Origin of the sequence: Paraburkholderia phenoliruptrix, assembly GCF_019511605.1 — a bacterium.
In the GTDB taxonomy this organism is placed as follows: Bacteria; Pseudomonadota; Gammaproteobacteria; order Burkholderiales; family Burkholderiaceae; genus Paraburkholderia; species Paraburkholderia phenoliruptrix_A.
Window position 1 is genome coordinate 1 of the sequence record NZ_JAEUAV010000010.1, and the last position, 57,671, is coordinate 57,671.

Genomic DNA, 57,671 nt, shown 5'->3' on the forward strand with positions numbered 1-57,671 from the left:
GTCTTGCCAATACCTTGATTTCCACTGCTTGCTCCTGAGTCAGCATCGGCGGCAAAAAGCCGCCATCGTCTCCCAGGTGGGTCAGGTTTACTTCGGCGGGTGGGTCAGTTTCACATCGGCGCTAACACTTCATCGCCTCGACGCTGAAGAACGGGCTGGAAAGCAAGGCCGAGACGGCCGCCGCCCAGGCCGAGTTGCCGCTCATGCACGCGAATGTGCGCGGGCCGTCCTACTACCACTGACTGGAGATCGTCACCATGTTGCATCATCCAACCGTCGAGAAGCTCCACGCGCTGCGCCTGTTCGGCATGGCCACGGCTCTGGCCGAGCAGCAATCGCAGGCCAGTATCGATCAACTGGGCTTCGAAGAGCGTCTCGGGCTGCTCGTCGAGCGCGAGGCCAGCGAGCGCGATTCGCGCCTGCTCACGGCGCGGCTGCGCCGCGCTAAGCTGCGCTTCCCCGACGCCGTGCCGGAAGACATCGACTACCGTTCGGCGCGCGGCCTGGATCGGACGCTACTTGCCCGGCTGCTAACCGGCGAGTGGGTTCGCGATCGGCAGAACGTGATCCTGGTCGCGCCGACCGGGCTCGGCAAGAGCTGGTTGGCTTGCGCCTTGGTGAACCAAGCCTGCCGGCAGGGATACTCGGCCGGCTATCTGCGCATGCCCAAGTTCAGCGAGGAGATGGCGATCGCGCACGGCTCCGGCCGTTACGCCCGGCTGCTCGCGCAGTGGGCTCGAACCGACATCCTGGTGCTCGACGATCTTGCGATGGCGCCGATGTCCGATCAGGCGCGGCGTGATCTACTCGAGATACTCGATGACCGACACGGCTCGCATTCGACGATCGTCACCAGCCAGATCCCGATCGAGAACTGGCACACCGCCATCGGCGACCCGACGCTCGCCGATGCAATCCTCGACCGGCTCGTTCACAACGCCCATCGCCTCACGCTCGCTGGCGAGTCGATGCGCAAACGCCGAAATGGTTTGACCAGCAAGGAGGTGTCGGAGTAAAAACGCTCAGCCCCGCATCGCCACGTCCACACCGTTCGGATACCCGTGGAATGCGCGTTCGGATACCCGTGGAATGGGCGTTCGCTTAAGCGTGGAATGAGCGTTCGGTTTGCCTGGAATACGCAGGTTGCGGCAGTCCACGGGGTCGGGTGCAGTAATAATTAGACGGCTAGCAAAGGTGGCGCTAACCTCTCTTTGAAGGAGCGGCGTCCGAAGGGCGGCTGAACTGTCGCGCACGAACGGACATAAATGTTTCCATCAAAATTAGATATCTAATATAATAGAAGCCATCTAACCAGCGGGGCGGCGGGTGCCGCCGAGGAGATGGAACATGCTGACTGTTGAACAGAACGAGTTGTTGTGCCGGGTTGAAGGCAATGCCCCGATGGGGCGGCTTATGCGGCGACATTGGACGCCGGTTTGCCTCGTTGAAGAGGTGAGCGAGCCGGACGGCGCTCCCGTCAGGGCACGTGTGTACGGAGAAGACCTTGTCGTCTTCCGTGACACCGAGGGGCGGGTAGGTGTCATGGACGAATATTGTCCGCATCGGCGTGTGTCGCTGGTATACGGCCGCAATGAAGATTGCGGACTTCGGTGTCTGTATCACGGCTGGAAGATGGACGTGGCGGGCAATGTCATTGAGATGGTGTCGGAACCGGCAGCCAGTACGATGGCACAAAAGGTCAAGCACAAGGCGTATCAGACGAAGGAGTGGGGCGGCATGATTTGGGCCTATATGGGGCCTCAGGATGTGATTCCCGAGTTTGTTCCGCCGCCGTGGGCGCCGACCGCGGAAACGCGGGTTACGATTGCGAAAGCGCTGCTGCCGTGCAACTGGGCGCAGGTTCTCGAGGGCGCCATCGACTCAGCGCATAGCTCCAGTCTTCACTCGTCTGACTTCGTCCCGGCTCGTGTCGGCGGCGCGGAAGCGACGGCCAAGAACTGGTTAAGGCCATCTACCGACAAGGCACCGCGCCTGCAGGTCGAGCGTACGAGCTACGGTTTTCGGTACGCTGCGATCCGCCGTCCGATCTTCAACGCAAACACGCACGAGTACGTTCGTTCGACGGTATTCGTCGCGCCCGCAACCGTTCTGATCCCGCCCAACAATCTCTACAACGTGGCGAACGTTAACGTTCCGATGGATGACGAGAACACGGCGTTCTATTTCATCGCCTGGGGCGATCCGAAGACGACGCCTGAGACGGAAACCTGGCGCAAATTCCTCTGCCAGCAAGTGGGCGTAGATCTCGACGAGCGTTACCGCCCGCTACGCAATCACGAGAACAGGTTCTGGCAGGACCGCGAGGCAATGAAAGCTGGAAACTACACCGGCATCAAGGGCTTCCCCAATCAGGACATCGCGATGTGGCTGACCATGGGGCCGATCGCCAATCGCTCACACGAGCGCCTCGGTGCGAGCGATCTCGCAATCGTCGAGTTCCGCAAGCGGATGCTCGAGGCACTGCGCGAGTTCGAAAGTGGCGCGGCGGCAATCGGGACGGCTGAGCTGGCCACGCCGCGGATGGTTTGTTCGTTCCAGGCGGTGATCCCGAAGGAAGTCGACTGGCGAACGTACGAGGCGAGCTATGTCTGGGGGGATACGGACCAGCCGGCGCTCGAAACGAACTACCAGGTGACGCGTTAAATGTCCGCGGACGCAGCGCAACCGCGTCGGTTACGCATCGGTGTAGCCGGACTGGGGCGAGCATTTTCGTTAATGCTGCCAACGTTTCTGGTTGATCGACGGGTAGAGCTGGTTGCCGCTTGCGACCCACGTGCGGAAGCCCGGCAGCAGTTCTCGAAGGACTTCGCGGCGCCGACGTACGCCGACGTCCGGGAGCTCGCCGCCGACCCGAAGGTCGAGGCCATTTACATCGCGAGTCCGCACCAGTATCACGCGGCGCATACTGAGATTGCGGCAGCCGGAGGGAAGCACGTTCTCGTCGAAAAGCCGATGGCTCTGAGTCTCGCGGAATGCGACCGGATGATCGACGCCTGCCGACAGGCAGGCGTCACGCTTATCGTCGGTCATTGCCACAGCTTTGACACTCCGTATCTTGAGACGCGAAGACTTATCGAGAGCGGGGAGTTTGGGTCTGTTAGGATGATTCATGCCGCGAACTTTACCGACTACCTCTATCGTCCTCGCCGTCCGGAAGAACTGTCGACAGCGGAAGGGGGCGGCGCGGTATTCAGTCAGGCCGCGCATCAGGTGGACATCGTGCGGTTGTTGGTGGGTTCTCGGGCGAGGCGTCTTAGAGCGACCGTCGGGCGATGGGACGCGGAAAGGCCGACGGAGGGGGCGTATAGCGCCATCATCTGGTTCGAGTGCGGTGCGTTCGCCTCCGTCTCCTATAGCGGATACGGACATTTCGACTCCGACGAATGGATGGGCTGGATCGGCGAGATGGGCGCGGCGAAGAGTCCGCACGCGTATGGAAACGCGAGACGGCGACTAGCGACGCTACCCTCTCCTGAGCAAGAAGCGCGGCTCAAGGCTGAGGGCACATACGGTGGTGTTTCCTACACGCCACCGTCCTCAGAGCGTGTCTCCCTCTACCATCAGCATTTCGGTCCCGTGATCGTGTCGTGCGAACGAGGGGACCTCCGGCCAATGGCAGACAGCGTTCTCGTTTATGGCGACATGTGTTCGGTAAAACGACCTCTCGACTTGCCATCGGTGCCGCGAAGAGAAGTGATCGACGAGCTGTACGATGCGGTTCTGGGAAAAGCGCCACCGATTCACGACGGCGAATGGGCCAGAGAGACGCTGGAGATTTGCCTCGCGATACTGAAGTCGAACGAAGAAGGGAGGGACGTCGAACTGTAGCACCGCCCGCCACTCGCCGCCAAAAAACAGAAGGCCGCATCTGCGGCCTTCTTGCATTCCAGACTGCTTCCACTCACTGAGGCGCCAGCACTTCACACGAATCTCAGGGAGAAGTCGATAGCGCGGACGTTCTTCGTGAGACTGCCAATGGATATCCGATCGACACCGATTTCCGCGATTGAGCGCAAGGTTGCATCTGACACGCCACCCGAAACTTCAAGTTCCGCCCGCCCCGCATTGAGCCGTACAGCTTCACGCATGTCCAGCTCGCTGAAATTGTCGAGCAGGATCGATCGGGCACCGGCAGATAGAGCGGTAACCAGTTCGTCCAGCGTTTCCACTTCGATCTGGATTGGCACACCAGCATCGAGCTCGCGAGCCGCATTGAGCGCAGCGACGATGCCACCTTTTGCCTGAATGTGGTTTTCCTTGATCAGGATCCCGTCAAACAGCCCAAGCCGATGGTTGAATCCACCACCGATCCGTACGGCGTATTTCTGTGCAAACCTCAGGCCGGGGAGTGTCTTGCGCGTGTCGAGCACGCGCGTCCGGGTGCCTGCGACGATCTGCACGGACCTGCGGGTGGCCGTCGCTACCCCCGAAAGCATCTGCAGGAAATTGAGCGCGGTGCGCTCGGCTGTCAGGAGGCTTCTGGCTGGTCCCTGAATTTCACATACGGTCTGGCCAGGCGCCATGGATGCACCTTCCTCAACTTTCCAGCTGACACGCAGGCGGGAATCTACCTGCGAGAGCGTTTCGTCAAACCACGGCCGACCGCAAAGCACAGCTGCCTCGCGCACGATTAACATTGCGGTTGCCACCGCCGAATCGTCCACAAGCCGTGACGTCCAGTCGGCACTGCCTGTGTCCTCCTCGAGAGCGTCCCGTACGTTACGGGTCAGCGCGTGGCGGGTCAGTTCATCCATTTGAGAATAGCGCGTCGGTTGGTAGGGAAAGTCCTGCATGCCGGAACGCAACCGCTGAGGGGCTGGCAAATGTCCGCGCGCATAATTTTATTAGCTATTTAGCGAATTTGCCAGCTGTAGACGAATGAGTGGTACCGCCGAGATTAGCCGTTTTCGTATTCTTCACCGCGCGAAGCGATGAGATTGCCGACCTCACGTGTGGACGGAATCCGACGAGCAGGATCGTCGGATTCTGCCTCATCTCTCGCCATGTTCTCTATGATGGTAAGCAGCACCTTCCGGGCGATCTTGATGTCGCTTTCTTTCAATCCTCTGACGCTTATCTCGTTCACCTCCTCCGCAAGCGGCACGAGCTTTTTTTTGAGGCTTTTGCCTTTGGGAGTGAGGTAGACATATGTGTTCTTCCGGTTGTCGGGCGCCTGCCTGCGTTCGACATAGCCCAGCTTCTCCATTGCAGACACAGCCGTGAACGTAGTTGGCGTCATCACGCCGGCCTCGACGCTCAGCTCTTTTTGCGTGAGGCCGTCCTGCTCCCAGAGGATGCGGAGAAAAGCCCAGTGTCCAAACGACACCTCATACTGCGCTAGGCGCATCTGCAAGCCACGGACCATCGCTCGCGCTGCATCCTTGACCAGGTGTGCAAGACGGTCATTCGGAACCGCTTCCCGCCAGTGGCGGAGCATCGCGTCGGACGTGGAATGTTCCTTCAAATTGCGTTGAGAAGCCATGGGCTTTGCCGTGTCGAGAATTGCATCGCTCACAATATTAACGCGTTCTCGTGCCGCCCACGAAGTCCAAACGTCTCCGGCAGGCGGGCTGGGCGAACTGGTCGCCCGAAGCGATACGTTGGATACTTGGCGAGCCGCCGACAGCAAAGAGGTGCTTGGGTGCTTGCTCCGGCGGTTTGACAATGACGGTATTGCCTGCGGCAAGCGGTGTGGCGATCTTGCCTCGGCAAACATCAAGGGTTGGTCATAGCCGACGATGCGTGCGACAACGGCCAAGCGGTTCACGAAGGGAGCAAGCGAAGACTATTGCCATCCACCGGAATAGTCTCTCGTTTCAACTGGAAATCAGACCAGCAAAAAAATCAAGCGAGGCGGCGGCCGCCGTTGCATCGCGGACCATCTCAGCAACTGGACTCCAGCGTTGATTGTATCGATCGTGGCGAACTCTTCCGCATGCTCTCACAGCAGATTCGCAGTTGGCAGGATTGAACGTTTCCTCGTATATCGCGCTCAGCGGATCATGCCAGTCTCCCGCGTAAGACAAGCCGCGGCAGAGCGGAAGACGGGAACGTTCCTAAGTGGCGTTTCGGCCATTAGATTCGTAGACATTGCTGCCTTCTTTCGAGATACGGGATGACGACCGGTCAGAGCTTGAAACTCTCAAGACTGGCTGGATGAAACAACTCTTTCGCTTCCAGCAGGCGCACCGAGAGACCCTCGTCGAAGTGTTGCTTGAGAAATCGATTGATGGTGCCTTCGTTTGCCGCAAATCCGTAGGACCAGAAATCCGAGCCCATTAGCCCGCGCGCGGCACGCAGATGATCTTCCACGAAGGGAAGGGTAACCTTTGTCGCAGAAGTGTCGTTCAGGCGGGAAAGTGCGACAGCCTTCGATTTTTCGAATGCCTTGACCATGGCTCCGGGCAGCCAAGGATGGCGTTCGGCGAGTTCCTTCCGGATGCCCAAGGTGTGCATGATTGGAAAAATCGATGTCCGGCGGTACCATTCTGCCGCGCTCGCGTGAGGATCTTCAAATAGGTACTTGATTTGCGGATGCCCTCGCTCGAAGCACGACGGTGCCCGAGGTCCGATGAGTGCGTCGATTTCGCCGGCTTCGAGCATGCCTGAGATTGTCCTTCCTTCCGGTGCATTCTCAAGGTGCACATCCGGCGGGAGCTTGAGGGCGATCTTTTCTACGCGCGTGGGGTCTTCGTAACCTCCCCGAACCCAGGTGACGTCAGAGGGTTTGACGCCATACTCTTCGTTGAGGAAGAGGCGGACCCAGACGTTTGCCGTCAGCTGATATTCCGGAACGCCGATCCGCTTGCCCTTCAGATCTTCGGGACGGTTGATCCCGCGGTCGGCGCGAACGTAGACGGACGTATGGCGAAATGCCCGCGAGGGGAAGACTGGCACGGCGATATACGGTGAGATCCCCGCTGCAGTCTTGACAGAGTAGCTGCTCAGTGAGAGTTCGCAGACGTCATAGTCCGCATGCCGAAACGCACGGAAGAAAATTTCCTCCGGCTCCTGCAACATGAATACAGGATCGACGCCGTCGATCTGGACGTCACCATCGATGAGCGGCCGGATGCGGTCATAGTTCCCGACGGCGATGGAAAGCTGAAGCTTACTCATTGGTACTCCCATACTGATTGCAGATATGCTGTTTGAAAGGGCGGTCATGCGACGCGGTTCTTGGCGGGCACGCCGAGCAAGACGGTGACGCCCCCGAGGAAAACGAGAATGGCGACAAGGACGAGGCCGGCCGCGAAGCTTCCCGTGGCACTTTTAATCCAACCCAAGACGATCGGACCGAAGAACGCACCGACCTGCCCGAGGCTACTGATGACGCCGATCCCGCCTGCCGCGGCATCGCCGGTTAGATAGGTCGGCGGGATAGACCAGATGATTGCTGCGGCAGCAAAGTAGCTGATCGACACCAGACTGAGACACAAAATCGCCGCAGTCCAGTTGTGAGTCAGCATGGTGAGCGTCGCGGCTCCCATGGCACCCGCTGTCGTCGATGCGATAAAGTGCCACCGGCGCTCGAGCATCAGGTCTGAGCTTCGCGCGATGATCAGCATGCCGACCGCGCCCACGATATAAGGCAATGCCGACAATAGGCCGATGTGCAGTATGTTGCTGATGCCAGCTTGCTTGATGATCGTTGGCGTCCAGTAGTTTAGGATCGTGCCGCAAAGCGGCACGGTAGCCCAACCGGCCGCCATAACATAGACCTTTGGGTCACGAAGGGCAGCGAGCAGCCTGTTCGGTGCATCGTCGGGCTTTGCGCGTCGGTCCGCCTCGATGTCGTCGAGAATGATCTGCTTCTGATCGTGGGTCAGCCAGTGCGCTTCCTCGGGCCGGTCGGTCAGATAAAAGAATGCAACGACGCCAGCGATGACTGCGGGAAGGCCTTCGAGAAAGAACAGCCATTGCCAGTTGCGATAGCCCCAGACATCCGCGAAGTCCTGAAGGATGAAACCGGAAAGAGGGCCACCGATAACGCCTGCGGCCGCAATGGCAAGCAGGAAGCGCGATGTGATTCGTGCGCGACGCTTTGCGGGATACCAGTAGGTCAGATAGAGGATGATGCCAGGCCAGAAACCTGCTTCCGCGGCACCCAGCAGTGTGCGGGCAAGGTAAAACTGCCATGGGGCCGTCATAAATGCCATCGCGGTAGAGATGCTGCCCCACAGCAGCATGATGCGCGTGACAGTTCGGCGGGCGCCTATCCGTTTGAGTAGCAAGGTGCTCGGTACTTCGAGCAGGATGTAACCGATGAAGAAAAGGCTTACACCAAGCCCATACGCTGCATCGCTTAGACCCAGATCCTGCTTCAACTGAAGTTGGGCGAAGCTGACGTTGACCCGATCAAGATAGTTGAGCACCCAACACAAGAAGAGAAAAGTCATCAACCGGAGGGTGACCTTCCTGTAAGTTCCTTCGACTTCCTGTGCACCCGCCGTGGCGCGCCCGGACGACTGTCCATATCTCAGTGCTGAATCTGCCATCTACGTCTCCGGGTTTGCTTGCGTCGTTGCGTTGATATACCCCTGTTGCGGGGGGGGGGGCACTCGCGCGCAGTTTTCGAAATAATTAGAGCTCTAATTATGAAGACTAGGGAAGCTTGGAATTTTTGGCAACCAAGGGTTTCTACCGACGAACACGGTCTGCCCCTGGTGCCAAAGCATCGTATACTTAGATATCTAATTAACTATGAGCAATAGGGTGTACGGTTCAGTGGAGACCTGTATGAGCACTGTCCAGGGCGACGTCCTGTCAAGTTTGAGAATCGCGGGCAAGAGGAAAGTGGCGCGCGACATCTGGCGTTTTGAGCTGCGCAGTCCCGCCGGGGATGACCTGCCGCCGTTTGCGGCGGGTGCCAACGTTACCGTACAGGTACCAAGCGGCGCCCGGCGCCGCTACTCGCTTTGCAACAGTCCCGAAGAGCGCGACCGTTACGTCATTGCGGTAAAGCGGGATGCGAACGGGCGCGGTGGTTCGATCAGTATGATCGACGATACGAAGGAGGGTGACCTGATTTTTGCATCGGCGCCCCGGAACGACTTTCCGCTCGATGCGCGGGCGCAGGAGTTTATTTTAATCGCCGGGGGAATCGGCATCACGCCGATGCTCTCGATGATGCATCAGTTGCGTTCGGAAGGGCTGCGCAAGTTCCGGTTGATTTACGTCGCCAGGGATCCGGAGGGGACGGCGTTTCTTGACGATCTATTGAGCGATGCGTGGCGGCCGTACGTCACGGTACATCATGACTATGGCGACCCTTTGAAGTCGTTCGACTTCTGGTCTGTGTTCGAACGACCAGGTAGGGCACACGTGTATTGTTGCGGGCCGCGCGCGTTGATGGATGCGGTCAGGGATATGACGGGACACTGGTCGCCAGGAAGCATTCATTTCGAGAGCTTTGGTGTCGATGGGTCGGTTCTCAGAGAGAACAAACCATTTATAGTCAAACTGGCACAGTCACGTGGGACATACGAGATTCCCGCTGACAAGACCATCCTGGAGGTTCTTCGAGATGCCGGCTTCCGCATTGCCAGCTCGTGTGAAAGTGGAACCTGCGGTTCTTGCCGGACTGGGCTCTGCGGCGGTACGGCAGATCATCGCGACCTTGTATTGCAGGAGGAAGAGAAAGCGAGACAGATCATGGTCTGCGTGTCACGGGCAATTTCAGAGGAACTCGTGCTGGACCTCTGACACTGGATTTGCGCTGTATGTCAAAACACTCAGACATCGTTAGGTTAAAGCAGCGGCTCGCCGTTTCCGCTGCAAACGTGCGGACCTGCGACCTCAGTCAACGCGCCTCGTTCCTGGCAGTTTTTCGAGCTCGACGCGGCGGCGGACGCGGAACTGCAACCACACGCTGACCGATGATTCGCATACGCATGGATGGCGATCGCCTTCGTTGCGCAGGCAGGATGCGGCGACATCCGTGCATCCAATAGCCCGATCAAGCAGCACGCCGAGCCACGGCAGGGTACAGGATCGACAGTTCGTCGACGCGCCTTGTCAAGCCAAACTGCCTTTGCATCCGTTCGAGAATCGATCGAGTTTCGTTGGCGATCATCAACGGAGCCCCAATTCGGCTGGCGTACGAGCACCCTTCCTGTAGATGTCTTGTGGCTTCGCCAATAGACACTGCGTCGGGGTGCTGTCCTTCGATCAGTTCCCGAAAGATGTTGCGTGATGCGGTGCTCCAGGCCGAGCTGTCATGCAGGACCTCGGCCATATCTTCTAGTCGGAGGCCATAATCCAGACCGGCCGCGATGCACTCGTAAGAGACTGCACGGCATTGCGACGAAACAATGCTGGAGAGCGTAGCCAAGAGTTCGTCTGGGCCTCTTTCATCCGGAACCGACGCGGATGGATTCGGGCTGGACGTGATGCTCGTTGCGGCCATCGAGGCAATGATGTTGACCATGTCCTCAAGACGCGCGCCCGGACCGCGCAGGTTGCCCCCTATCTGTAGCAGACCCTGCACAATGCTCGTTATCGGCATAGGACTTCTATGTTTCATGCCGAGCGACAGTGCCTGATAAACATCTTTCAGCATCAGAGACAGCGCGAAATCAGTCGATGCCTTCCCTTGCATCAGCGCGGGCAGCATACGCTCGGTAATTTGAGAGCGTGCTTCGCTGTTTGCGAAACGATCCGCCATCTGCTCAAGCGTTAAGCCCGCCTTTCTACCGAAGGCCAAAATCTCGAGCGTCCCAAGCCGGCAACCGGCGTTCATTGCGTTGTTGACGGTCTTCATGGCTTGGCCGTCCCCAACTCGTGAGCCACAGCGGAAGATCTTTTCGGTGATGGCCCGGAGGGCCGGATTGCCCCGGGCGAGAACATCGTCGGGCCCCGATACCATGAGATTCGCATTGCCGCTGGGAACGATTTGAGGACTTGCCGATACGGCTGCATCCATCATCAGCACACCAATCTGCGACAGCGCAGTCGCAATTTCCCGCGTCTCATCCGGCACGCCGCTCGTTTGATCGACCACAATCTTGCCAGGCGCCAATCCTGCCGCTAGTCCGTCTGGAGCGAACACGACGTTCCTCACATCCGCGCTGCGCGGCAAACATAGGAAAACAACGTCTGAACATTGCGCGAGTTCCTTTGCGGTAAGCGCCACGCTCGCTCCTTCGTCGGCCAGATTCCTGGCCGACGCCGTATTGATGTCCCATACCGTCAATCGGTGGTCCCGTAGAAATCGGCGTGCAAGCTGTCCGCCAAGTGCCCCGAGCCCTATGTATCCTATGTTCATCGTCGCCTCCATGGTGATTTGATGATATCTGCGTTGTCGGAATGCTCTTCACCAAACGTATTCGATCGACCTTCGCGAGTCAGTGTCGTCACCCTATCATGCGTGTGTTTTATAGATATTCGTTCCGTTCAGTGGAACGTTGTAATCAATGTCCGATGTGTAGCTCAAAGTGGGTTGCCATGCGGAAATCTGTCCATTTCCTCGTGTCCTGAGAGATGTAGTTCTGAACCGATCGGGGCGTGCTGAGACCGGGCTCAAATCCCAACTTGTGCATGTAGGCGACGGTCTCGGGCATGCGAGAAACCGCATTGATGGCGTCGTTGAGCTTCTGAATGATCTCGGGCGGAAGACCTTGGGGTCCCGCGAGCACGTAGTAGGTGTAAGGGTCGAGATTCTCCAAACCCGGAATGCGGGCCTCTGCAAGCGTCGGAACGTTCGGCAACGAGCCGATACGCTTTTTCCCTGTGACGGCCAAGGCCCGGACCATCCCGCCCTGAATGGCCGGCAACGCGCCCTGGATCGGGGTCATGCCAAGCTGTACGGAACCGGACAGTAGAGCAGTGATGATCTCGGCATCGGCCTTGAACGGGATATGCGTGACGCGAATCCCGACCAGCGCCGACAGGTATTCCATCTGTATATGGCTAGCTGACCCTATGCCTGAAGACCCAAAATTCAGCAAACCGGGATGCGCCTTGCAATACTTCACAAGACCGTCCAGATCGGAAAAAGGAAGAGAGCGGCTCGCGACGATCACGCCCGGTGCTTCCCCAACCAGCCCCACAAACGAGAAGTCCTTGTGCGGGTCATACGGGAGGTCTTTCTGCAGGGCCGGGTACTGCGACGCCGCGCTGCCGGTGATGAGAAACAACGTATATCCGTCCGCGGCGGAAGCCTTGAGCGTTCGAATCGCAATCATCTGATACGCGCCGGGGCGGTTATCGACATATACGCTCGTTCGCAGGACGTCGCCGAGCTTCGACGCGTAGTAGCGGGCGATCGTGTCCGTAGCGCCGGCGGCATTAAAGCCGACAAGTAGTCTGATAGGCCGGGAAGGGTAGCTATTGTCGGCGTGCGCCCAAGATGGGCATATCACGATTGTGAAGAGGCACACGATCGTTGCAAGTAGCGGCTTCATAACCGGTGCAATCGGTTTCCTCCGCATGTCGTCCTCCTGTCTTGAATCTTTGCAGCATTGCGTATGATTCGCACTGTACATCGATTATAATGGTACGGGTTCCGGTAAGCGGAACAGTGAGTCAATGCGCTACAGCTGCGGCGGCTCCATGCAAAGACTGGTGTTCCGGTTGGCAGATCGAAGCGTTGGGGTGTTGACGCAACGGCAGGACGTTTTCACGCGCGTGCGCCCAAGGCGGAAGAATTGGAAATTCGGCGGAGGTCGCGTTGAAGCTGATTAGGGAAGGAAGGTGGGCCGGCGTCACGGCGTTGACTTAGTCTAACGGCCATGAAGCCCGGAAGCATGCGGGCAAACTTTTCAGGCTCGGCCGGATGCAACGAAAAGCTCGCCATGCACGGCGGGCAACAGATGCGGGAGGTGACTACGTGAAAGATACCATGCGCTCGGTTCAACGCGTACTGGCGGTGTTCGAGAGCTTCACCGTTGATCGAACAAGCCTCAGGCTGCAGGAGATCGCCGATAACATAGCACTTCCCAAGTCGACTGTTTTCCGTATCGTCCAAAGCCTCGAGAAAGCGGGATATCTCGTGCGGCTCGAGGATCAGCAGTACTGCCTGTCGTTTCAGTTCACGCGTCTGGCCGGCAACGTCCGCAGCACATTGGGCATTCGAGAAATATCCCGGCCGATCCTGCTGCAACTAGCGGATAAGACACGTGAAACGGCCTCGCTGCACGCGCTCTCAGGCAGCTATCGAATCTGCATTGATGCCGTAGCGACGGTTGCTGCACCGCTCAGGATGGTCGCCCAGCCTGGCGAGCAGGTGCCGATGATTGCTGGAGCCGCATCAAAGGTGTTGATGGCACACATGCCGCGAGACAAGCTCTCGGCACTGATCGTCGACGTTGCGCGAGCGACAAAGCGATCGAGGGGTGAACTGGAGGACGAGTTGAAACGGATTCGCAGCCAAGGGTTTGCAGTATCCCACGGCGAACGCCTTCTCGGCATCTCCGCGATTTCGGCTCCGATTTACGATGCGGGCGATCAGGTCAGGTATTGCATTTCCGTGGGCGCGCCGACGATTCGCATGCGAGTCAACGAGGCCAGCGTCGTGCGTAGTCTTCTCACCGCTGCAGCTGATATTTCGCGCCAGTTTGGGGCGGCAGCGATCGACCTGCATGACAATATGCACTTCCATAAAAGTGCGGGCACGACGACCCATCGCCTCGCCGGTTAATCTTGACGGGTTCCGTACAGTGGAATCGATGCTGTTAGACGGAACGCATGCTAACATCGACCGTGTCTGCAGCGGGCCAAGCGTGCACGAATTCTGGTGGCGGAGCGGTCGAAATACGCTTCGGGAAAAGTCTGGGCCAGGCATCGCTCGCTACGTGGAAAATCTGATGACGGGAGATTGGCGATGTCTGAAGAAGCTTCAGTTGGATACAGCGTAATCGAAGGCGTAGCAGTCGTAACACTAAGCAATCCTCCGGTAAATGCCCTGGCACCTGGAATGCGTGAGGGTCTGATTGATTCGATCGATCGGGCCAACGAAGATGTCACGATCAAGGGAATCCTGATAACCGGAGCAGGCCGCAACTTCATCGCAGGGGCCGATATCCGGCAGTTCGGTAAGGAACGGAAGGTTTCGTCGTCATTGAGCACAGCGGCGCTTGATGCGAGCCGCAAGCCGGTCGTCGCGGTGATCCGCGGGTATGCATTGGGGGCGGGCCTTGAGCATGCACTTGCGTGCCACTACAGATTTGCCACATCGAATGCAAAACTTGGGCTCCCGGAGGTGAAAATCGGAGTTATCCCCGCTGGAGGAGGGACACAGCGCCTTACCCGGCTCGTGGGCCCGAAAGCAGCGATTGAACTCATCATCAGCGGCCGGCATATTTCTGCCGGAAATGCGTTTGAACTCGGTCTCATCGATCGCATTGTCCCGGATGACCTTGCACTTGCCGAAGCTATCGATTTCGTGAAACGTCTTCCGGAAGGACAGGGCATCCGCCGCGTCCGCGACATGGACGCACGGATCGAAAGCGCGAAGGCCCACCCGGAAGAATGGACAACTGCTCGCGACGAAGCCGCCGCGAACGCGCGATTCGTACGGGCGCCGCACGCGGCATTGGCGTGTATCGAAATGGCGGTGAGCGGCACGTTCGAAGACGGGCTTGCACTCGAGCAGTCGCTATTTGCGGAACTCGAAAGTTCGGAGGAAGCAAAGGCGCTGCGGTATGCGTTCTTCGCGGAACGAGAGGCTGCCAAGATCCCGGGCAAGCCGGAGCACTACAAGGGCGAAGCGGTTCGGAGCGCGGCGGTGATTGGTGCCGGAACAATGGGTGGGGGGATCGCCATCTGTTTCGCCGACGCCCGAATTCCTGTCAAGGTTCTCGAGGCAAGTCAAGATGCCCTCGATCGCGGGATGCAGAAGATCCGCGATACTTACGCAGTCAAGGTGAGGCGTGGCCGTCTGAGCCAACGCGAGATGGACGAAAGCCTGGCGTACATTCAGCCGGTGGTTGACTATGAGCAGATCGGTGACGCAGATGTCGTGATCGAGGCGGTCTTCGAGCGCATCGACCTCAAGAAGGAAGTCTTCGAAAGGATCGATAGCGTCATGAAAGAAGGTGCGCTGTTGTTGACCAACTCATCGGCGATTGATATCGACACGATGGCCAACGCGACGCGCCGGCCAGCCGACGTGGCCGGGGCTCACTTTTTCGCGCCCGCGAATGTGATGAAACTGTGCGAGGTTGTGCGGGGAACCCATAGCTCCGTCGACACGATCCTTCGTACTGCAAAGCTCGGGCGCGATCTGAAAAAGATCAGCGTGGTAGCAGGATCCTGCGATGGCTTCGCCGCGAATCGAAGTCGTGCGCCACTCGTCACGGAAGCCATGCTGCTACTGGAAGAAGGCGCCCGACCGGATCAGATCGATCGAGTCATGAAAGCTTTCGGCTATCCGATGGGGCCGTTTGAGGTCAGCGACCTTTCGGGCCTCGACGTCAGTTACGACACCCGGAAGCGACGTGCTGCCGCAGATCCATCGTATCGCAAGCTGCATGTGCCTGACCGAATGGTTGAGCTCGGTCGCAACGGGCAGAAAAATGGCGCCGGCTGGTATCGATACAACCCCGGAGACCGCAAGCCGCTCGTCGACCCCGCTGTCGATGCGATCATTGCGGAGGTCGCGCGGGCGCTGGGCGCCGAGCAACGCGAGTTCTCGGACGACGAGATTCTTCAGCGCCTGCTTTTCGCTTCGGTCAATGAGGTCTGCAAGATTCTGGAGGATGGGAAGGCGTACCGAGCCAGTGACGTCGACGTGATGTGGCTGTATGGGTTCGGATTCCCGCGTCACCGGGGCGGCCTGATGTATTGGGCGGATACCATCGGGGCAAGCAAGATCGCCGGACAGATCGAGGCGTGGCACGAGCAGTTCGGCAAGCGGTGGAAGCCGGGCCGCCTGTTGCTAAAAGCTGCGGCTGAGGGGTTGCCGCTACGTGAGCTCCGGGCGCCGGGCGTCTGATGCTTAACCGCCAGTGACCTTCGATTCGCCTGCGCAGGATTGAAGGTCGCCTCCGTCTCTTTGTTTAGTGCATCATCAAGCGGGGCGCGGAACTCCTGTGTCCCGTTCACGCGCATCGGGAGAGTGTGGTAGTCAGGCGTGGATTGGGCCGCCGAGAGGCCAGCACACCCAATCGCGCTGTAATCGTCGACGTGGCACCCTCCCGGCAAAAATTAATCCCGAAGACGGCATCCGTGTCTCCGGGGTCCGGGTGCATGGCTGATTATTGCGTCAGTCGTCGCGTTCTTCGCGCGGATACTGGAGGACCAATGCTTCCAGCCCCTTGTCGCCGGCGCGGATGGTGAATTTTTCTTCGTTCGGCTCGACGACAACCATGGACCAGAGTGGCAGTTCCTCGTCGTTATGCAGCAGCGTACCATTGCCGACAAACACGTAATAGCCGGCAGCGGCTTTAGGATCGGGGCCTTCGACGGTCTGACCGGCTCCGAGCCGAACAATCTGGGCGTGCATGCCGTCCGAGTCGTCCTTCAGGAGCGTTTCCCAAACGGGCTCGGCCCGTTCCTTCAGCACTGGTTCGATCGAGAAGCGCACGCGCTCTGAAGTCAGGTGACGACGTTTGCTCGGCTTGAGTCGGTCGCGGTATCCCTCTTTGTTCAGATACACGGGTTCCGAATTGCCGGTGTACATCCGCATTGCGACGAACGACAGGCCCTGGGGACCCGCGACGATCGGACCATAGGCAGTGTGATGGTCCTTGAACTGCACCGTGAGCGGCTCGAGGGGTTGTTGCTTGTTCCCGAGCGTGCCGGAACCGGCGATAAACATCTGGAACATCGTCACACCATGAAAGTGCGGAACGATCGACTCGTGCGGCTGCAGTTCCGACATGGTGGCCTGCGGTCCCTGGCCCGTCGCGTTCGAACTGCGCGGACCAAAAAATACTGTCCCCCAATGCTGGTTTCCGGTGCCCGGAGAAACCACGATGTCTCGCCTGGAAAGAGCGTCAGCGCCGCTTCGTGTGTAGATCATTGAAAGTCTCCTTGAAACTGCCATCGTACGCAGACCGCGTCTGCGATGCCCTTTGCGTTCGCCGGTGTCTGGCGAACCATGCGTAAATCCTAGCACGAGTTCTAGTGAATAATATCGATTCCGGCCATCGGAACCGTAGAGATGGGCGAGATCTAACCCATAGGTTGGTGTTGCCTATCGCTGCGTTTCATTCATCGAAATGAATTCCGTTTTGGTTGACGTCTCCGGATGCGAAGTCTACAGTGGGGTTCATTGAGTCATGCATTGGCGTCGGGCGACCGTGGATCAATCGCTCTGTGCAAAAGCGGACTATTTCGCGCGTAACAGGCTGGAGACGAATCGGAAAATGAACGATTTCAAATATTTGCTCGAGCCGCGATCCATCGCGGTGGTTGGGGTTTCGGACGACGCGGGCCGTCCGGGTTCGCAGGCTGTCCGCGCACTTGTCAGCAACGGATACCAGGGACAGATTTATCCGGTGAACCCAAAATATGCGGAGTTCGACGGCCTCAAGTGCTACGGTGCTGTCACCGACATTGATGCGCAGATAGACTTGGTCGTGATCGGTGTGCCGGCTAAAGGCGTCATTCCGGTCCTCAAAGCGTGTGCGGAGAAGTCAGTTCCTTACGTTGTGGTTCTGAGCGGGGGCTTCCGCGAGAGTGGCCCCGAGGGTGTCCAGCGAGAGCGCGAAATGCTGGAAGTCGCCAGAGCGGCTGCAATTCGCATCATCGGTCCGAACTGTCTCGGCTTTGCAAACATCCACTCACGGGTGTTCGCTGCGTTCGGAAGCATCACGCGTGAACCGAAGCTGAAGAAGGGAGGGGTGTCCCTCGTCACCCAGAGCGGAGGGTTCGGCTACAGTCTCGCGCTCGCATGCGCTGACGCGGACATCGGATTTCGGCATGTCATCGCCACCGGCAACGAGACGGACGTCGACACGGTGCAATTGATCGACGCGTTGCTGGGCGATAACGGAACCGAAATCATCCTCGCGTACATCGAAGGTACGAAGGATGGCCGTTCGTTGCTCGATGTCGGCAAACGCGCGCTCGCGGCCGGCAAGCCGATTCTTCTCTGGAAAGGTGGGGTCACGGAAGAGGGCGCGCGCGCAGCCGCTTCGCATACCGCCAGTATGACCGGCAACTATGACTTCTATCGTGCACTCTTCAAGCAGACCGGCATCGTCGAAGTCACGGAGATTCACGAGGCCGTCGATTTCGTGAAGGCTTTCGCGGCAAAGAAATATCCGGCCAACAGCGGAATGGCCGTCATGGGCGTATCGGGCGGATCGGCCATCGTTTTTGCTGATGCAGGTGAACCCGCGGGGCTTCACCTCGCGAATCTTGCAGAACAAACGGAAAGGCGGCTCGCGGAGGTCGTGCCGAATATCGGAGCGGTGCACAATCCGATCGACCTGACAGCCGGCTATTTTTCCGCAAGCAATCGTGACAAGCTTCGCACGGCGATTGAGGTGTCACTTGCCGATCCAGGCGTGGACGCCCTTTGCGTAAATCTGGCGACGACCGGGAGCGTCGGGAGCACCGCTGCTGCCGAAGTGATCGCCAATGTTGCAAAAGACTCGACCAAGCCTGTCTGTGTATTCTCGTCAGCACCTCGCGATCAGATTGTCGATGCCAGCAGACTGCTGAGCGCAGCAGCGGTGCCGCTCTTCCCGTCGCCGTCGCGTGCGGCCAAAGCGCTCGCGGTGCTTGTCCGCTACGGTGCCGCCCGACGCCGGTCCACCATTTCCGACGATGGGGCATCAAGCGCCGCACCATCGTCGAAAGACACCCTGTCGCGCTGGGCCGGCAAATTGTCCGAAGCGCAATCCAAGGATATTCTTTCGCGAGCGGGCATCCCTGTTACGCACGATGTGCTGTTGAGCGCTACAGGCGACAGCTTGCCGGATCGATTGCCATGGCCCGTCGTCGTGAAAATCGTATCGCCCGATATCGCACACAAGACCGAAATCGGTGGCGTCAAGGTTGGAGTTCGTGACCAAAAAGAACTCGCGTCGGCAATCGCCGAGGTCCGTGCGAACGCGCAGTCTCATGCGCCCGATGCGCAAATCGAAGGCGTCATGGTGTCGCAGATGGTCGAGAACGGTTTCGAACTCATCGCGGGTGTAGTGAACGACGAAGTATTCGGGCCTGTCGTGGTGGTCGGAGCAGGCGGGATTTACGCGGAGTTGATGCGGGACTCGTCCTGCCGCCTCGCGCCATTCGATGAAGACGTCGCGCGACAGATGCTCGACGAGCTGAGATGCCGGCCGATTCTGGACGGAGCGAGAGGCAAACCGGCACTCGATGTCGATGCTGCAGCCAAAGCGCTGGCAGCGCTTTCCCGGTTTGCATGGGAGCACCGCGATGCTGTTTCCGAGATCGACGTCAATCCACTGTTCATACTGCCGCAAGGCGTACTGGCGGCCGACGCGCTGATCGTGCCGGTGCGCTTCCCGGGCCATTGAAGGGGGGCCACCGTGAACCTACCGGCAGATTCTTTCATGAGCGATGAAGCCGTGCGCGCTGAGCGTCACACAGTCACGTTCCAGCCGCTCGGCCGGACGCTCGAAGTGCGCCGTGGAGAGAAGATCCTCGCGGCCGCGCTGGCAGCAAATTTCCCGCTTCCCTATAGCTGCCAAAGCGGCATTTGCGGCTCCTGCAAGGCGAAGGTAACGACGGGGGCGTGCGAGCATGGCAATGCACGGCTCGCCGGCCTCTCGGAGGCTGAGGCTGAGCAGGGCTATGTATTGCTCTGTCAGGCAACGCCGGCATCCAATGTGACGGTCGAATGCCCGACCGTTCCGTCAGTCGATGGCTATCCGGTCAGGAAGACGCCGTGCCGCGTTGCAGCGCTGGACCGCCTCGCCGACGACGTCATGCGTATCCGTCTCAAACTGCCCGCGAATCTGCAATTCAAGTTCCTTCCTGGCCAGTACATCGACCTACTGATTCCCGGTGGAGTCAGGCGCAGTTTGTCGATAGCGAACTCGCCAGATGACGAAGGCTTCATTGAACTGCATCTTCGCAACTATGGCGGACCTCTCAGTACCTTCGTGTTCGGCAAGATGAAGGAGAACGACCTCGTTCGACTGGAGGGACCGTTTGGTACGTTCTTCATTCGCGACACTTCCGACAAGCCAATGATTCTTCTGGCAAGCGGCACCGGGTTCGCGCCCGTCAAGTCGATCATCGAGCACGAACTGAGAAAGCGGAGCGGACGCCAGATGACTTTGTTCTGGGGTGGCCGGCGACCGCACGACCTGTACTTCGATTCGCTCGCGCGATCCTGGGCCCGGCATGGCGTCGACTACATTCCGGTCGTATCCGATGCTCGGTCGGAAGACGAATGGGAAGGTCGTACGGGATTCGTTCACGAAGCGGTAATGAGGGACTTCGCAGACCTCTCGTCGTATCAGGTCTACGCATGCGGGGCGCCGGTAGTCGTGCTGTCGGCCAGGCGCGATTTCACCGAGCGATGTGGTTTGCCCACGCACGAATTTTTCTCTGACGTTTTCGTGTCTGGCGCAGCGTCGTCTGCGTGATCACGCAAAAAAAATGCATCGGGAGTTGGCATGTCGTTTGACGGGTTGCAAATTGGAAAGCGAGATTCGCAATTGTGGATCGAGATCGATCGCGCCGAGAAAGCCAATGCCATGACAGTCGCCATGATGGAAGCGATGACTTCCGCAATCGTCGACGCCGCGGCTGACGGGCGAACGCAGGCGATCGTTCTGACAGCGAAGGGCGAGAAGCTATTCTGTGCGGGCGTGGATGTGCGTGAGAGGTCGCCAGATGGCGACGCTGCACGCCAGCGGGAGAGGCGTTCTCATGCGCTGGCTGCACTGCAGGATTCGGTGATGACCACGCCGGTTCCCGTCGTCGTTGCGCTGAACGGGCTTGCTGTCGGTGCTGGCGCCATGCTCGCGCTGATGGCGGATGGATGTGTCGCCGTTGAAGGAGCCGCGCTTTCTCTTCCGGAAATCGACATCGGAATTGCCACGTTTTCCGGTGCAAACATCCTCATGGTACTCGGCGGTCGCGCGCTCGCCGCAGACCTGGTACAGAGCGGACGAAGGCTTCCCGTTGCGGACGCGCTCGATCGTGGGCTCATCAGCGCGGTGGTCGCCAGGCCCGCGCTGGAACAAGCGGCCACGACGATTGCGGAGACTCTGGGATCCAAAAACCGCGCGGCCTTTGCGGACAACAAGCACTGGATCAATCGGGGACTGTGCTCCGCGCTCAAGGAGGCCCGCGAGGAGCACGCACGGCATCGGGGCAAGCTGCAGGCGGCTGGAAAGTGACGCGGCTGGCGAGTGGCAGAAGATGATCGCGAATCTATTCGGAGAGGGACGTGGCGGATCTTGAAATCAGCAGGATGGGTCGAGTAGTGGTTGCTACGCTGAATCGGCCGGAAAAAAAGAATGCGTTGAGCGAAGACATGCTCAATTTACTGCGCAACGAGCTGAAGCGTGCAAACGACGACGATGACGTGGGGTGCTTCGTGCTGACAGGCGCGGGGGATGCGTTCTGCTCAGGCGGGGACCTTGGACGTCGAGCCGCTGAAGGAAGCGATCCCACTCCGCTTGAGCGAAAACACAGGCTGCAACGCGTGACGCACAAGGTCGCGTTGGCGGTAGAGGAATTCGAGAAGCCGCTGATCGCAGCGGTAAACGGTGCGGCTGTGGGCGCGGGCATGGATCTGTCGCTCATGTGCGATATCCGTTTTGCCGCCCGATCGGCCCGGTTCGCAGAGGCATACATTCGCGTCGGCCTGATCCCGGGCAACGGCGGCTGCTATTTCCTCCCCAGACTGGTCGGTCCCGCCAAAGCGCTGGAACTCATGTGGACCGGCGACTTCATCGATGCAGACGAGGCGCACCGGCTGGGCATCGTCAACCGCATCACGCCCGATGAAAACCTTCAGGACGAAACGTTGGCATTCGCGACCCGTCTGGCAGAGGGGCCACCTGTCCAGACACGCGACATCAAGCGCCTGATGTACCAGTCAATGCGTACCGACCTTCGTACGAGCCTTGAGACTACGTCCGCCCTGATGGCGGTCGTTCAGTCGACCACCGACTACCGGGAAGCTATCACGGCGTACAAGGAGAAGCGCAGAGGCGCATTCAAGGGACGATAGCGGCCGTTCGGCGGCACATCGTCTGGCCGGAAGCAAACTTCGACCTAAGCAGAACAGATCATGCAACACATCGTGCGCTCGTTGAGATGGAACATCGACAAGTGGTTCGGTCCGGCCTGCGGCGATCGAATAATCGTGACGAGAGCGCGGAGTGCGAGGCGGGGCGTGAGGTGCGTTTGTATTCGCGAGAAAGACGCGGACCGGGAAATTGCGCTCTTCCTGTTCCGACATCTCGACGGCTCCTGGAGCGTTTCGCCTCCATCCCGGCACCAACCTTCATTGGCGTTCGGGTTGCAGGCGTCAGGCGATAGCGACTGAGCGGGCGCGGGAATCGATGTACGAGGGCCGATATGGGTCTTCAAAAAAGTGAAGACGTGTTGACTGAAGGCTGGTGACGATGACGTCGACGCCTTCGTAGCATGGCTTGTCAAAATAGGACACGCGATATGTTAGACGTTCTTGTGATCGGAGGAGGCAACGCCGCACTCTGCGCCGCGATCATGGCGCGTGAGGCGGGTGCCAGCGTACTGCTGCTGGAGGCTGCTCCGCGCGAATGGCGCGGCGGTAATTCGCAGCACACGCGCAACCTCCGCTGTATGCACGACGGGCCGCAGGACGTGCTCGTCGACGCCTATCCCGAGGAAGAGTTCTGGCAGGACCTGCTGAAGGTAACCGGTGGCAACACCAACGAGGAACTCGCCCGTATCGCCATTCGCGCGTCGTCTCACTGTCGCGACTGGATGAGAAAGCACGGTGTGCATTTCCAGCCGCCGCTGTCGGGCGCCCTACATGTCGCCCGTACCAACGCCTTTTTCATGGGCGGCGGGAAGGCGCTCGTCAACGCTTACTATCGCAGCGCTGAGGCGCTCGGTGTGGGTATACGTTATAACGCCCCGGTCGATTCGATCGAGCTGGATGGAACCCGCTTTGTCGCGGCAAAGGTCGGCAATGAGCGCATCGAGGCGAAGAGCTGTGTGCTTGCCGCTGGCGGTTTTGAATCGAATCGCGAATGGCTGCGCGAGGCGTGGGGCCAGGTGGATGGAGTCTGGGTCGCAGACAACTTTCTGATCCGCGGTACACGTTTCAATCAAGGCACGTTGCTGAAGTACATGATCGACGCCGGCGCGGATGCTGTCGGTGATCCGTCCCAGTCGCATTGTGTGGCAATCGATGCGCGCGCTCCGCTCTACGACGGTGGAATTTGCACGCGTGTCGACTGTGTTTCGCTGGGTGTGGTGCTCAACCGAGAAGGCAGGCGGTTCTACGACGAGGGCGAAGACTTCTGGCCCAAGCGCTATGCAATCTGGGGCCGCCTCGTTGCGCAGCAACCAGGGCAGATCGCGTATTCGATCATCGACTCCAAAGCGATCGGTCGGTTCATGCCTCCCGTGTTTCCGGGTACCAAAGCAAACTCGCTTCGGGAGCTGGCGTCAGCCCTCGGCTTCAGCGAAACCCCGTTCCTCGAGACCATCCGCGCCTACAACCAGTCTTGTCAGCCCGGTACATTCAATCATGCCGTGCTCGACAACTGCCATACCATTGGACTGAACCCGCCAAAGACGCACTGGGCGCAACCTTTGGACAGGGCGCCTTTCTACGCATACGCATTGCGTCCGGGCATCACGTTCACGTATCTCGGGCTAAAGGTTAATGCCGACGCCGCCGTTCACTTCGGCGGCGAGCCGTCGCGGAACCTGTTCGTTGCGGGAGAGATGATGGCGGGAAACATTCTAGGCAAGGGATATACCGCGGGCGTCGGTATGTCCATCGGTACGGCTTTTGGCAGAATCGCCGGCACTCGGGCCGCGGCAGCGGCGCAGCAATACAGGGAAGCTACCCATCATGCAGTCGCTTGAAGCATTGACCCGCGAGGCCGCGGCCCTCGCCGAAAATGAAGTAGTCGCCCACACGGATTTGACCGACGCGGAGCAGGAAGTCAGTCGCATCATGCAGATCTGTAATGCTTGCCGGTATTGCGAAGGGTTCTGCGCGGTCTTTCCGGCAATGACGCGTCGGCTCGAATTCGGCAGAGCAGACGTGCATTTCCTCTCGAATCTGTGCCACAACTGTGGTGCATGCCTGCATGCGTGCCAGTACGCGCCGCCGCACGAGTTTGCCGTCAACGTGCCGCAGGCGACGGCGAAGGTGCGCGTGAACACCTATACGGAGTATGCGTGGCCCGCTTCTTTCGGCGCGCTGTATCGGAACAATGGTACGACGGTCGCTCTGGCGCTGGCGGCTGGTCTCGCATTGTTCCTCGCGCTTGCTGCAGTGGCCGGCAAACCGCAACCCGGTAGTGCAAATTTCTACGGCGTGTTTTCGCACAATGTACTCGTCCTCATCTTCGGAACGGTCTTCATTCTGGCCGGCGTTGCGTTGTCCGTCGGTGTGCGCAAATTTTGGAAAAATGAGAGCCCCGGTGCAGTGTCGATCGGTGCTGCCGCCGACGCTACGGCCTCTGCGCTGACGCTCAGATATCTTGGCGGTGGACACGGCGAAGGCTGTAACAACGACAGCGACAGTTATTCGCTTTCGAGGCGACGGTTTCATCATCTGACGTTCTACGGCTTCATGCTTTGTTTTGCGTCGACCTGCGTCGCCACGCTGTATCACTATCTCTTTGCTCTGGAAGCGCCTTACAGTTGGACAAGTCTTCCCGTGTTTCTCGGATCTCTCGGGGGTATGAGCCTCGTCGTCGGCTGCAGTGGTTTGCTAGTCCTCAATCTCAAGCGACATCCACTTCATGGTGACGCATCGCAAAAGGGGATGGACCGCGGGTTTATCGCGTTACTGTGGTTGACTGGTTGCTCGGGGCTGGCACTCTTGGGGATACGTGACACGGTTGCCATGCCAATCATGCTCGCCATACATCTAGGCATCGTGCTGGCTCTTTTCCTGACACTGCCCTACGGGAAGTTTGCGCATGGCATCTATCGGTCCGCCGCGTTGCTGAAGTGGGCGGTGGAAAAACGCAAGCCGTCTGCGTTGATGGTCGAGGAGTGATTGCATATCAGAGCGAGCTAACGCGAAGGCGCGATCCTTCGCGACAAGCAGGCGAGTAGAACGCCGCATCCGGCGGGGACCGAAAGTATCAAACATAAGTCGTCGCCACCGGAATTGCATTGACGTGATGGGAGCGTTCAACCCTTGTCGGAGAGAGAAGCAGGTGTTATTGACGTTCATAGGAGGAGACACCATGAACAGAGCACTGTTGCACAAGGATCTGATCGGCGGCGGACTGCTGATCGTCGTCGGAATCGCCGTGCTCGCGCATTCCGTGACTTACCACATTGGCACACTGGTCCAGATGGGGCCGGGATTCTTTCCCTTCTTCTTGGGCCTCATTCTGGGTTTGGTCGGCTGCGGGATTGCAGTCCAAGGCTATCTTTCGGTGCGTGGTGCGGCGCAGCCTGACTCGCTCACTGCGAAAAAGAAACTGCAGCCCGAGTGGAAGGCCTGGATTCTGATTTGCATGGGGATGGTCGCGTTTGTCGTGCTGACAAAGTACCTGGGTCTTGTTGCGGGTACGTTCGCAGTGGTCTTTATTTCGGCGCTCGGCGATCGGGGCAACAACATCAAATCGGCGGTTCTTCTGGCAGCGGCGATGGTCGCAGTCGCCGTGGTCGTCTTCTGGTGGGCGCTGCAGATTCAGTTGCCGTTGTTCAAGTGGGGGGCCGTATGATTGCGCAAACGCTGCATGATCTCATGTATGGTTTCAGCATCGCAGCGATGCCGCAAAACCTGCTGTGGTCGTTTGTCGGTGTGCTGGTCGGCAACCTGATCGGCGTGCTTCCCGGTATGGGAGCGCTTTCGGCAATCGCCATGCTGTTGCCACTCACCTATTCGATGCATGCCGTTCCGGCGCTTCTGATGCTGGCCGGGATTTTCTACGGGTCGCAGTACGGAGGCGCACTCGGCGCGATCCTGCTGAACCTGCCTTCGCATCCGCCGCACGCCGTAACCTGCATCGACGGATACCCGATGACGAGGCAGGGGCGTGGGGGAACGGCGTTGGGCATCACGATGGTGTCGTCATTCTTTGCGGCATCGGTCGGCATCATCGTGATGATTTTCCTGTCACCATGGCTCGTCAAGATCGCTTTCGATTTCGGCCCGACCGAGATCGTCTCCATCATGCTGCTCGGGCTTATTGCCGGGGCGACCATGTCACGAGGGTCGCGCCTCAAAGGGATCGCGATGACCGTCTTCGGTCTGTTGCTGGGGATCGTCGGCACCGACGTCAACAGCGGTATCGAACGATTCACTTTTGGCTTCGCCGAACTGTCGGACAAAGTCGAGCTCGTCGCGCTTTCAATGGGCCTTTTCGGCGTAGCCGATTTCCTAATCAACGTGAATCGGATCAGTTTCGTCGGAACGCAGACAAAGGTGCGTCTGCGCGATATGCGGCCTTCGCGTGGGGAACTGAAGCAGGCCTTCTGGCCCATGGTGCGGGGCACTTTCGTTGGGACCCTTTTCGGGGCAATGCCGGGAACCGGGCCGACGATCACCACGTTCCTTGCCTATGCGCTCGAGAAGAAGATTGCAAAGCGACCTGAGCGCTTCGGCCACGGGGCCATCGAAGGGGTGGCCAGTCCTGAAGCGTCCACGCATGCAAAAACCCAGGTCGACTTCATTCCGACCATGACGCTGGGTATCCCGGGAGATGCGGTCATGGCCCTTCTGCTGGGCGCGTTGCTGATTCAAGGGTTTCAGCCCGGTCCTCAACTCATTACGCAGCATGCCGATCTGTTCTGGGGGCTGATTGCCAGCTTCTGGATCGGCAATGTGCTTCTCGTGGTGTTGAACGTGCCGCTCATAGGCGTCTGGGTAAAACTGTTGCAGGTGCCTTATCGCCTGATGTATCCGTCTGCGCTGTTCTTTATCGCAGTTGGTGTCTTCAGCACGAACAACAGTCTTTTCGAAGTCGGGGAAGTCCTGGTGTTCGGGATTATCGGGGCGGTTCTTCTTGCACTGGATTTCCCGGTGGCGACCATTCTGCTTGGATACGTTCTGGGGCCTATGGTCGAGGAGAACTTCCGGCGTGCACTTTTGCTGTCACGGGGCGACCTCGCAATCTTCGTGCAACGGCCGATCAGCGCGGCGTTCGTGGCAATTTGCGCACTGATGGTCATCGGACAATGCTTTTTCGCCTGGCGTGAGCACCGGCGCAAGCATTCGCCCGCCGCCTCGCCTGAGTTGTCGGCGCCTCCAATGTCTCGCGCTCCGCTGACCGAGGAGTGAAACGCAAAGCGCCGCTGCCAGGTGGCGATCCGTCCGCGGCAGCAAGGTTCACTGCCGGTACGCACCGGGCGCTTTGCGACGAGCCATGTCGCCCGGCCTGCTTTCCTCGATGGTGAGCGTCGTGGCGGCCGTGATTTGCAAAGTAGGGGCTTCGACTGCACCTGATGTACCATATGAGCGTCTTTGACCCTCGTACGGAAAGTTGCGAAATGATGCGCTCGGTTGAACGTATTCTGGCTGTTTTCGAAAGCTTTAGCGTTGAGCGGAGCAGCCTGTCTCTTCAGGAAATCTCCGAACGCATCGAATTACCGAAGTCGACCACCTTTCGTATTGTGCAGAGCCTCGAGCGAGCCGGATATCTGGTCAGGCTGGAGGATCAGCAGTACTGTCTGTCCTTTCGCTTTACGCGGCTCGCCGGCCTAGTGCGAGGAACACTAGGTATTCGCGAGATTGCCCGTCCATTCATGACAGAACTCGCCGAGACAACCAAGGAGACCGTGTCGCTCCACACGGTCAGCGGTCCCAACCGCATCTGCATCGACTCCATATCGACAGTCACAGCGCCTCTGAGAGCTGTGGTGCAGGCTGGCGAGCAGATACCGCTGCAAGCGGGTTCCGGCTCCAAGGTGCTGATGGCGTATATGTCAAAAGCAGATCTGACGCCGCTGCTGCCGGCCGCAACGAAAGCGACCAAGCAGACCAAGACGGCGTTTCTCGAAGAACTCCAGCGTATTCGCGAGAATGGCTACGCTGTTTCGCACGGTGAACGGCTGATGGGCATCTCGGCAATCTCGGCACCGATCGTGGGAGTCGACGGACAGGTCCACTATTGCCTGTCCGTTGGCGCCCCCACGGTGCGAATGCAGATGCATGAGAAGAACTTCATTAAGCTCGTAGTTGCCGCAGCTGCGAATATCTCACGTCAATTCGGCGGAAAGAGCGAGTAGATCAGTAAGGGAGCAAAGGGGTTGGGGCGTTCAGAAGAGTGATCCCACCATGCCACCCTCAACGGGGATCGTCGCGCCGGTGATGAATCCCGCCTGCATCGAAGCCAAAAAGGTGACTACGCCCGCAAGTTCGCTTTGGGTGCCCATCCGGCCAAGAGGCGTCAACTTCTTGCGCGCCTCGGCCTGAGCAGAAGAGTAGGCAGCTGATCCAACCCGATGCGGGGTTTCGATGAGGGCGGGCGCGACACAATTGACCGTTACGCCGCATGAGCCAATCTCATTCGCGAGATGCTTCATATAGGCTGTCACGCCGGCCCGAAAGACCGTCGACAGGCTATGGTGAGCCATGGGGGCTTTCACCGAGGCTGAAGTGATCGCGATCACACGACCCCATCCGCGTGCGGCGATCAGCGGGATGGTCTGACTTGCTACCTGCAACACGCCCGCAAGCTGGTTCTGATACGCATCGTCCCAGCGCGCCATATCGACCTCTTCCGTCGTCTCGCGAATCGGATTGGGCGGACGAGGCGTGTTAAGCACAAGAATATCCGGTCCTCCAAATTCGGCTTTCACCACCTCGATCAGCGCGGTGACGTCATCGGCTATGCGCATGTCTCCCGCTTTTACCACAGCCCGCACGCCATGCTGCTGAGTGATCTCGTCTGCGACCGCTTTAAGCTTGTCTTCCGAGCGCGCAAACAGCACCACATTCGCTCCCTCTGCCGCGAGCGAGTGTGAAATGTTTCGTCCCATGCCGCCGCTCGACGCAGTGACCAGGGCGGTCTTCCCTTTGATGCCCAAATCCATGATTGGCTACCCTTCACTCTGATGGTTAAACGCTTGATGCAGCGTTGCATTGCTGAGTGATGACGACGACCTCGTCGCCTTCGATTTCGAATTGATGAGGCATGTCTTCCGAAGCCCACTCCATGTAATCGACCACTTCCTTGAATCGCGGATCGCCCGCGCGGAGTACCTCGGGGCGATAGCGGCCATCGAACTTGACTGGAAGAAACGAGATCTTTGCGACTCCCCGGGAGGAGACGTAGGCTTTTGCGAGCAACGCAAGCGTGCAATCCTTGCCGTAAGGCATCAGCGGATATTCCGGATCAAGGTCCATGAAGTTGCGCACGGCGCCGTGCGCCCAAGCGGGCTCATTCGTCCAGGCGGGTGCTGCAAACGACTTGGTCATCGCGAAAACACCCAAGCTGTAGAAGATGACCTTGCCCTTGTATACCTCGATGGCCTTGGGAATATGTGGAGCATGTCCGACAACGAGATCGGCTCCGGCATCGATCGCTGCATGAGCGACGTCTACCTGATAGTCGGAGATGATTCGCGGCAAGCGTATTGCGCCGGCATGGTACGCAAGTACTACGACGTCTACCTGTTTGCGCAGCACAGTGATGTCCTCGGTAAGGCGCGCAAGATCCTGCGGATTTGGAGAGGTCCATACTCGAACCGGCTGGTGGGGGCCACGTGGTTCGTACGTCGTCTTGACGCGGATGTTGACAACCCCGGGTTTTCCCTTGGCGGCCTCGGTTCCGGCGGTAGCCACCGACGTGTACCCGAGATAGCCGACGCGCACGCCTGATTTTTCAATAATCGCCGGCTGACGTGCCTCTTCCAGGTCGCGCCCCGCACCGGTAACGAGCAGACCGTTTTCGAGGAAGAGCTTGCGCGTGTCGAGCATCGCGTCCGGGCCCGCGTCGAGACTGTGATTGTTCGCCATCGTTACTGCGTCGAACAGCCCGCTTGTGAAAAGCGTCGACATTTCGACTGGCTGGCAGACCTGCGGTGCATGGTCTGACTTCACACCACGATCGGAGTACGTTCGCATGCAGTTCACAAAGCGGAAATCGGCTCCGCGCAGCACGGGCGCTACGAGCTCTGTGTAACCTGCGATGGGAAAGCCTTGGTCAGGCCCGTGCGTGGGGCCGCAATCACCACCGATCAGAATTGAAGCAAGCTTGGTCATTCCATCTCCTTATGCTTCGGCGGCCGTCCTTGCTGAGCCGCGGCGCTGTTGAAGGCTAGCGCAATCCGCCATCCGGGGAAACCTGCAGAAAACGCGCGAGGGTTTGTCTCAAGTTCCATTTATCGGAACGAGTACCGTTTGAAGGAACTCATGATAGCATCTCTTGACGCGACGATACATGCTGAAACCGTTCTTTGAATCTGGTTGCCGCAGGCGACGCGCTTCAATGCGGTTCACACACAAGGAGGCAGCGGTGACTGAGACTGAAGGATGGACCTCGCGTGCCCGTCTGGCCGGCAAAGTGGCGGTGGTGATAGGGGCGGGGCAGAGCCCGGGCGAAGGTCTGGGCAATGGGCGAGCCGCGGCAATGCGTTTTGCGCGGGAAGGTGCGCGCGTGCTCGCCGTGGACAAATCGATTGAATCAGCGCAAGAGACCGCACAAATCATCAGAGGCGAAGGCTTCGAAGCTGATGCGATTGCCGCTGATGTCGCGCACGAGGATCAGCTTATGAATGCAATTCATGGGGCGCGGCTCAGATGGGGGGCTGTCGACATCCTGCACAACAATGTGGGCGTCAGCTTGGGCGGCGGCGATGCGGATCTGATGGACATTACGGAAGAACGCTTCGACAACATCTGCCGCATCAATCTGCGCGGCACCGTGTTCGCATGCAAGCATGCAGTGGCCATCATGCGTGAACAACGCTCGGGCGTGGTTATCAATGTTTCGTCAGCGGCCGGGCCCGGCAAGTATCCGTATGTGGCCTACAAGGCCACGAAAGCGGGCGTCATCGCGTTCACGGAGCAGCTTGCGCTGCAGAACGCGCCGCACGGCATCCGTGCGAACTGCATTCTGCCCGGGCTGATTGCCACGCCCATGGCGGTCGATACGCGAGCTCGCGAGTGGAACCAGAGCCGCGAACAAGTGCTGGCTGAACGGAATGCAAAGGTGCCTCTCGGACGGCAAGGCACGGCCTGGGATGTGGCGAACGCTGCCTTGTATCTGGCGTCCGACGAGGCGTCATTCGTTACGGGCGTTTCTTTGCTGGTTGACGGCGGACGAATCCTGAACCGGATCTGAAGGCAGGCGGAGCGGCGCGCGATGCCGTCGCTCCATTTTGCCATCAACTGGCCGCGACGATACCCATCCAGTACTGCAACTGCCCGTCCCGGGTCTCCACCGGATATTGACGGACATATTCGAGCGATCCGTCGTCGCAGACGCGAAACACGGTCAGCGCGGCCGGGATGATGCGTGTCGCGCCGTCGATTCTCGCTGCCAACGGCTTGATGCTTGCCGTCACCAGCAACTGTCCGGTGGGATCGCAGGCGAAAGTACGAACATGGAAACTTCTCGTAGAAGCGTGCTCGACGAGCGTCGGCTCGCCCGACGACGAATTGATCCTGAAGACGGCAATGCTGTTCTCTCCGCTCGCGAAGACCTTCTCGCCGTTGACTTCCTCAACCCGATCGGCTCGGTTTGCAACATAGACGTAAAGGCCGGAGGGATGGACGTGGATGGGGCCGCCAAGCTGCCGTGCATCCACGCGATCCGTTGCTTCGAGGAGACTGCAGCGATATGCCGGCTCACGCTCGATAGCGCTGTCTGTCATGCGGAACATGTAGAGCTGGTTGGTACGCTCGTCCGACACATACATCCACGGCTGCGTCGGATGAAAATCGACGTGCCTAGGGCCGAAGCCGTAGCCCTGATTCGGTGCGATCACGTCGCCCGGCGCGACGGCGCCGTTGCAAATCGGGAACAGCCGCAGCGCACCGGGATCTTCCTGCTTGCCCGGCCGGGCGTGGTTGCCGCGATCCACGATCAGTGCTGCACGTGCCGACGGGAGCACCCGCACCTGGTGAGGATAGGCGCCGCAGTCGAGCGCATCGTTCTGCGAAATTGACTGGCCAATGGTGCCGTCCTCCAGAAGCCGGTGAACGGTCAGACCGCTCCGCGGGAAATTGTGCGCGCTCAAAAGGTACTGTCCAGTCGGATCGACGCACGTGTGAACGGCTCGGCGATCGAGGGTTCGCGAGGGTCCGTGCGATGTCAGTGTCCCATCGCGGTGAATAAGGTACGCGCTCACGTCATTGAAGTTGGACTGCACGCGAGGCCCGGCTGCGCTTGTCGTCACATAGAGATACGGGCCGTCCGGATGGGGCCACGCATACTGGACTTTCGCGGCAGTCCGGATGCTTTCGCGCCGGGTCAGGGTTGCGGCGGCAATGTCGACGTCGTAGCGCGTCAGGGTGTCGTCGACAGCACTGTAAAGCGATATCCGGCTCATTGGATGAGTGCTCCTCGGATTACCGGACAACGGGCGAAGCCGGTGTGAACATCGGGATCGCGACGCCACTGTCGGATCTTTTGAAAACGACCCGAACGCGCTGGCCAATCGAAACCGTATCGAGATCGGTGTCCACAATGTTGGTAAGCATTTTGGGACCTTCGTCCAGCGTCACATAGGCGATGCAGTATGGCGCACCCGGGCCTCGGCGCATCACGCTATAAGCGTAGATTTCCCCGGTTCCGGCAGCTTGCTTCCAGGACAGGTCGGTGCTCCAGCAAAAAGGGCAAAGGGAGCGGGGGTAGTGGTGAGGCCGGCCGCAGCTCGAGCAGAACTTGAGCAGCAACTGCCCTTGATCGGCAGCCTCGAAATATGGCTCATCGCCCGGATTGATAGCGGGATCCTTGATCGCGCGCTGTGCAATGGTAGAAATCATGCAAGTTACTCCCTCTCAAGGATGACCGTTGCGCCGCCGTGGCGAGTTCCGATCGCACCGCCGATCCCGGTGGCGAGGGCGAGCGTACAGTCTGGAACCTGTACCGACGGATGTGCCTCGGCGCGCAACTGTCTGACCGCTTCGATGATTTTCGTCATTCCGCCGCGATTCGATGGATGGTTGTTGCACAGGCCGCCGCCGTCGGTATTGAAAGGCAGCTTTCCGTGACCGGAGATGAGGTTGCCGTCGGCGACGAACCGGCCACCTTCTCCTTTCGGGCAGAAACCGAGATCCTCGAGTTGCAGTATCACCGTTATCGTGAAACTGTCGTAAATCGACGCATACTGGATGTCCGTGGGCGTCACTCCGGCCTCTTCAAAGGCGCGCGGCCCGGTCCACGCGGCTGCGGTGTGGGTGAGGTCGATGTCGCCGCCTGTCAGGTGTTTTGCCGATTCCCCGCATCCCAGCACGCGTACATGCGGACGCGAAAGCGACTTGGCGATTTCCGGTCTGGCAACGACGATTGCACCCCCGCCGTCGGTCACGACGCATGAATCGAGCCGGTGCAGTGGGTCCGCAATCGTCGGCGAAGCCAGCACCTCCTCGACGGACACAACTGAGCGCAGCATTGCGTGCTCGTTGTATTGCGCGTGGTGAGAGGCCGCCACCTTGACCCACGCGAGTTGCTCGCTCGTGGTTCCGAACTCGTGCATATGGCGTTTTGCCGCCATTGCATACAGGTTGAGCGGCACAGGGCTGTAAGGAATCTCGAACGGAGCATCGGGAAGATTGGTGCCCCTGTTGCGCACCTGTGTACCAGCGCTTCCTTCCGAATTGGGCCGGCCCGCAAGCGTCACCAGCGCGACATTGCACTTGCCGGCCGCAATGGCTTGGGCGGCGTGCGCTACGTGGATCAAATACGAACAACCGCCCATGTCCGTCGAATCGATGTGGCGCAGTCTCGTCAGGTTCAGATAGTCGGACATTGACCAGGGGTTCGCGCCAGGTGCATCGCCTGCGCAGAAAAAACCGTCGATATCGTCATGCGTGAGGCCCGCGTCCTCGATTGCACCCTTCGCGACTTCGGCATGGAGCTGCGCGACCGAATGGTGGGGCGCCTTGCGCAACGGATGTTCGTAGGCGCCGACGATATAAGCCTTGCCTTTAATTGTCATACGGTACGTCTCCTGTCTCATTGATGCGTCCGCAGCGTCGATCGCCTTGTCGCGCGAGCTGATCAGGGGGTGAAAACAGCGATTTTCCGATTTGCAGTTCCATTCATTGAAACTGATGCTGTCTGCCAGAACCATGATACCATCACCTCATGCTTGAATGCGCTGCTTCGACGGACTGAGAGAATCGTGGAAGGACGCTCTCGAGTAGAAACGAGCGTGGTTGAGCATCGACATGATTTCTCCGCGCCATCAGCTCGAATGTCCGGGCCGCAAGCACTGGTCGAGCGGCATCGGGCGGTCGGCATGCGCATGTAGGTTGTCAGCGCTCGCGCGCTGCCATGGAGACGAAAATGAGTGAAGAGGTGACAGAAATGGTCACGGACACAGCTGAATCGAAGTCGCAAGCCGAATTCAGGATCTGGCAGTGCGCATTGTGCGGCTTCGTTTACGATGAGGCGGAAGGCCTGCCGTCGGAGGGTATTGCGCCCGGAACCCGCTGGGAAGACGTGCCGGACGATTGGGTCTGCCCCGAGTGTTCGGTGGGTAAAGCCGACTTCGACATGGTGGAAGTCTAGGTCTTCACGGGGCAGGGCACTGCGTCTGCGGTCGTCGTTGCCCCTTTAACAGGCGGCACGCGCGGCGCGGCCGTTGCCCCGATGGCAGGCAGCGGTGGAATGACGCCACTGCGGGCCGCGGAGAGTGGTAGCTGATCATTCGATAAAAAATGACTCAGCCGCGGAGACGGTTGAAGGAGACATCGATGAACCCGTCAATTGACCCGCCCGCCGAAAAGTGGGACGCAAGCACTGGATGCAGTTCGACCACGAGCGACCCGCAGACACGGGCTACGTATCGCAAGGTCGCGTTGAGATTAGTGCCCTTCCTTTTTCTGTGCTGGGTCGTGAATTACCTGGACCGCGTCAATCTCGGCTTCGCCAAGATGTCGCTCTCTCGGGATCTTGCGCTTTCCGACGCCGCCTACGGTCTGGGCGTTGGCCTCTTTTCGATCGGCTACGTTCTGTTCGAGGTGCCGAGCAACCTGATGCTGGAGAAGATCGGGGCGAGGTTGACCATGACCCGCATCATGGTCCTCTGGGGTACCGTAACGTGTTCGATGATGTTCATACATAACACGACGCAGTTTTACATTGCGCGCGTTCTTCTCGGTGCTGCCGAAGCCGGGTTCTACCCGGGGCTTCTTCTTTACCTGACCTACTGGTTCCCGTCGGCCCGGCGGGCGCGCATTACGTCGCGCTTTCTGCTTTCGATCGCCGTCTCCGGAATCATCGGCGGCCCAATCGCGGGTTCAATCCTTCACGGTTTCAGCAATGTGGCCGGTCTGCGCGACTGGCAGTGGCTTTTCATGCTCGAAGGGATCCCTGCGATTCTGCTCGGCGTCATCGCATACTTTTATCTCGACGATAGGCCGAAGGACGCGAAGTGGCTGACCGAGGCCGAAAAGCAGATCTTGATCGACAACATCCAGGCGGACAGACGGTTCAAGGGCTCGGCTGACCATCAAGGGCTAGTCGCGGTTCTGAGGGATTCACGGGTTTACGTAGTTGTACTTGCTTCGCTTGTCACGCCGATGCTCGGTATCGTGATGAATTATTGGATCCCCACCATTATCCACCGCGCAGGGGTGCGGGATATTCTGCATGTAGCGATGCTTTCGGCGATACCGTCCGTTTTCGGTGCGATCGGAATGATGCTGATCGCGCGTCATTCCGACAAACGCGTGGAACGACGCTGGCACTACTTCGTCTCTATTGCGATAGGAGCAGTTGGCCTCGTGATGCTTCCGGAAGTGGGCAGCAACCCTCTGCTGACGATTGGATGCCTGTCGCTCCTCGGCATCGCCTACTACGCAGGTAGCACGATGTTCTGGACCATTCCGCCGGCGTATTTCTCGGCCGGATCGGTCGCTGCCGGCATAGCGGTCATGAGCAGCCTCGGGCAGGCCGGATCGCTGCTCACGCCAACCTGGCTTGGATGGCTGATGACCAATACCCATAGCATTGCAATCGGGCTTTACACCATTGCGGCAATCGCGCTCACCGGGGGCGTGATCATCCTGGTCGGTGTGCCGCCCACCGCGCTGCGTGAACGTCAGGACACGTCGATTTGACGTTCATTCCGGTCCCGGACATCGATCAACCACGGTAAGAATGTGCATGGACACGGCAGAACTGAAAGCAGAATTCGACATCAGCACCTCGATCGGGTTCATTGGACTCGGCGCAATGGGCGCACCCATGGCGCGGCACCTTGCCCGGCAGGGCTACAGGCTATTCGTCCACGACTTCAACCGGTCTGCGGTCGATTCAGTCGTGCAGTGTGGCGCGCACGCGGTGCAATCGGCGAGGGAGGTTGCAGATCAATGCAGCATTGTCCTGCTGTGTCTGCCGTCTCTTCCAGCGATCCGGGACGTCATATTCGGCAACGCCGGCGTCGCTGGTGGAGCGGCAGTGCGCGTCGTGGTCGACTTCTCGACGACAGGAGCGAATTTCGCGCGGGAAACAGCAGAACAACTGGCTGCCCGCGATATTGCGCTCCTCGATTCGCCCATTACAGGAAATGTCACGACCGCAGGTAACGGCACGTTAGGAATCATGTGTTCAGGCCCTCGGGCCGCATATGAGAAGGTGGCGGCGGTCATGGCGACTCTTGCCAGTGCCGCCGTGCTCTATCTTGGTGAGGAATCGGGCAAGGCGCAGACGCTGAAGTTGCTGAACAACCTGCTGTCGGCAACGGGAATGGCCTCAACGTGCGAGGCGTTCATCCTCGGCGTCAAAGGCGGCCTTGCGCCGCGACGGATGCTCGAGATCATCAATTCCGGAGACGCGAGTTCGAGCGCTTCCCGGAACAAGTTTGCGCGTTCAGTGCTGCCTCGTCGCTTCGATTTCGGGGCGCGCATGGCGATCACGGCGAAGGACATCAGCCTTTCAGTCGAGGAAGCGCAGAGCCGCGGAGTTCCGATGTGGGTAGGGCAAGCCGTTCAGCAGATTTGGAAATTCGCGTCCACCCAGGGAGGATGCGACCGTGATGGCACGTCTCTCATCACTTACCTCGAACCGTGGGCTGGCGTCGAAGTGTTCAGCCCCGATGAAGAGCCGTCGTGCCGCCTTTCATTTGCCGAATCTGCTCACCGGCCGCTCGTGCTGATCTGCGCGGAAACGGACATACGCGTGTTGGCAGACAAGCTGGTCGACTGCGGATACACCGACCGGAATGACGAGGAGGCGCTGAACAGGATTCGACTGGGAGTGCCGTATGCGTCGCCGAACACGGTGACGCTTCTGAGCATGGCGGAGGACGAATCCGGAGAGTCGATCGCTGCTCGCATTGCGGAGGCAACTCGTACGGACGCAGCAGTCGTCAACATGTGTCCGATGGCCCCGAAAACAGCGCGCAGCATAAAGGCGCGGCTTGGCGCGGACACCGGATATTGCGACGCGTTGCACGCCGGCACGCATCGCGCCATTGCGGCGGGCGACGGCGTCATTATCGTCGGGGGAGATGAGTCGGCCATTCAGGCCGCGGGCCACGCGCTTGTGAATCTGTGCCGCGACGCCTTTCACATCGGGTCATCGGCCGGCGCTGCACATCTGATGCTCGACATTCATGCGTCGTTGTTCGCGACGCTTTTGGCTGTCACGAGCGAAGCTTATGTTGCCGGCGCCAAAGCAGGACTGGCACCTGAACAGATGGCGAAGATCATGGGTATCGAGACGGGGCGCAATGCGGCAAGTGCCCGAATTTTGCCAGATGAAGTGGCCACGCGGAAATTCAACTACGGCTTCAGTCTCGGCGATATGTCGGCCCGGCTGACTGCTGTGACGAACGAGGCTCGGCGGCTCGCGGTGACTACCTGGATCTTCGACAAGGTGCGAGGCCTATACGGTCTCGTGCAGTCGTGCACCGACGCCACACATGACGTCACAACGGTGGCGCAGCAGTACGAAAGATGGGCTGGTGTCGAAGTGCGGTGTGCCGGATCGGTGCATACATCGCGGGATCGTTGAGGCGCGCGTGAGACTGTGTGCCTTGCCTCCCTGTATTTAGTCGAAGTCAACGCAAAGGTCAGCTCAGCATGAACAGCCGTGAAGAAAACCCGCCAGCCGGAACTGCCCGCGTCCCATTCCGTGGGACGACGCACCGCCAGATCGACGAATTAGCCACATGGACTGGTTTATTGCGAGAACAGGCGCTCGAACCGGAGCTTCCGATCGTCGACGCTCATCACCATATCTGGGATGACGAGCGTGGGCGGTACATGGCTTCGGAGTTGATGCAGGATCTTTCGAGTGGTCACCGCGTACAGGCGACGGTATATGTGCAGTTCAAAGCCGGATACCGGAAATACGGCCCGGCGTCGATGCAGCCAGTCGGCGAGGTCGAGTTCGCACGTTCGTTCGCGGACGACTGGGCAATGCGACAACCGGACGGGCCGCGACTGTGCGAAGGCATTATTGCCCATGCCGATCTGACGCTCGGTGACGACGTGCAAGCCGTGCTCGCTGCGATGAAAGAGGCTGGCGGCCAACGACTCAAGGGCATCCGGCATGGTGCCACCTGGGATAGCGGCAGCGCCGGTTATGGGCGAACCTTCGCGAAGCCACACCTTCTATCGGAGCCGGCATTCCGACGCGGATTTGCCAAGCTTGCTCCGATGGGCCTTACGTTTGATGCATGGCTTTTCTATCCTCAACTGCCCGACCTGGTTTCGCTTCTGCGCGACTTTCCGGAAGCACCGGTAATTATGGATCATGCAGGAGGCCTCCTTGGCGTTGACCCGCACACGGATCGCGCGGCCGTCTTTAACGCTTGGCGGGAGAACTTGAAGCAGGTTGCAAGATGCCCGAACGTTTCGGTCAAGATTGGCGGGCTGGGCATGCTTTATACGGGATGGGATTTCCATCTGCGCGACACGCCGCCGTCCTCCGAGGATCTCGCTGCGTGCTGGAGGCCGTACGTCGAAACCTGCATAGATCTGTTCGGCCCCGAACGATGCATGTTCGAAAGCAACTTCCCGGTCGACAAGCAGACATGCGGCTATGGCGTCCTCTGGAATGCGTTCAAGCGAATCACGGAGCGCTTCTCGTCATCCGAGAAGCGTGCGCTTTACGGTGGCACGGCCGCGCGCGTCTACAGGCTTGAACAGCCGATTGGGTGATCCGTCATAAGCGTTCGGGCGCCTGTATCACGGGTCCATTTCGGACGCCGGAAATTGCCGTTGCAGTGCGACCGGGGATCGCGTCGGGCCGCGCCCTTGTCGTTTCCCGATTCCGCCGATATGGCGATTCGGCTCCTTCCAGTCCTGCCATTCCGCCTGGCCAACGCTCGGAATCATCGTTCGGCAAAGTGTTTTGTGAGTTTCACTGAGCGGAACCAGTTTCTTTTGTGTTGACGATGATCCGGTGCCGGTCGTAAAGTGAAAGCAACGGGTTGCGTCCGTGAGAAGCGTTGGTCGACGTCTGAGCGTGCGAACTGATGAGGCTCGGCAGGCGCACCTTGATAAAAGATCAACAGGAGACGGATTTGTCTTATCGTACTGAAACAGTCGCTCAGCGCTACGGTCAGTTCATCTCGAATGCGAGTCTGGGAAGCTTTCCGGGTGACGTCGTCCGGCACGGCAAAATGCTCGTCGCCAGCACCTTTGCGAGTGCTGCTTTGGGATCGACGCTGCAATCGAGCAGACTGATCCGCCAGCTCGAAAAGGAACGCGGCGGAATTCCGGCCAGTACTGCCTGGTTCGGTGGCTGGGACAAGTTGCCCCCCGCGGCAGCAGCGCGTCTCAATGGACTCATGAGCGACGCGGCTGCGTCCGACGACAGCGATCTCCGAAATATCGTTCACAGCGGCACGCAAGCTTGCGCGGCCGCTATCGCCGTGGGTGAAGCGCGCAAGGCAAGCGGAACACAAGTCCTGGAAGCCGTGATCGCCGGCTATGAAATTGCGGGGAACATTAACACCGCGATGATTGGCGGCCTGCAGCGCAAGGGGTTCCATGGTTGCGTAGTGGCGACGTTCGCTGCTGCCGCTGCTGCGGCGCGGCTGATGAAACTGACCGTTGACCAGGCAGCACATGCACTGGTTCTCGCCGCAACGTCGTTGGGCGGGCTGCACGCTGTCGCTGCAACGAGTCTCGCGCGCGAATACCACGCAGGCAACGCTGCGATGATGGGGGTGTCGGCAGCCCAAGCGGCCGAGCACGGGTACACAGCGGATCTCTCCGGGTTCGAGATGCCGAGGGGCTTCTTCGATACGCTCGGCACTGGATGTCATGGACGGGCCGCAGTGGACCAGCTGGGAACGAAGTGGAGCCTCGAAACAGAACTGGGCATCAAGTTGGTACCTGGCGGCTCGCCGTTCCATGCTGTCGCGGAAGCGGCAGCCATCGCCGCAGAAAAAGGTGACCTCGATGTTGCCAACATCAAGGAGATCGAGTTCACACTCCCAGACTATCCGTTCCCTGGGCCCAGGCATCCGACCGATCTGATAGGGATCGCCCACAGCCCTTTTTACTTCGCTGCTGCGGGAGCAGCAGACCGCGAGTATGGGTGGCAGCATGCGCTTCCTGAAAAGATCGCGGATGCGCGCATCCGGTCGCTCTTCGACCGTGTCACGCGACTCGATTACGACGTTCCGAACAAGACCGACTTCAAGAGCGGAGCGATCGTGCGAATAACCACGACTGATGGCGCGGTCCATGAGGCATGCGTGCTGGCGCCGAAGGGGGCAGCGGTGCGAGGTATTCACTGGGACGAAATCAGGCAGAAGTACGAGGCGCTCATGCCATACGGTGGAACGAGCGCACAGAATGTCGCCACGAGCTTCAGTCTGATACAGGACATGAACGTCCTGGCATCCATCGATGATCTGATCGGCGCGATAAAGGCAGATGCGCCGTCGTGAGAGGAGACATGCGCAGCGTTGGCGCAAATGACCTAACCATCGCGCGAAACAGCCTTCTTTTCATGAAGCGGCGCGAACCTGAAGCGAGGAGACATAAGTGAAAGCGTTAAACAGATTTGCAATCGGGATGCTCGTCGCTGCGACCAGCGCATATTCGAACATCGCCTGGTCGGCTGAATTTCCGTCTCGGACGATAAGGATCATTGTCCCGGTTTCGGCAGGCGGCTGGGGAGACGTGACGACCCGCGTCGTCGCACAAAAGCTCGGTGAGGTGCTTGGCCAGTCCATCCTTGTAGACAACCGAACCGGCGCAGGTGGTCTGGTCGGCATTCGATACACCAAGGAGCAGCCGGCGGACGGATACACGCTGATGTCCACCGGGAGCACTATTTCCATCCAGGAGGCGGTCAACAAAGAGCCGGGGTATGACGCGCTCAAGGACTTCACCCTGGTCGGAACCTTTGCGCGCTCTCCCGCCCTTGTCATTGCGGGTGCAAGGTCGAGCTACAAGAGCCTGGGTGATCTCGTCGCCGATGCGAAGGCGCATCCCGGGAAAATCAGCTTTGGTTCGGCGGGAATTGGGACGACGACGCATATCGCTGCGGCGATGATGCTCAAACAGGCCAATCTGCAGATGCAGCATGTGCCGTACAAAGGCAACGGTGCTGCGATGCCGGATGTGATTGCAGGACGGGTTAGCTTTATGGTCGACGCTTATGGCAGCAGTGCTGCCGGCCTTCACGGAGGACTGCTCAAGGCGCTTGCCGTCACCAGCGATTCGCGGCTTCCCGTGCTTCCTGACGTTCCCACCACCGCTCAGCAAGGACTGCCGGGCTTCACGTATTACTACTGGCTCGGACTTTTTGCGCCGGCGGGAACGCCCAAAGACGTTGTCAAGAAGATCAACGACGCACTGGCGAAAGTGCTCGGCGATCCGGCCTTGAAGGCAAAGCTAGAAGCCCAGGGCACCGAACCGTTTTATAAGACGACTGCGGATTCCGCCGCATTCCTGAAGAAGGATCTGACCGATAACCAGGACATGATTCGGACCATGGGCGTTCCGAAGCAATAAACCCGCAAAAAATTGAGGTCCGTGATGCGATCGATTGCCTGCATTGGCACGCCATCCGATAGATGGTTGTCGGCGTTGCGCAAACAGGGAGCCGTGGAGTGGGTGAGCGCTGGCGAAGAGCAAGACGCTGAGTTCTTCCGCCGTAGTTCCATGTGCGTCCTCATTGCCTCCGACGTTAGTGCGGCGGTCAGGAGACGCATCGTCACCGGACTGGCGCTGGAATCGACCTCCACGGTCGCGCTGCTTATCGACGAACGTTCGCGCGAGGAGGACCTGTGTTGCCGCACGGGAGAGCATGTGCCTGTCGTATCGGCCGCGTTGTCACTGGATGACGAGGCCGGGGGCCGGGTGTTTCTCTCGGGAGACGCTTCGGGAAGCGAAGGGGCCGCATCCGTCTTCAGGCGAATGTCGTTGCGCCCTGTGTATTGCGGAACGAATGCGGAACACGCCCGGTTGATTTCATGGATAGAGCATGCACTCTGCGGGATCAGCAGGATGGTGATCACCGAGGCTGTCGGCATGGCATTGCGAGCACGTTTGCCGATCGATCTTGCGGCATCGGTCATTGGTCGCAGCAGTGCGCACAGTTGGCAGGCGGAAAGGTTCTTCGATGAACTGCTTAAAAGAGAAGGCGGTAAGGCGCGCCAACCGGAGTCAGTCGCAACGATGCTGGGCAACCTGGTCGACATCGCCCTGCCGCTGGGTTTGCCGCTCCCGCTGATTTCTTCCGCGATGAGCCTGCTGAGCCTTCAGCCGCCGCGCAGCGCGGACGACGAGCAGTGTGTGATCGACCCGTTCTCTAATTATGAGCGGATGGTCGGATTGCAGAGAGACAGGGTTGTAACCGGCGCCCTACATGATTGCGCCCGAGACGATCCTCCGCCTCCGCCCGTTATTGGCTACGTGGGGCTCGGAGCAATGGGTAGCGCGTTGGCGACGCAGGCCCTACAGGTCGGTCGGGAGCTCCATGTCTTCGATCCCGACGTGGCGAAGGTCGAGCGTCTGACGGAAAAAGGTGCGCGCGCCGCTGCGGACGTCGCTTCGCTCGCTGCGGTATGTGACTTGGTCTTCCTTTGTGTCCCGAGCGCGAAAGAGGTTGAACATATCTTGTTCGGTCCCGGTGGCATGTATGGGGCATTGGCCCATGGAGCGATAGTCATCGACCAGACCACGTGCAGTCCGGCCGACACAGTCCGCTTTGGCGAGCGGCTCGCGGCCGCCGGCGTCGCAATGGTCGATGCACCCGTGACTGGGGGGCCGGACGGGGCGCGCAACGGCAGCCTCGTTACGATGTGCGGTGGAACGCGTGCAGCGTTTTCGCGCGTACGGCCGGTACTCGAGGCCATGGGTGGGGAAGTAGTGTATTTCGGCCCGCCCGGTTCGGGTCAGGCCATCAAGCTTGTGAAAAATGCGCTCGCCGCTGCCAACCGGCTGATGATCTACGAAGTGCTGTCGCTTGCCGCCGCATTCGGCATCCCGATCAAGACACTGCGCGCCGCTCTGTCAACTGGCCCAAGCGCATCGGGGGCACTGGACCGCATCGTGACGTCCATTGTAACTGGTGCGCCTACCGCCGATGCGAGCCTGGGAACGGTGGTGAAAGATCAACAGTTGATCGCTTGCATGGGACGCATGACGTCGACGCCACTTCCTCTGCTCAATATCGCAAGAACGGTGCTCGAGTCAGGATCGCGAATTTTAGGACCGCAGGCCCTGGTCGATGAACTCGGCCGCCTCTACGGAATTGAATCTTTCAAGGAATCCAGAAACCATGAAGAAACTTGACCGGTTTTATATCGACGGCAATTGGACGGTGCCCCTGGGCACAGAACGCTTCAAACTGATTAACCCTGCAACTGAAGAAGCGTACGGGTACGTGACGCTCGGCACCGCCGAAGATGTCGACACGGCGGTCGTTGCAGCGCGGCGGGCGTTCGCGTCGTTCTCGGAATCGAAGAAGGAATGGCGGATGGAGCTTCTCGGCAGCATCGTCGAGTCGCTGCTGAAGCGAGAGCCGGATCTGATGGACGCCGTTACCGAGGAGATGGGCGCTCCGAGCAGTTTGAAAGGGCAGACGGGTACTGCGGTTCAGGCGTTCCGTCAGGCGGTCGTCACCCTGCGCGATTACTCGTTCGAAAATATGATGAGCGACAACGTGATTCGACGGGAGCCCATTGGAGTGTGCGGCCTTATATCTGCATGGAACTGGCCATTGCAACTGATGTGTCAGAAGCTTGCGTCGGCATTTGCAGCGGGTTGTACGGTCGTTGCAAAGCCAAGCGAATTCACTCCGCTCAGTGCCGTCGTGCTCGCAGAGGCGCTCGATGCAGCGGGCGTGCCCCCGGGCGTGTTCAATTTGGTGAATGGAAATGGTCCAGTCGTCGGCGAGGCGATCTCGCGGCACGCCGGCATCGATATGGTGTCCTTTACCGGCTCGACGCGCGCCGGTGTAATGGTGGCGCAGGCTGCGGCCGGTACGGTAAAGCGGGTATGCCAGGAGCTAGGTGGGAAGTCCGCAAACATCATCCTGCCCGACGCCGATCTTGCCGCGGCTGCGCGTTTCAATGTGTCGCGCGGCTTCTCGAACACCGGGCAGTCGTGCCATTCGCCGACGCGCATGCTCGTGTCGGAAACTCAGGCAGACAAACTGATAACGTTGATCAAGGAACAAGCGCAATCGGTCAAGGTTGGCGATCCGAAGAACCCCGAAACCACGATGGGTCCTGTTGTCAACCGTGCGCAGTTCGAACGGGTTCAGCACTTCATCGAGCTTGGAATCGAAGAGGGCGCGACAGTCGTCACGGGTGGCCCGGGCCGTCCCGAAGGCATCAATAAGGGCTTTTTCATTCGTCCAACGGTTTTTTCCGACGTCAGCCGCGACATGACGATTGCACAGGAGGAGATCTTTGGTCCCGTACTCTCCGTCATCACCTACCGTGATATCGATGACGCCATCGACATCGCCAACGGCACGCGCTACGGCCTGGGCGGATATATTTTCTCGTCGAACCCGGAACAGGCTCGTCGGGTTGCTGAGCGCATGCTGGCCGGTCGCATTTTCCTCAACGGCGCTCCGTCGAATAACGTTGCGCCGATGGGCGGCTACAAGCAGTCTGGAAATGGCCGGGAAATGGGCGTTTTTGGGCTCGAAGAATACCTCGAAGTCAAGGCAATGATCGGCTTTGCGAACGTTGCCGGATAACGTGGCACCGATTCCGTCGGTTGTCTGGGAGAGCTGACTTCGGCGGAGTGGCTACTCAGGTTGTTGCAAGCGACAAACAGGCGTGACCGCGCAAGATCCCGAGGTTGACCGGCGCAAGTGCGCCGGTTTTTTTTCGAGGGGGCGAGAAAGCTTGGCCGCTCTTTCACCCGTGCGTATGCGCAGCAGGGATTCCTGCCGCCAGCTTGTGCATGATGACAATCGTCGGGCGCGGTCCGGCCTTTGAATGGAAGCGATGGGTACCGCGATCTTACGACATACGCAGCGCTTGTGGAGGATGAAGCCGATACGTGCGTGCGGCAGTACCTGAGAACAGATTCATACGTTCGGTGGCGGTGAGATCGGCGGCGATTTTCTTGTATGCGTTCCATAGCACGCTGTAGCTGCATGTTGCCTTGTCGACCGGGAAATTGCTCTCGAACATGCACCGCTCGGTACCAAACAACTCGATGCAAAACCGCATGTAAGGCGCCCATGCGTGGACCAGCTCGTCCGAAGACGGTGGCAATGGACGTTCGTGGAACCCGAAACCGGCATAGCGCATCGCGAGTCCGCCAAGTTTCATCACGGTGTTCGGGAGGGCGGCGAGTGCCTGGACGCGCGCACGCCACGCCTCGAAGACCTCCGTCCGCTTGTCTTTATATGGGCCGATTCCCAGTGGTCCCCCGGTGTGATTGATGATGACGGTCAGATCCGGGTAGTCGCGGCAGAGGTCGGCAACATCGTCGAGTTGCGTGAAGAACGTCCACAGATCCAGTGTCAGCCCCATTTTCTGGATGCGGGCAATAGCTGCTCTTGTCGATTTTGCCCTCAGCAGACCTTCCGGGTTGCTGACCGGCAGAATGTCGCGACTCTCGTGGCAGACGACTGTCGGCCGTATGCCCCTGAACCGACCGCCACCCGCGTCGATATGCGCGTCGAGAGCCGATTGAACGCCGTCGCCCAGTTCCACATCGACTGTACCTATGATTCCGGCACACAACTGAAGGGGCGCTTGCTCGGTGTTCGTTGCTGCTGCGAGCTGCCGGACGAATTCCGTCTCGCCCACCGGCTTCAATGATTCGGGTCCATACTCCCGGTACATGCTTCGGCACTGCACATGTACGGTAGAAGTGACGTTATGACCGGATGAGAAATCCCGGATGGCCTCGTTCGCGAGGTAGCGATCGCCTGGGTGGTCCCACAGATGGTGATGAGGATCTACAATCGGCAGTTCGGGGTCGAGAATGTCTTCTGACCGCAATGCCAGCCAGCCATGTCTCACGGTCGGATGTGCGTTGAGTACAGCGTGGATCGAATCGTCAGGCATGCGTGTTACCAATGATGCGAGAAGTGAAGAGGGCAATCGCTTGTTACGTTACCCGGCTGTCGCGCGCAGCAACGTATCGTCGATTGCGGCGACGTGATTGACCAAGCAAGTCAGAGCGGCGTTTTAATGGGTTGGCTTCCGCGCGTCGCAGTCTCGGCTTTGATCACCAGCGAATAGTGCGGTTTGCTAGCCATGATGGCAATCAGACTGACCACGCCAATAAGCACGGTGTAGCCGAAAAACAGTCGAATGCCCCCGTTCTGATAAGCGATCAACGCAGTTGCGATAATCGGCAGCGGGCCTCCAAAGATGGCACCGGACATCTGGTAGCCGGCCGAGATGCCCGTATAGCGTACCGATGTGGGGAACATGTCGGAAAACAATGACGCCTGCGAGCTGTGGCATGCGGCGTGACCGATACCAAGAACCCAGACATAGCCGGCCACCATGCCCGCATACGAGCGTGCTTCCACTGCCAAGCAGAATGGGATGGCACCGGCCAAAAGCGCAACAATGCCCAATACGAAAACTTTGCGGCGACCGATCGCGTCGGCCAGCATGCCGTAGACCGGGATCATCAGCATCTCGACTGCGGCTCCGATCGAGACCGCAATAAGCATGTCGGCCTGCGCGATCTTGAGCTTTGACACCGCGTAGGCGACCATCGCGACGGCACAGGTGTAAAAGAACGTATTCGGCGCTGCTTGCGCAAACAGGACCCCGAGCAGCTGACGCGGGTATTCGCGCAGTACGGTCATCACGGGCAGTTTTTCGATATTGCCAGAGGCCTTCGCCTTTACAAATGCGGGAGACTCGGCAACTCGGTTGCGGATGTAGACGCCTACAAGCAGCATGGCGGCACTCAGAATGAACGGGACGCGCCAACCCCACGCCATCAGCGCCTGCTTGTCGAGTGCCGTCATGGCCAGAAACGTGAGATTGCCGAGCAGCAGACCAAAAAACGCCGCGCTTTGCGGGACACTGCCGAACAGGCCGCGTCGCTTCTCGTCAGCATGCTCGACGACGGCGACGATCGCGCCTCCGTATTCGGCACCGGCCGACAGCCCTTGTACGATCCGCAGCAGCACGAGCAGGACAGCGCCGATGTATCCGGCGCTATCGTAGGTTGGCAACAGTCCGATCAGCGTGGTTGCCGCGCCCATGATGGCGAAGCTCCACAGGAGTGTCGTCTTGCGACCAACCTTGTCGCCCAGATGCCCGGCAATCACCCCTCCGATCGGGCGGACTAGCCAGGCAGTCGCGAAGGTCATGAAGCCGAACATCGAGCCCATCGTTGGATCGACAGCCGGGAAGAAGAGCTTGTTCAGGAACAGCGCCGAAACCGTGCCGAAGATGAAAAAGTCATACCACTCGATCGTCGATCCGATGAACGTGGATGCGATGATGAGGCGCTTTTGCCGCGTCGCTGCCGATGCCGGACTTGCCATCGTTTGTCTCCGTGATTTTGATATCGGTTCTTGCGGTCGGGGTGGCTTCATGTCCCTCGGCCGGTTGAATCCAATCTATTCCGATTCTGCGGCAGGGTCAAATTTTTCAGAATGAGTTCCGTACAATGAAACTTAGCGAGCGGGAGTTTTGATTGTCATAATCAGGACTCCGGGCGCAGCGTGAAAAGCGTGCAGCGCTCGTCTCCGGTTGGAACAATCACGAGGAATGGATTTTGAAGATTCTTGTTACGGGTGGTGCAGGTTTTCTCGGCGCATACATTTTCGACGCCCTGACGCGAGCGGGGAGGGAGGTCCTGGCGTACGATCGTGCGCATGTTACGTCCGATCTCGCATGGGTCGCCAACGGCTTGCCCGACGCGTTGATTCGTGGTGAGATTGCAGACTTCTCTTCGCTGTCGGCGGCGTGCAGGAGTATCCGGCCGGACGTCATTGTGCACGCGGCGGCGCGTGTAGGGTTTGAGTCTTCGCTTGAGGACCCGAGTAGTTTTTACCAGACTAACGTGATGGGCTTCGTTAACGTTTGTGAAGTGGCGCGTGCGCTCGATGTCCGAAAAGTCGTTCTGATCTCAAGCAACACGGCCTGTCATGCCGGCGTCGGGCCCGTGCAGAAGGAAACCGATCCCGCGTTTTCGATAACGCGTGCCAACCCCTCTGCTCACTATGGGACGTCGAAGATGATTGCGGAGGCAATCGGAATGTCTTACGGCCAATTTCATGGCATCGATTTCCTCGCGCTTCGCGTTGCCGCCGTATACGGTTTCGGCATGCGGATACCGCTCTATATCAAGCCGATGGTCGAGAATGCAGTCGACGGGATCAAGACGACATTCGCGACGGGCGGGCGAATGAAGCGGGACTTGACTCATGTACTGGACGTAGGCCGGGCGGTTGCCGCAGCGGTTCACTTCGACGGCATGCAGTCCGACCAGCCGCGCGTCCTCAACGTAGCAGCAGGTACGCTCGTATCCCCGGCGGAGATTGCACGCATTGTGCGGAGCAAGGTGCCTGGCACGGAGATTGAGATCGGGGATGCCTTGACGCCGCTAGAGGAGGAAAATCTCAAGTCCCGGGTGCCGCTCGACATCGAAATGGCAAAAAATCTGCTGGACTGGAAGCCCCAGTTCCAGATCGAAGACGGAATTTCGCAATATCTGGCGACCTACCGCGACTACCGGGAATCCTGAGGGGCACAATGACGGCATGCGGCCGTTGTTTGCCCGTCCGATGTGCTGCTTCAACATGGGGCGCCGGAGCGCGCCGGCGCCGCCGTAGTTGCGATCAGAACTTGTGCCGAATGCCAATGCGGATCGCCAACTGACGGTCCGAGGTCGATGGCGTCAGCTGGTTGATCGAGGCGACAGCTGCCTTGCCGGTGGAGTCCGTGCCGTGGGCATGCTGAAATGTTGCGACAGTGTAAACATCCGTCCGCTTCGACAAAAAATAGTCCATGCCGGCCGATCCCTGATGATACGTTGCCGAGGCTTGACCTGCGGCCCCGCTGTTGTGGGTGTAGTCGTACGCGACGCCGGCTACGAGAGCAGGAGTGATCTGATATTTGAAGTTCGCTTCTACATTGTTGAAGGTTGCGGTTCCCGAGATACCGCCAGTTGGCACCGGACCGCTGGTTCTGTCGCCGAGACTCATGAACCGGGTGTTCGAGTATGTCGCTCCGACTGTAGCGGCCCCGAAGGTGTAGGCCATACCCGCACCAATTACCTGCAATGTACGAGCCGATGCATATCCGGAGATGACTGGTGACGAACCGAGGTTCGATCCGGGGACTCCGCCAGTCGTGGCGGCTTGCGAACCTCCACCTCCGTAGAAGGACGTGTTGGGATTGCGGACGTTCAAGTATCCGACACCCGCCAGAAGTGCGCCGTTGGCATAATTCGCACCAAGCGACCAGATCTGATTACGGCTGACGTTGCCGGCGACTCCGCCGAGCGAGTAAGTGCCTCCGAACGTGAGCCCGGCGATTGGCTGGCTCGTGTATTTGATTTCGTTGTTGACTCGGTACGTGTTATTGAAGTTGTCGAGATCGGCTGGATGCGCGGCCATGTAGCCGCCCCATTGATCCCCGACGATAAACGGGCCGAGATTGTCGACGACCATGTCGTACTGACGGCCGAGCGTCACGGTCCCATATCGGCTGCCGATGCCGACATACGCCTGTCGGCCGAATAGCAGGCCGCCTTGCCCCATCTTGCCGTTATTAACGTCGAAGCCGCTTTCTAGTACGAAGAGGGCGCTCAGTCCACCGCCGAGGTCCTCACGACCCTTCAGTCCCCACCGGCTCCCCTGCATGACGCCGCTGGAGAGGTTGTAAAGGCGCTTTCCGCTCGCGTTGCTGTTGTAGTTGATACCTTCGTCGATGACCCCGTACAAGGTCACACTGTTTTGTGCATAGGCGGATAAACTGAACATGCCAAGCGCGGCAAGCGCCAATGACTGCTTTCGCATCATCTGTCTCCAATGTCTTGTAGTAGGTGTATGAACGCGATGCCATTCGAGAATGGACATGCGCACGGCCTCGCTGTCACCGGCGTTGCGAGCCAAGGCTTCGATAACCACCGCTCTACAGCCGAACAGGAGCACGCGCTTCGAAATCTATCCGTCGCCTGGAGTACCGTCAATTAAACGGAATCAGTGCCGATGATCGGAACCAATCGTCGAACAACAGTGCGATCCGGCATTAAAGGAGCGACAATGTGTCACGCTTCGATAGTCGCTTCGTCCAGCCAGGCGAGGGCACGTCCCACTTCGCTCGCGACAAGGGTCACGCCGAGTCCTGCCATCAACAGCGCACGCAGCGCATCTACGGTCATGCCTTGCTCCATTGCGCGACGCGCATGGATCTTGAAGGGGAACTCGTGTCCCAACACGGCAAACTGCGCCGTGAGCACGACTTCACTGAGGCGACCATCGAAAGCAGTGGACGTCGAAATCGCGACGCGCATCCTGTTGTAGTGCTGCATGGCTTCCGGGTTCGCATCCGCCAGTCTTTGCGATGACGGGGTTCGAGGATTTGTCTTCATGAAAAGGATGCTGTAGGTAAGGTTCACCGATTCGCGGCGGGGGCTACATATCGCTGACCGTCCGAAGACGATGTGCGGCTTCGAGCGGGCGGGCTTTCGCGCGGCCTGTTGACTGGTGCGAGGTGGCTTGTATGCCTGGGCGCGAGTCCAGCCAGCGGGCCTCGGTAGACGGAGGGTATGCTTGTTTTGGAACGGGAATCAAACCGATGAACCAAGTTTCGATAAACGAAACTAAAGCAGCGGAAAGCCGAGACGCGTTTCCATTCATCGTCAGCGGCCACGTAGCTCGGCAGAAAGGTACGGACGATCCGGCACCCGAGATTGTGTGATTTCGCGTTGCGCGTCGTCATCCGCGCCATAACCATATGGGGGGAATCGCCATGGAATATCTGTGCGCTGCCTACAACATAGGGAGGTCGTTGTTCGTACCGGCCTGCAACCAGATCACCAATGTCCGAGGAGCGTCCGAGTGATGCAAACCAATCGAACCGACATCGCGGAATTGATTTACTTTCTCGCCATTGCTCGCCACAGGAGTTTCAGTCGTGCTGCGATCGAGCTGGGTGTCAGTGCTTCCGCGCTCAGTCATGCGCTGAAGGGGCTCGAAAACCGGCTCGGGGTTCGCCTGCTGAACCGTACGACCAAAAGCGTGACGTTGACGGCGGCCGGCGACTCGCTCGCGACGTCGATCGGTCAGCCGTTCGAGGCAATCGACAACGCGATGGAGACGTTGAATCGCTTCCGCGATGCGCCGGCGGGCCGCATTCGCGTGAATGTTGCCGTCGAAGCTGCAACGCTGCTTGTCGCTCCCGTACTGCCGACGTTTATCGAGCGCTTTCCCGGCGTGGAACTCGACATCGTTGCGAGCAATCGGATGATCGACGTTACCGAAGGCGGGTTCGATGCAGGTATCCGCTACGGCGGCACCGTGCCGGAACACATGATTGCGCAGCGGCTTTCCGCCGATATTCGCTGGGTCGTGGCAGGGGCGCCCGATTATATTGATCGATTCGGCGCCCCCAGTCATCCGAACGACCTCCTGCAACATCGCTGCGTGGCCAATCGGCTTGGCGACGACCGTATCTATCGTTGGGAGTTCGAACGGGACGACGAGAAACTTTCTGTGGCTGTTCCATCGTCCCTCATCGTCGACCATGCCGAGACGGGGCTCGTTGCCGTACTGGGCGGCGCCGGGCTCATGTACTTTCCCGAACCGCTGGTCGCGCCCTACGTCAGCGCGGGCCGGCTGCGTATTGTGTTGCCGGAGTGGGCGCCCCGCGAGCCTGGATTCCACATCTATTATTCGAGCCGCCGGCAGATGCCGACGGGCCTTCGTCTGTTGATTGAACTGGTGCGGGAGCTTCGACCACTCGGCCTCTGAGCCCGGCACCAGTTCGCTTCAGTGGGCCGTAAAACCGCCGTCGACGGGCAAGCCAACGCCCACGACGAAACTCGCACCGGGACTGCACAGCCACAGCACGGCGGCGGCCACTTCGTCTGCGTGTCCAAGGCGACCGATCGACCGGTCCTTCAGTATCACCTTCATCGCATCGGCTTGCCCCTTCAGCATGTCCTGAACCATCGGTGTATCGATCGTGCCGGGGCAAATGGCGTTGATGCGTATTCCGCGTGGCGCGTATTCGATGGCAGCGCTCTTCGTCATCCCCAGCACCGCATGCTTCGTGCCGTGATAGGCCGCACGGCCGGGCAGGCCGACCAGCCCGCCGAGCGACGAGTTGTTGACGATCGCGCCGGATCCCTGCGCGCGCATCACGCGCAGTTCGTGTTTCATGCTTGCCCAGACGCCGAACTGGTTGACCGCTACCACGCGCTGGAAATGGTCGGCCGGCTCGTCCGCCGCATCGCTGGGCGGCACCTGGATGCCGGCGTTATTGAATGCCATGTCGAGCCGGCCGTATTTCGAGACCGTGCGATCGACCGCAGCGGCGACCTGCGCTTCGTCGGTGACGTCGCATGCGACACCGGTCGCAATGCCGCCTTCGTCGACGATCTTGCGTGCTTCGTGCACCGCGAGGTCACCATCGCGATCGGCGAGCACCACCGACGCACCGCTTTGCGCAAATGCACGGGCTGCAGCGAGACCCATGCCCATCGCTGCCCCGGTTACGAAGGCCACCTGGCCTTTGAAGTCATAGATCGGATTCATGTTCCATTTCCCTAGTGGAAGACCGTCGAAGTCAATGTATTTGCCTTTCAGTTACGTGGCGGAGTAAGCGTTGCGGGGCCATCAGGAAGCGGCGGAACGATCCCGTCGACTGGATGAGGGATATAGGGCGCTTCCAGCCCGTTGATTTCATCGTCGGTCAACGAGAAGTCTAGCGCCCGGATCGCCGTTGCAAGATGTTCGGGCTTTGTCGCACCGATGATCGGCGCGGTCACACCGGGCTTCGCGAGCAGCCACGCGAGCGCCACGTGCGCCCGTGGAACACCGTGATTGTCGGCAAGCCGGACGACTACGTCGATTACCTTCCGGTCCTGCTCTTCCGTATTCAGATACATCTGGATGGCGAACGCATCGTTCTTCGTTCGGTCAGTGCTTTCGCTCCAGTCGCGTGTCAGCCTGCCTCGCGCCATTGGGCTCCATGGAATGACGCCGACGCCCTGATCCATGCAAAGCGGCAGCATTTCGCGCTCCTCCTCGCGATAGAGCAGGTTGTACTGCGGTTGCATGGAAATGAAACGCGTCCAGCCGTTGCGCTCGGCAACATGCTGCATCTTGGTGAAACGCCATGCTTGCATGGACGAGGCGCCCAGGTAGCGAGCCTTTCCGGCTTTGACGATGTCATGCAGCGCTTCCATCGTCTCCTCGACCGGCGTGCCAGGATCGAAGCGATGGATTTGGTACAGATCGACGTAGTCCATGCCAAGTCGCTTTAGGCTGTCGTCGATCGACTGGAACAGCGCCTTGCGCGAAAGGAAACCGGTATTGGGCGAATTTTTCCACGGAAAGAATGCCTTCGTCGCGACAACGATTTCTTCGCGTCGCGCCATGTCGCGTAGCGCGCGCCCGGTAATTTCCTCGGAACTGCCGCCCGAATAGATGTTCGCCGTATCGAAGAAGTTGATTCCTGCCTCGAGTGCCTGACGAAAAAACGGGCGAGATGCCTCTTCGTCCAACGACCAGGGCTGGGGCAATCGGGTGGGTTCCCCATAACTCATGCAGCCCAGACAAAGGCGTGAGACCTTGAGGCCGGTCCGGCCAAGATTGACGTATTGCATGCGATTCTCCGAATGAGCGAGATTATGAATAGAGCGTTCACGAAACCGTGATGGCGACCTGCACAGGAAACGGGCTGGACACACGCGATCAAAAGGAACCGCCGCGCACGGGTCACGCGAGATGCGCGTCTCGAGTGCCTTCAGCGGACGAACGCAGTCTCATCGCGATCGGCAACGCGAGCAGGGCGAGAATCGCGCTGATCAGAAAGATGGCGCGGAGCCCCGTGACATTGGCGACAAGACCAAGCAGCGGCGCAAAGACGCCGAACGCGAGATCGATGAACGCAGTGTAGACACCCATCGCTAGCCCTTTGGTGTCTGTTGGCGCCCGTGCTACGGCCTCCATGCCGAATCCCGGATAAACGAGCGCGTAGCCGAATCCCGCAAGTGCCGCTCCCGCAAACGCAAGCCATGCAGCCGCGGCGGCCCAGATAAGTGCCATGCCGGCGCTGTGGAGGGTGACGAAGATGGCCGCGGTACGCGCTCCACCGAGGCGATCGGGCAAGGCACCGAAAAGAAACCGTGCAACCATCAGCGCTGAGGCGAATGCGGTGAAGGAGAGCCACGCGGGTTGCCAGCCGCGTTGAACGAAAAGCAGCACGGAGAAGGCCGTCATGATGCCGTAGCCGAGGCCGGGAAATGCCATGCCCAGCCCCGGCAGCCAGACGGCTTTCAGTACTTTCCCGACGGCTTTGGCCGTTTCGGACCGGGTTCTGGCATCCGTAACCGGGCGGATCAGCAGCATCGTTACGACCGAGCCTGCGGAAGTGGCAAGCCCGATCGAAGCAAATCCGAATGCGTCGAACAGAAAGCTGCCGAGCGGTGAACCGGCCGCCAGTGCGACGAACATCGACGTCCCGATCCACGCGATCGATTTGCCGACATTGCCCGGACCGGCGAGAGCGAGGCACCAGCTTTGCGAGCCCGTCATGATGAAGCTCTCGGCGGCACCGAGCAACGCGCGGCCCATGAGCAGGATCGCGACCGATAGTGACGGGTTGCTGGAGGACGTCAGTGACAACAGGTACAGGAGTCCGGCCGTCGCGGTCAATCCAAGCCCTGTGGAGACGGCGAATTTCGGTCCCCGCCGGTCTGCAATTGCCCCGCACCACAGGCGGGAGGCCAGCGACGACGCGAACTGGGCGGCGGACACCAGACCGACGGTGAATGTGCCGAAACCGAGATCGCGGTGGAGGTGCAGCGGCAAAGCGGGCAGCGCCGCGCCTGTGACCAGGAACACGGTGAATACGCAGCTCATCAGCGGCAGCAAAGAGCGGTCGGCTGCCGCCGAATGATATTGCGGTGGTGTCACGGGTATTTTCAACGAGTGGTGAGCGAGGCAGCGTCGATCGGTTCAGCATCGGCTCGGCGTATCGTACGGGCTACTGGACATCGAATTTAGCGTAACGGTCCCGGTTTGGTTAGCCGGCGTTCGGTTGACGGACCAATGAGTTGCATTCACAAACGCGTGACGGATGCGTTGTCGATTCGGGGGACAGCCGCCTGTTGTTGCGCGCCGCTCACAGGGCCATCAAATGAAAGGGGGCTTTCGAAAACCATCGTTCCCGGTAAAGTCCTGTCGAGCCGCATTGTCGCGCAATGCCTGTCGGAATATGAACGACCGCAGTTGCCGATGTGAGGCCACCCAACTGGAACCCCGCAACCTGGATCGGCGGCATCAGCATGCAATACGTACACCTCGGACGCTCGGGCCTGAAAGTCAGTCGTTTATGTCTCGGCACCATGAATTTCGGTGACGTGGCAGACGAATCCACCAGCTTCGGAATTCTCGACGCCGCGCTGGATTCGGGCATCAACTTCATCGATACAGCCGACGTCTACGGCGGCCCACAGTCCCCCGACCTTGAAAAGGGCTTCGGCATCTCCGAGGAGATCATCGGACGCTGGATCGCCCAAGGCGGCCGTCGTGACCGCATCGTCCTCGCCACCAAGGTCTATCAACCGATGGGCATCGGCCCGAACGACAGGCGCCTGTCGGCCTACCATATCCGCCGCGCCTGCGAAGACAGCCTGAAGCGGCTGAAGGTTGACCATATCGACCTCTACCAGATGCATCACGTCGACCGGTCGACACCTTGGGAAGAAGTTTGGCAGGCGATGGAACTGTTGGTGCAGCAGGGGAAAGTACTTTATATCGGCAGCTGCAATTTTGCCGGCTGGGACGTCGCGACCGCACAAGCCGCGGCCCGGTCGCGTCAGTTCATGGGGCTGATCTCCGAACAGAGTCTCTACAACCTGTCCGCGCGAACCGTCGAACTCGAACTGATCCCGTCGTGTCTTCATCATGGACTGGGTTTGATTCCGTGGAGCCCGCTGGCCGGTGGGCTGCTGGGCGGCGTATTGCGCGGGATGCTCGAGGGGCGGCGAGCCACGCCCGAGATGGCGCGCAAGATCACGCGCCATCGGCAACAGCTGGAGGCTTGGGAGTCGCTATGCGAGGACCTCGGCGAGCGCCCCGCGGACGTCGCATTGGCGTGGCTGCTCCATCACCCAGCGGTGACTGCGCCCATCGTGGGGCCGAGAACCGTGGAGCAGACGAGATCCGCATTGCGGGCGCTGGATATTGCACTGTCCGACGACACGCTTCGCTGCCTTGATGAAATCTGGCCGGGACCCGGGGGCACCGCGCCCGAAGCATATGCGTGGTGAACCGGGTTATCGAAAGTGCGCTCGCTGCCGTTCAACCGACACGCGCCCGCTGCAATGAGAGGAACGCAGACATATGGACGATTCGAACCAACTGAATGCGAGGAGACGTCATCTTCTGATCGTCGGCGCTGTCTCCGCCGTCACACCTTTTCTACCCGATACCGCCAATGCGCTGCCGCCGCCCGGGGAGGCAGGGCCAAGCGAGTCGTCGCCGATGACGACCGCGATGCGCGTCCACCTCAACGTCAACGGAAGCGATCGACAGCTCGACGTCGATCCCCGTACCACATTGCTCGACGCGTTGCGCGAACACCTGCATCTGACCGGCACGAAAAAGGGCTGCGATCACGGGCAGTGCGGCGCATGCACGGTTCACGTAAACGGTGTCCGGATCAACGCCTGCCTCAGCCTCGCGGTGATGCATGACGGCGACGCGATCACGACGATCGAGGGGTTGGGCACGCCGTCCGAACTTCATCCGATGCAGGCCGCGTTCATCAAGCATGACGGTTACCAGTGCGGCTACTGTACGCCGGGTCAGATC

General features: G+C 59.5%; 47 protein-coding genes (1 of these 47 running past the window's edge). 28 read left to right on the forward strand and 19 right to left on the reverse strand.

Annotated features, from left to right (window positions below):
* Positions 1–257: 257 nt before the first annotated feature.
* The 3 genes from istB (at position 258) to JNB89_RS14870 (ending at position 3,849) form a co-directional block, all read left to right on the forward strand.
* Positions 258–1,016: an IS21-like element helper ATPase IstB gene (gene istB, locus JNB89_RS14860; protein ID WP_220362693.1), complete on the forward strand. Its 759-nt coding sequence runs from the start codon at positions 258–260 to the stop codon at positions 1,014–1,016.
* Positions 1,017–1,347: 331 nt separating this feature from the next.
* Positions 1,348–2,664, forward strand: a complete 1,317-nt coding sequence (locus JNB89_RS14865; RefSeq protein WP_220362694.1) for a Rieske 2Fe-2S domain-containing protein — start codon at positions 1,348–1,350, stop codon at positions 2,662–2,664.
* Positions 2,665–3,849 carry a Gfo/Idh/MocA family protein gene (locus JNB89_RS14870; protein ID WP_220362695.1) on the forward strand — a complete coding sequence of 395 codons (1,185 nt, stop codon included), beginning with the start codon at positions 2,665–2,667 and terminating at the stop codon, positions 3,847–3,849. It abuts the gene before it with no gap.
* Positions 3,850–3,941: 92 nt separating this feature from the next.
* Here JNB89_RS14870 and nadC read toward each other — a convergent pair whose 3' ends face one another.
* The 4 genes from nadC to JNB89_RS14890 form a co-directional block, all read right to left on the reverse strand.
* Positions 3,942–4,775 (reverse strand): carboxylating nicotinate-nucleotide diphosphorylase, encoded by an 834-nt coding sequence (gene nadC, locus JNB89_RS14875; RefSeq protein WP_220362696.1) that lies wholly within the window; start codon positions 4,773–4,775, stop codon positions 3,942–3,944.
* A 143-nt stretch (positions 4,776–4,918) separates the two neighbouring features.
* Positions 4,919–5,503 (reverse strand): MarR family winged helix-turn-helix transcriptional regulator, encoded by a 585-nt coding sequence (locus JNB89_RS14880; RefSeq protein WP_220362697.1) that lies wholly within the window; start codon positions 5,501–5,503, stop codon positions 4,919–4,921.
* A gap of 644 nt (positions 5,504–6,147) precedes the next feature.
* Positions 6,148–7,140 carry an ABC transporter substrate-binding protein gene (locus JNB89_RS14885; protein WP_220362698.1) on the reverse strand — a complete coding sequence of 331 codons (993 nt, stop codon included), beginning with the start codon at positions 7,138–7,140 and terminating at the stop codon, positions 6,148–6,150.
* A 44-nt stretch (positions 7,141–7,184) separates the two neighbouring features.
* Positions 7,185–8,519, reverse strand: a complete 1,335-nt coding sequence (locus tag JNB89_RS14890) for an MFS transporter (protein ID WP_220362699.1) — start codon at positions 8,517–8,519, stop codon at positions 7,185–7,187.
* 241 nt (positions 8,520–8,760) lie between these two features.
* Here JNB89_RS14890 and JNB89_RS14895 point away from each other — a divergent pair, with 241 nt between their 5' ends.
* A complete protein-coding gene (locus tag JNB89_RS14895) occupies positions 8,761–9,726 on the forward strand; it encodes a PDR/VanB family oxidoreductase (protein WP_220362700.1) in 966 nt (321 codons plus the stop codon).
* Positions 9,727–9,979: 253 nt separating this feature from the next.
* On the opposite strand, the gene JNB89_RS14900 is transcribed toward JNB89_RS14895, so the two are convergent.
* Both JNB89_RS14900 and JNB89_RS14905 read right to left on the reverse strand, forming a co-directional pair.
* Complete coding sequence (locus JNB89_RS14900) at positions 9,980–11,287, reverse strand: NAD(P)-dependent oxidoreductase (protein WP_220362701.1); 1,308 nt, start codon at positions 11,285–11,287, stop codon at positions 9,980–9,982.
* 145 nt (positions 11,288–11,432) lie between these two features.
* Positions 11,433–12,452, reverse strand: a complete 1,020-nt coding sequence (locus tag JNB89_RS14905) for a Bug family tripartite tricarboxylate transporter substrate binding protein (protein WP_220362702.1) — start codon at positions 12,450–12,452, stop codon at positions 11,433–11,435.
* Positions 12,453–12,850: 398 nt separating this feature from the next.
* Here JNB89_RS14905 and JNB89_RS14910 point away from each other — a divergent pair, with 398 nt between their 5' ends.
* The gene (locus JNB89_RS14910) at positions 12,851–13,660 is read left to right on the forward strand and encodes an IclR family transcriptional regulator (RefSeq protein WP_346656203.1); all 810 of its coding nucleotides are present in this window, start codon (positions 12,851–12,853) and stop codon (positions 13,658–13,660) included.
* Between the two features lie 183 nt (positions 13,661–13,843).
* Positions 13,844–15,955 (forward strand): 3-hydroxyacyl-CoA dehydrogenase NAD-binding domain-containing protein, encoded by a 2,112-nt coding sequence (locus JNB89_RS14915; RefSeq protein ID WP_220362703.1) that lies wholly within the window; start codon positions 13,844–13,846, stop codon positions 15,953–15,955.
* Positions 15,956–16,225: 270 nt separating this feature from the next.
* On the opposite strand, the gene JNB89_RS14920 is transcribed toward JNB89_RS14915, so the two are convergent.
* Positions 16,226–16,843 (reverse strand): hypothetical protein, encoded by a 618-nt coding sequence (locus tag JNB89_RS14920; protein WP_220362704.1) that lies wholly within the window; start codon positions 16,841–16,843, stop codon positions 16,226–16,228.
* A gap of 487 nt (positions 16,844–17,330) precedes the next feature.
* Between JNB89_RS14920 and JNB89_RS14925 the strand changes: the two genes are divergently transcribed.
* From JNB89_RS14925 to JNB89_RS14965, 9 genes are all read left to right on the forward strand, one after another.
* The gene (locus JNB89_RS14925) at positions 17,331–19,451 is read left to right on the forward strand and encodes an acetate--CoA ligase family protein (protein ID WP_220362705.1); all 2,121 of its coding nucleotides are present in this window, start codon (positions 17,331–17,333) and stop codon (positions 19,449–19,451) included.
* Positions 19,452–19,487: 36 nt separating this feature from the next.
* A complete protein-coding gene (locus JNB89_RS14930; protein ID WP_220362706.1) occupies positions 19,488–20,528 on the forward strand; it encodes a CDP-6-deoxy-delta-3,4-glucoseen reductase in 1,041 nt (346 codons plus the stop codon).
* Positions 20,529–20,558: 30 nt separating this feature from the next.
* Complete coding sequence (locus JNB89_RS14935; protein WP_220362707.1) at positions 20,559–21,287, forward strand: enoyl-CoA hydratase/isomerase family protein; 729 nt, start codon at positions 20,559–20,561, stop codon at positions 21,285–21,287.
* A gap of 50 nt (positions 21,288–21,337) precedes the next feature.
* Complete coding sequence (locus tag JNB89_RS14940) at positions 21,338–22,126, forward strand: enoyl-CoA hydratase/isomerase family protein (protein WP_346656204.1); 789 nt, start codon at positions 21,338–21,340, stop codon at positions 22,124–22,126.
* 446 nt (positions 22,127–22,572) lie between these two features.
* Positions 22,573–23,982 carry an FAD-dependent tricarballylate dehydrogenase TcuA gene (tcuA, locus tag JNB89_RS14945; protein WP_220362708.1) on the forward strand — a complete coding sequence of 470 codons (1,410 nt, stop codon included), beginning with the start codon at positions 22,573–22,575 and terminating at the stop codon, positions 23,980–23,982.
* A complete protein-coding gene (tcuB, locus tag JNB89_RS14950; RefSeq protein ID WP_220362709.1) occupies positions 23,969–25,129 on the forward strand; it encodes a tricarballylate utilization 4Fe-4S protein TcuB in 1,161 nt (386 codons plus the stop codon). Before tcuA ends, tcuB begins: the two co-directional genes overlap by 14 nt.
* 193 nt (positions 25,130–25,322) lie before the next feature.
* Positions 25,323–25,808, forward strand: a complete 486-nt coding sequence (locus JNB89_RS14955) for a tripartite tricarboxylate transporter TctB family protein (RefSeq protein ID WP_220362710.1) — start codon at positions 25,323–25,325, stop codon at positions 25,806–25,808.
* A complete protein-coding gene (locus JNB89_RS14960; protein ID WP_220362711.1) occupies positions 25,805–27,367 on the forward strand; it encodes a tripartite tricarboxylate transporter permease in 1,563 nt (520 codons plus the stop codon). The genes JNB89_RS14955 and JNB89_RS14960 overlap by 4 nt, the downstream gene beginning before the upstream one ends.
* 209 nt (positions 27,368–27,576) lie before the next feature.
* Entirely contained in the window at positions 27,577–28,314 is a 738-nt protein-coding gene (locus JNB89_RS14965) for an IclR family transcriptional regulator (RefSeq protein ID WP_220362712.1), read from the forward strand.
* Positions 28,315–28,344: 30 nt separating this feature from the next.
* On the opposite strand, the gene JNB89_RS14970 is transcribed toward JNB89_RS14965, so the two are convergent.
* Together JNB89_RS14970 and JNB89_RS14975 are read right to left on the reverse strand one after the other, a co-directional pair.
* Positions 28,345–29,121 carry an SDR family oxidoreductase gene (locus tag JNB89_RS14970; RefSeq protein ID WP_220362713.1) on the reverse strand — a complete coding sequence of 259 codons (777 nt, stop codon included), beginning with the start codon at positions 29,119–29,121 and terminating at the stop codon, positions 28,345–28,347.
* A gap of 25 nt (positions 29,122–29,146) precedes the next feature.
* Positions 29,147–30,292 carry a CapA family protein gene (locus JNB89_RS14975; RefSeq protein ID WP_220362714.1) on the reverse strand — a complete coding sequence of 382 codons (1,146 nt, stop codon included), beginning with the start codon at positions 30,290–30,292 and terminating at the stop codon, positions 29,147–29,149.
* Between the two features lie 253 nt (positions 30,293–30,545).
* Between JNB89_RS14975 and JNB89_RS14980 the strand changes: the two genes are divergently transcribed.
* Entirely contained in the window at positions 30,546–31,373 is an 828-nt protein-coding gene (locus JNB89_RS14980; protein ID WP_346656205.1) for an SDR family NAD(P)-dependent oxidoreductase, read from the forward strand.
* Between the two features lie 43 nt (positions 31,374–31,416).
* Here JNB89_RS14980 and JNB89_RS14985 read toward each other — a convergent pair whose 3' ends face one another.
* The 3 genes from JNB89_RS14985 to JNB89_RS14995 are packed head-to-tail and all read right to left on the reverse strand — an operon-like array spanning position 31,417 to position 34,194.
* Positions 31,417–32,583, reverse strand: a complete 1,167-nt coding sequence (locus JNB89_RS14985) for a lactonase family protein (protein WP_220362716.1) — start codon at positions 32,581–32,583, stop codon at positions 31,417–31,419.
* A 19-nt stretch (positions 32,584–32,602) separates the two neighbouring features.
* Positions 32,603–33,019, reverse strand: coding sequence for a Zn-ribbon domain-containing OB-fold protein (locus tag JNB89_RS14990; protein WP_220362717.1), 417 nt, complete (start codon positions 33,017–33,019; stop codon positions 32,603–32,605).
* A 5-nt stretch (positions 33,020–33,024) separates the two neighbouring features.
* Complete coding sequence (locus tag JNB89_RS14995; protein ID WP_220362828.1) at positions 33,025–34,194, reverse strand: thiolase domain-containing protein; 1,170 nt, start codon at positions 34,192–34,194, stop codon at positions 33,025–33,027.
* Positions 34,195–34,544: 350 nt separating this feature from the next.
* On the opposite strand from JNB89_RS14995, the gene JNB89_RS15000 reads away from it, so the two are divergent.
* The 8 genes from JNB89_RS15000 (at position 34,545) to JNB89_RS15035 (ending at position 45,386) form a co-directional block, all read left to right on the forward strand.
* Entirely contained in the window at positions 34,545–34,769 is a 225-nt protein-coding gene (locus JNB89_RS15000) for a rubredoxin (RefSeq protein ID WP_276572774.1), read from the forward strand.
* Positions 34,770–34,954: 185 nt separating this feature from the next.
* Positions 34,955–36,322 carry an MFS transporter gene (locus JNB89_RS15005; RefSeq protein WP_220362719.1) on the forward strand — a complete coding sequence of 456 codons (1,368 nt, stop codon included), beginning with the start codon at positions 34,955–34,957 and terminating at the stop codon, positions 36,320–36,322.
* A 46-nt stretch (positions 36,323–36,368) separates the two neighbouring features.
* Entirely contained in the window at positions 36,369–38,219 is a 1,851-nt protein-coding gene (locus JNB89_RS15010) for an NAD-binding protein (RefSeq protein WP_220362720.1), read from the forward strand.
* Between the two features lie 68 nt (positions 38,220–38,287).
* Positions 38,288–39,370: an amidohydrolase family protein gene (locus JNB89_RS15015; protein WP_220362721.1), complete on the forward strand. Its 1,083-nt coding sequence runs from the start codon at positions 38,288–38,290 to the stop codon at positions 39,368–39,370.
* 338 nt (positions 39,371–39,708) lie between these two features.
* The gene (locus tag JNB89_RS15020; protein WP_220362722.1) at positions 39,709–41,112 is read left to right on the forward strand and encodes an MmgE/PrpD family protein; all 1,404 of its coding nucleotides are present in this window, start codon (positions 39,709–39,711) and stop codon (positions 41,110–41,112) included.
* A 97-nt stretch (positions 41,113–41,209) separates the two neighbouring features.
* On the forward strand, positions 41,210–42,184 hold the full coding sequence (locus JNB89_RS15025) for a Bug family tripartite tricarboxylate transporter substrate binding protein (protein ID WP_346656206.1): 975 nt from the start codon (positions 41,210–41,212) through the stop codon (positions 42,182–42,184).
* 24 nt (positions 42,185–42,208) lie between these two features.
* Positions 42,209–43,969 carry an NAD(P)-binding domain-containing protein gene (locus tag JNB89_RS15030; protein WP_220362723.1) on the forward strand — a complete coding sequence of 587 codons (1,761 nt, stop codon included), beginning with the start codon at positions 42,209–42,211 and terminating at the stop codon, positions 43,967–43,969.
* Positions 43,956–45,386, forward strand: a complete 1,431-nt coding sequence (locus JNB89_RS15035) for an aldehyde dehydrogenase family protein (protein ID WP_220362724.1) — start codon at positions 43,956–43,958, stop codon at positions 45,384–45,386. The genes JNB89_RS15030 and JNB89_RS15035 overlap by 14 nt, the downstream gene beginning before the upstream one ends.
* A 268-nt stretch (positions 45,387–45,654) precedes the next feature.
* On the opposite strand, the gene JNB89_RS15040 is transcribed toward JNB89_RS15035, so the two are convergent.
* Both JNB89_RS15040 and JNB89_RS15045 read right to left on the reverse strand, forming a co-directional pair.
* Positions 45,655–46,713 (reverse strand): amidohydrolase family protein, encoded by a 1,059-nt coding sequence (locus JNB89_RS15040; protein ID WP_220362725.1) that lies wholly within the window; start codon positions 46,711–46,713, stop codon positions 45,655–45,657.
* A 110-nt stretch (positions 46,714–46,823) separates the two neighbouring features.
* On the reverse strand, positions 46,824–48,161 hold the full coding sequence (locus JNB89_RS15045; RefSeq protein ID WP_220362726.1) for an MFS transporter: 1,338 nt from the start codon (positions 48,159–48,161) through the stop codon (positions 46,824–46,826).
* Between the two features lie 233 nt (positions 48,162–48,394).
* Between JNB89_RS15045 and JNB89_RS15050 the strand changes: the two genes are divergently transcribed.
* The gene (locus JNB89_RS15050; protein ID WP_220362727.1) at positions 48,395–49,366 is read left to right on the forward strand and encodes an NAD-dependent epimerase/dehydratase family protein; all 972 of its coding nucleotides are present in this window, start codon (positions 48,395–48,397) and stop codon (positions 49,364–49,366) included.
* 94 nt (positions 49,367–49,460) lie between these two features.
* Here the strand turns inward: JNB89_RS15050 and JNB89_RS15055 are convergent, their stop codons facing one another.
* Together JNB89_RS15055 and JNB89_RS15060 are read right to left on the reverse strand one after the other, a co-directional pair.
* Positions 49,461–50,642 carry a porin gene (locus JNB89_RS15055; RefSeq protein WP_220362830.1) on the reverse strand — a complete coding sequence of 394 codons (1,182 nt, stop codon included), beginning with the start codon at positions 50,640–50,642 and terminating at the stop codon, positions 49,461–49,463.
* A gap of 251 nt (positions 50,643–50,893) precedes the next feature.
* A complete protein-coding gene (locus JNB89_RS15060; RefSeq protein ID WP_220362728.1) occupies positions 50,894–51,217 on the reverse strand; it encodes a carboxymuconolactone decarboxylase family protein in 324 nt (107 codons plus the stop codon).
* 472 nt (positions 51,218–51,689) lie between these two features.
* Here JNB89_RS15060 and JNB89_RS15065 point away from each other — a divergent pair, with 472 nt between their 5' ends.
* Positions 51,690–52,598 carry a LysR family transcriptional regulator gene (locus JNB89_RS15065; RefSeq protein WP_220362831.1) on the forward strand — a complete coding sequence of 303 codons (909 nt, stop codon included), beginning with the start codon at positions 51,690–51,692 and terminating at the stop codon, positions 52,596–52,598.
* Between the two features lie 18 nt (positions 52,599–52,616).
* On the opposite strand, the gene JNB89_RS15070 is transcribed toward JNB89_RS15065, so the two are convergent.
* The 3 genes from JNB89_RS15070 to JNB89_RS15080 form a co-directional block, all read right to left on the reverse strand.
* Entirely contained in the window at positions 52,617–53,384 is a 768-nt protein-coding gene (locus JNB89_RS15070; RefSeq protein WP_220362729.1) for a glucose 1-dehydrogenase, read from the reverse strand.
* Between the two features lie 47 nt (positions 53,385–53,431).
* Positions 53,432–54,457, reverse strand: a complete 1,026-nt coding sequence (locus tag JNB89_RS15075) for an aldo/keto reductase (protein ID WP_220362730.1) — start codon at positions 54,455–54,457, stop codon at positions 53,432–53,434.
* 112 nt (positions 54,458–54,569) lie between these two features.
* Positions 54,570–55,781 carry an arabinose transporter gene (locus JNB89_RS15080; RefSeq protein ID WP_220362731.1) on the reverse strand — a complete coding sequence of 404 codons (1,212 nt, stop codon included), beginning with the start codon at positions 55,779–55,781 and terminating at the stop codon, positions 54,570–54,572.
* A 359-nt stretch (positions 55,782–56,140) separates the two neighbouring features.
* On the opposite strand from JNB89_RS15080, the gene JNB89_RS15085 reads away from it, so the two are divergent.
* Both JNB89_RS15085 and paoA read left to right on the forward strand, forming a co-directional pair.
* Positions 56,141–57,127: an aldo/keto reductase gene (locus JNB89_RS15085; RefSeq protein WP_220362732.1), complete on the forward strand. Its 987-nt coding sequence runs from the start codon at positions 56,141–56,143 to the stop codon at positions 57,125–57,127.
* A gap of 73 nt (positions 57,128–57,200) precedes the next feature.
* Positions 57,201–57,671, forward strand: the 5' portion of a protein-coding gene (paoA, locus tag JNB89_RS15090) for an aldehyde dehydrogenase iron-sulfur subunit PaoA (RefSeq protein ID WP_220362733.1). Its footprint extends 189 nt past the window's final position; the window shows 471 of its 660 coding nt (coding positions 1–471); its start codon is at positions 57,201–57,203; its stop codon lies off the right edge, out of view.

Excerpts from the sequence above, each read along its gene's own strand:
- JNB89_RS15060 (WP_220362728.1), bottom strand. The coding sequence starts at position 51,217 with ATGAAGACAAATCCTCGAACCCCGTCATCGCAAAGACTGGCGGATGCG.
- tcuB (WP_220362709.1), top strand. The coding sequence starts at position 23,969 with ATGCAGTCGCTTGAAGCATTGACCCGCGAGGCCGCGGCCCTCGCCGAA.
- JNB89_RS14995 (WP_220362828.1), bottom strand. The coding sequence starts at position 34,194 with ATGACAATTAAAGGCAAGGCTTATATCGTCGGCGCCTACGAACATCCG.
- JNB89_RS14900 (WP_220362701.1), bottom strand. The coding sequence starts at position 11,287 with ATGAACATAGGATACATAGGGCTCGGGGCACTTGGCGGACAGCTTGCA.
- JNB89_RS15030 (WP_220362723.1), top strand. The coding sequence starts at position 42,209 with ATGCGATCGATTGCCTGCATTGGCACGCCATCCGATAGATGGTTGTCG.
- JNB89_RS14930 (WP_220362706.1), top strand. The coding sequence starts at position 19,488 with ATGAGCGATGAAGCCGTGCGCGCTGAGCGTCACACAGTCACGTTCCAG.
- JNB89_RS15010 (WP_220362720.1), top strand. The coding sequence starts at position 36,369 with ATGGACACGGCAGAACTGAAAGCAGAATTCGACATCAGCACCTCGATC.
- JNB89_RS14865 (WP_220362694.1), top strand. The coding sequence starts at position 1,348 with ATGCTGACTGTTGAACAGAACGAGTTGTTGTGCCGGGTTGAAGGCAAT.
- JNB89_RS14915 (WP_220362703.1), top strand. The coding sequence starts at position 13,844 with ATGTCTGAAGAAGCTTCAGTTGGATACAGCGTAATCGAAGGCGTAGCA.
- istB (WP_220362693.1), top strand. The coding sequence starts at position 258 with ATGTTGCATCATCCAACCGTCGAGAAGCTCCACGCGCTGCGCCTGTTC.
- JNB89_RS15015 (WP_220362721.1), top strand. The coding sequence starts at position 38,288 with ATGAACAGCCGTGAAGAAAACCCGCCAGCCGGAACTGCCCGCGTCCCA.
- JNB89_RS15055 (WP_220362830.1), bottom strand. The coding sequence starts at position 50,642 with ATGCGAAAGCAGTCATTGGCGCTTGCCGCGCTTGGCATGTTCAGTTTA.
- JNB89_RS14905 (WP_220362702.1), bottom strand. The coding sequence starts at position 12,452 with ATGCGGAGGAAACCGATTGCACCGGTTATGAAGCCGCTACTTGCAACG.
- JNB89_RS14965 (WP_220362712.1), top strand. The coding sequence starts at position 27,577 with ATGATGCGCTCGGTTGAACGTATTCTGGCTGTTTTCGAAAGCTTTAGC.
- JNB89_RS14925 (WP_220362705.1), top strand. The coding sequence starts at position 17,331 with ATGAACGATTTCAAATATTTGCTCGAGCCGCGATCCATCGCGGTGGTT.
- JNB89_RS14985 (WP_220362716.1), bottom strand. The coding sequence starts at position 32,583 with ATGAGCCGGATATCGCTTTACAGTGCTGTCGACGACACCCTGACGCGC.
- JNB89_RS14955 (WP_220362710.1), top strand. The coding sequence starts at position 25,323 with ATGAACAGAGCACTGTTGCACAAGGATCTGATCGGCGGCGGACTGCTG.
- tcuA (WP_220362708.1), top strand. The coding sequence starts at position 22,573 with ATGTTAGACGTTCTTGTGATCGGAGGAGGCAACGCCGCACTCTGCGCC.
- JNB89_RS15045 (WP_220362726.1), bottom strand. The coding sequence starts at position 48,161 with ATGGCAAGTCCGGCATCGGCAGCGACGCGGCAAAAGCGCCTCATCATC.
- JNB89_RS14970 (WP_220362713.1), bottom strand. The coding sequence starts at position 29,121 with ATGGATTTGGGCATCAAAGGGAAGACCGCCCTGGTCACTGCGTCGAGC.
- JNB89_RS14870 (WP_220362695.1), top strand. The coding sequence starts at position 2,665 with ATGTCCGCGGACGCAGCGCAACCGCGTCGGTTACGCATCGGTGTAGCC.
- nadC (WP_220362696.1), bottom strand. The coding sequence starts at position 4,775 with ATGGATGAACTGACCCGCCACGCGCTGACCCGTAACGTACGGGACGCT.
- JNB89_RS14975 (WP_220362714.1), bottom strand. The coding sequence starts at position 30,292 with ATGACCAAGCTTGCTTCAATTCTGATCGGTGGTGATTGCGGCCCCACG.
- JNB89_RS14890 (WP_220362699.1), bottom strand. The coding sequence starts at position 8,519 with ATGGCAGATTCAGCACTGAGATATGGACAGTCGTCCGGGCGCGCCACG.
- JNB89_RS15085 (WP_220362732.1), top strand. The coding sequence starts at position 56,141 with ATGCAATACGTACACCTCGGACGCTCGGGCCTGAAAGTCAGTCGTTTA.
- JNB89_RS14920 (WP_220362704.1), bottom strand. The coding sequence starts at position 16,843 with ATGTCGGAACTGCAGCCGCACGAGTCGATCGTTCCGCACTTTCATGGT.
- JNB89_RS15065 (WP_220362831.1), top strand. The coding sequence starts at position 51,690 with ATGCAAACCAATCGAACCGACATCGCGGAATTGATTTACTTTCTCGCC.
- JNB89_RS14990 (WP_220362717.1), bottom strand. The coding sequence starts at position 33,019 with ATGATTTCTACCATTGCACAGCGCGCGATCAAGGATCCCGCTATCAAT.
- JNB89_RS15070 (WP_220362729.1), bottom strand. The coding sequence starts at position 53,384 with ATGAATCCGATCTATGACTTCAAAGGCCAGGTGGCCTTCGTAACCGGG.
- JNB89_RS14885 (WP_220362698.1), bottom strand. The coding sequence starts at position 7,140 with ATGAGTAAGCTTCAGCTTTCCATCGCCGTCGGGAACTATGACCGCATC.
- JNB89_RS14960 (WP_220362711.1), top strand. The coding sequence starts at position 25,805 with ATGATTGCGCAAACGCTGCATGATCTCATGTATGGTTTCAGCATCGCA.
- JNB89_RS15040 (WP_220362725.1), bottom strand. The coding sequence starts at position 46,713 with ATGCCTGACGATTCGATCCACGCTGTACTCAACGCACATCCGACCGTG.
- JNB89_RS15035 (WP_220362724.1), top strand. The coding sequence starts at position 43,956 with ATGAAGAAACTTGACCGGTTTTATATCGACGGCAATTGGACGGTGCCC.
- JNB89_RS15005 (WP_220362719.1), top strand. The coding sequence starts at position 34,955 with ATGAACCCGTCAATTGACCCGCCCGCCGAAAAGTGGGACGCAAGCACT.
- JNB89_RS14880 (WP_220362697.1), bottom strand. The coding sequence starts at position 5,503 with ATGGCTTCTCAACGCAATTTGAAGGAACATTCCACGTCCGACGCGATG.
- JNB89_RS15000 (WP_276572774.1), top strand. The coding sequence starts at position 34,545 with ATGAGTGAAGAGGTGACAGAAATGGTCACGGACACAGCTGAATCGAAG.
- JNB89_RS14895 (WP_220362700.1), top strand. The coding sequence starts at position 8,761 with ATGAGCACTGTCCAGGGCGACGTCCTGTCAAGTTTGAGAATCGCGGGC.
- JNB89_RS15075 (WP_220362730.1), bottom strand. The coding sequence starts at position 54,457 with ATGCAATACGTCAATCTTGGCCGGACCGGCCTCAAGGTCTCACGCCTT.
- JNB89_RS14935 (WP_220362707.1), top strand. The coding sequence starts at position 20,559 with ATGTCGTTTGACGGGTTGCAAATTGGAAAGCGAGATTCGCAATTGTGG.